Consider the following 57,671-nt stretch of genomic DNA (forward strand, 5'->3'; position numbering starts at 1 on the left):
CCCGAACCCCGAACCCCGAACCCCGAACCCCGAACCCCGAACCCCGAACCCCGAACCCCGAACCCCGAACCCCGAACTGATCTTTTAGATCTCGACTATTGAATATAGGATCTCGGCGCGTTTTCATGCTAGAATTTGCGCAATTTTTTTGTACTCGATAAGTAGCACTGTAATGATCTTAGATGATATCCGCATCGTTTTAGTTAACACATCACACTCTGGTAACATTGGTTCAGCGGCGCGCGCCATGAAAACCATGGGATTATCAAAGTTATACCTTGTTGATCCTGCTTGTGAAATAGATAGCCATGCCAGCGCACTGGCTGCAGGTGCGACTGATGTACTAGGTAATGCGGTTATTGTTGATAGTGTTGCAGATGCGATTGCTGATTGTGCATTAACGATTGGTACTAGCGCCCGCTCGCGTACGTTGTCGTGGCCTATGGTAGAGCCGAGAGAATGTGGTGAAAAGCTTGTTGGCGAAGCCGTAAACGGCCCTGTAGCGCTTGTGTTTGGCCGTGAAAACAGTGGCTTAACTAATGAAGAATTACAACTGTGTAATTATCATGTGTGTATTCCTGCTAACCCAGAATACAGCTCACTTAATTTAGCCATGGCTGTGCAAACCTTATGTTATGAAACGCGTATGGCATTTTTAAATCAACAGCCTAAAGCGGAACAACAAGAAGACGACACCCTATATCCATCGTCTAAACAAACAGAATTGTTTTACGAACATCTTGAAGATACCTTGTTTAAAACAGGCTTCATTATTAAGCAGCACCCAGGCATGGTAATGACAAAGCTACGTCGTTTGTTTAATCGTGCTCGCCCTGAAGATGCAGAAATGAACATATTACGAGGTATTCTTACCTCAATTAATAAGTCTATAAAATAGCAATTAGTTATAAATAGCGCCCTTTATTGCTCTACTAATACTTGACTAAATTACTCAGGTAATTACAATAGACTCAATACTTGACCAAAACAGTCGGGTATTGCAAGTTTTTTAGAACCTAGAATACTTGACTAATCTACTCTGGTAATTAAAATTTGCACTCTTTTGTGCGGGGGGCGTTATGAAGTTAACATCAAAAGGCAGATACGCCGTTACAGCTATGCTGGATGTTGCACTACATGCAAATATAGGCCCTGTAGCGCTTGCAGATATTTCGCAGCGCCAAGAAATTTCTTTGTCTTATCTTGAACAATTATTTGCCCGTTTACGTAAAAATGGGCTAGTGAGTTCTGTTCGAGGTCCTGGTGGGGGCTATTTACTAGGACGTGAGGCTGACGTAATTTCAGTTGGCGATGTTATCAATGCGGTAGATGAATCTGTTGACGCTACACGGTGTCAGCGAAGCAATACTGGTTGTCAAAGTGGTATGCGTTGTTTAACCCATACATTGTGGTCAGACTTAAGCGCACGAATTGAAGAATTTTTAAATAATATTACCTTAGCTGAACTGGTTGAAAAGTCGGACGTTAAAGCGGTCGCTCTTCGCCAAGAAAACAGCGTTAATGATGCAATTAAGCAGTTGGAAAATATTCAAGTAAGCTGTCAACTTTAAGGTTGACCTGCAGCGGAGAGAGAAATGAAGTTACCGATTTATTTAGATTACGCAGCAACTACGCCTGTTGACGAACGAGTTGCCAAAGAAATGATGCAATGCCTGACTATGGACGGTAATTTTGGCAATCCAGCATCGCGTTCACACCGTTTTGGTTGGCAAGCTGAAGAAGTCGTTGACCAAGCACGTACTGACATTGCTGATTTAATTAATGCAGACCCACGTGAAATTGTATTCACATCGGGTGCAACAGAATCAAATAACCTTGCGATTAAAGGTGCAGCTCAGTTTTACAAGAAAAAAGGTAAGCATGTTATTACCGCTAAAACTGAACACAAAGCGGTTATCGACACATGTCGTGAACTTGAACGCCAAGGGTTTGAAGTAACCTACATGGACGTTGAAGAAAACGGCTTACTTGATCTGCAAAAATTAGCAGATACCATGCGTGATGACACAGTGCTTGTAAGTATCATGCATGTAAATAACGAGCTAGGTGTGATCCAAGATATCAACACTATTGGTGAAATGTGTCGCGAACGTAAAATTATGTTCCACGTAGATGCAGCACAAAGCGCGGGTAAAGTTTTAATTGACGTGCAACAAACCAAAGTAGATTTTATGTCATTCTCGGCGCACAAAGTATACGGCCCTAAAGGCGTAGGTGCTTTGTATGTTCGTCGTAAACCACGTGCACGTTTAGAAGCACAAATGCACGGTGGCGGCCATGAACGTGGTATGCGTTCAGGAACATTAGCAACCCATCAATTAGTGGGTATGGGCGCAGCATTTAGAATTGCAAAACAAGATTTTGAAAAAGATCACGCACACATCAGTGCGTTGCGTAAACGCCTAATCGACGGCATTTTAACGGATATGGACGAAGTGTACTTTAACGGCACGCAAGACCAATCAGTACCTGGTATTGTCAACATTAGCTTTAACTTTGTTGAAGGTGAGTCGTTATTAATGGCTGTTAAAGATATTGCGGTATCGTCAGGTTCAGCCTGTACATCTGCAAGTTTAGAGCCTTCTTACGTATTACGTGCACTAGGTCGTAACGACGAATTAGCACATAGTTCAATTCGTTTTAGTATTGGCCGTTTTACCACCGAAGAAGAGATTGATTACACCGTTGAGCTAATAAAAAACTCGATTGGTCGTTTGCGTGAAATGTCTCCTCTTTGGGAAATGCACCAAGAAGGTGTTGATTTAGATTCAGTTGAATGGGCGCACCACTAATTAGTGGAGCCCATACCTAGCAGGTAGTGAGGATAGAATTATGGCTTACAGTGATAAAGTAATCGACCACGTAGAAAACCCACGTAACGTAGGTGCTCTAGACAAAAATGATCCGTCAGTGGCAACGGGTATGGTAGGCGCACCAGCATGTGGTGACGTAATGAAATTGCAAATTAAAGTATCGGCAGACGGCGTTATTGAAGATGCAAAATTCAAAACGTACGGCTGTGGTAGCGCAATTGCTTCATCTTCGCTGGTAACAGAGTGGGTTAAAGGCAAAACATTAGACGAAGCTGCGACTATCAAAAATACCGATATCAGCGCAGAGCTAGAATTACCACCAGTGAAAATTCACTGTTCAATTTTAGCCGAAGATGCAATTCAAGCAGCAATTGCAGATTATAAAAGCAAACATACAAACTAAGAGATATTCATGGCAGTGACATTGACAGATGCGGCAGCAAACCGCGTACAATCATTTTTAGCAAACCGTGGTAAAGGCATTGGCCTGCGAGTTGGCATTAAAACGACGGGCTGTTCAGGTCTTGCTTATGTTCTAGAGTTTGTTGATGAGCTAAACGATGACGATGAAACATTTGCGGCCAAAGGCGTTACCTTAATTGTTGACGCTAAAAGCTTAGTTTATATCGACGGCACCGAGCTCGACTACACTAAAGAAGGTTTAAATGAAGGGTTTAAATTTAATAACCCTAACCAAGCGGATGAGTGTGGCTGTGGCGAAAGCTTTACCGTTTAAGCTCAAACTTGTTTTAAGATATAAATAAGCCCTGCCAGTTAATGTAGGGCTTTGTCATTTGTGAGAAGTTATGCGTTATTTTGAGTTATTTGCAATACCGGTTGACTACAATATTGACTTAGCAATGATCAACAAGCACTACTTAGAACTTCAACGTGCTGTACACCCTGATCGTCATGCTAATGCCAGCAGTCGTGATAAATTAATGGCCGTACAAAGTACCGCTGAAATTAACGACGCATTACAAACACTTAAGCATCCGGTTAAACGTGCTGAATATATGTTGAGTGAGCTGGGCGTTGATATTCGCGCTGAGCAGCAAACACTGCAAGATCCCATGTTTTTGATGCAACAAATGGAACTGCGCGAAGAGCTTGAAGAACTTCCCTCTGCAAGTGATCCAGATATCGCTATTGCTAATTTTGAGTCGCAAATAAAGCAATTAAAAGCCCAGTATAGCAACGAATTGGCTGAGCAACTTGCAAGCAACGATGAGCAACAATATCAACACGCTGCTGACAACATTCGCAAATTAAAATTTGTATATAAGTTACAAGACGAACTTGAACGCATTGAAGACAGTTTATTTGACGATTAATTACTTGCTGCAAAGCGAGCAACACGAGTTTAAAGAGCATTATGGCATTATTGCAAATTGCTGAGCCGGGGCAGAGCGCGGCACCACATGAACACAAATTAGCCATTGGAATTGATTTAGGCACTACAAATTCATTAGTGGCAACCGTACAAAGCGGCGAAGCACGCACTATTACAGATGAGTCAGGCGAAGCGATGTTACCCTCGGTGGTTCGTTATCAAGCTGGCGGCATTACCGTGGGTAATGATGCAATGCAAGCAGCTACACTCGATCCGGTTAATACGCTTATTTCAGTGAAGCGCTTTTTAGGTAAAACGCAAACCGAAATAGAACAAAGCTATGGCCAACTGCCTTATCAGTTTTGCGATGATGATGGTGCATTGGCTATTGAAACGGCTGCGGGAAAAATCAGCCCAGTTAAAGCCTCAAGCCATATTTTAAATGCTTTAAAAGTACGCGCTGAGCAAAGCTTTGGTAATCAAGATATTTTAGGGGCAGTGATTACGGTACCAGCTTATTTTGATGATGCACAGCGTCAAAGTACCAAAGATGCGGCTGAGCTTGCCGGTATTAATGTACTGCGCTTACTAAACGAGCCTACTGCCGCTGCCGTTGCTTACGGTTTAGATTCAGGGCAGGAAGGTATTATCGCCGTTTATGATTTAGGGGGCGGTACTTTTGATATCTCTATTCTGCGTCTTAATAAAGGTGTGTTTGAAGTGCTGGCTACCGGTGGCGATTCAAGCCTAGGCGGCGACGACTTTGACTCATTATTAGTTGATTACCTAAAACAAGAAACCGGCGTGACGGGCTTATCTCCTTCGGTATTACGTTTATTTATAAATAAAGCCAAAGCCTGTAAAGAAGCACTCAGCCAATACGAAAAAGTAAATGTTGGCCTTGAGTTTGACGATGAAAAATACATGGTTGAAGTAACGCGAGAAAAATTTAATGAGCTGGCTATGCCACTGGTTAAAAAAACGCTTCGTTCATGTCGTCGTGCAGTAAAAGATGCCGGTATTGAAAACCAAGAAGTATTACAAGTCGTGATGGTTGGTGGTTCAACCCGCATGCCGTTGGTTCGTACTCAAGTTGGCGAATTTTTTGATAAACAGCCACTCACTTCAATTGACCCTGATCGTGTTGTTGCACTAGGTGCTGCATTACAAGCTGACGTATTAATTGGTAACAAACCAGATTCAGACATGTTATTACTTGATGTGTTACCGTTGTCGTTAGGGCTTGAAACAATGGGTGGCTTGGTTGAAAAAATCATTCCACGCAATACCACGATTCCGGTTGCGCGTGCGCAAGAATTTACTACGTTTAAAGATGGTCAAACGGCTATGTCGTTGCATGTTTTACAAGGTGAACGTGAACTGGTTGACGATTGTCGATCGCTGGCAAAGTTCAGCTTAAAAGGTATTCCTCCTATGGCGGCGGGGGCGGCGCATATTCGCGTTACTTTTAAAGTAGACGCTGATGGTTTACTAAGCGTGTCGGCCATGGAAAAATCAACGGGTGTTCAAGCAGAAATACAAGTAAAACCGTCGTTTGGTTTGTCTGACGACCAAGTTGCTAATATGCTTAAAGAGTCGATGAGTAACGCTAAAGGCGATATGCAAGCGCGTATGCTTAAAGAGCAACAAGTTGAAGCGCTTCGTGTAATAGAAGCGATGGAAGCCTCTTTAGCTGCTGATGGTGACTTACTTGAGCCTGAGCAACTAGCTGCGCTGAAAGTGGAAATAAACGAACTTGCAAAAGTACGCGAGAGTGCACAAGAGCCAAGTGAAATAAAAGCGGCCATTGAAAAAATGGATAATGCGAGCAGTGATTTTGCCGCGCGCAGAATGGACGCGTCAATTAAAAAAGCCTTAACGGGTCAGTCAGTAGACAATATATAAGAGAGATTAGAATGCCACAAATTGTTTTTCTTCCCCATCCGGAGTTGTGTCCTGACGGTGCAGCAATAGAAGCGCCCGCTGGCGAAACGGTACTTGATATCGCGCTTAAAAATGGCATTAGCATTCCTCATGCCTGTGAAAAATCATGTGCATGTACAACCTGTCACTTAGTGATCCGTGAAGGTTTTGACTCATTAGATGAAAGTGATGACCTAGAAGACGACATGCTAGATAAAGCATGGGGTTTAGAGCCTGAATCGCGCTTAGGTTGCCAGGCAATTATTAGAGATGAAGACTTAGTGGTTGAAATACCTAAGTACAATCTCAACATCGTTAATGAAGAACACTAGTTTTTAATTAATGACTATCATATTAAAAGCCGCTGTTTGATACAGCGGCTTTTTTGTTTGTATTTGGTAGCAGCGGGTTTACCCCGCGTCTTTTTAAAGGTTAAAGGTTAAAGGCAAAAGGTTAAAGGTAAAAGGTTAAAGGTAAAAGGTTAAAGGCAAAAGGTTAAAGGCAAAAGACAAAGGTTCTAGGTAGAGATTAAGCCAAGCACAGTGTTTTTATTGAACGAAGGCGGGGCTTTACGCCGCGCACATGTAGCAGCGATTTTATATCGCGTCTTTTTAAAGGTTACGAGCGGCGGGTAAATTAAAATAAAAACTCTTGTAGTGTTAACCATAAGGCTGTTTAATTTATCGAAGCTCGAAGCTCGAAGCTCGAAGCTCGAAGTTCGAAGTTCGAAGTTCGAAGCTCGAAGCCCAAAACCCATTTCGGAGGTATATTTTGAGTGATCTTATTTTTTCAGACTCGTTTATAAACGGTGAATTTTATCAAACCAGCACACGCTTTAGTGTTGATGACCCCGCCACCGAACAAAGTATTGTTGATGTTAGCGATATTGACGAGCAAGGCGTAAAAAATGCCATAACAGCAGCACAAGGCGCGTTTGTAAAATTAAAAGCCACCAATGCGACCGAGCGAAGCGAAACCCTGATGCGTTGGTATGATCTAGTAATAAAGCACAAACAAACACTCGCTAAGCTCATGACTAAAGAGCAGGGAAAACCGCTTAAAGAATCGCTAGGTGAAATAGATTATGGCGCTGGCTTTATTAAATGGTTTGCAGAGGAAGCTAAACGCAGCTACGGTGATGTGATCCCCGCCACCGATAACAGTCATCGTTTAACTAGCTTCAAGCAACCTATTGGCGTGGTAGCAGGTATTACGCCATGGAATTTTCCTGTTGCTATGGTGACACGAAAAGTCGCGCCGGCTTATGCCGCAGGTTGTAGTTTTATACTCAAACCTTCTGAGCACACACCATTATGTGCTATCGCTTTAGCTTATTTAGCTGATCAGGCTGGCTTTGTTAAAGGCGCATTTAATGTGCTTGTGTCACAAGATGCCAAAAAGGTTGGCAAAATGCTGACAGACTCAGAGGTGGTACGTAAGTTTACTTTTACTGGCTCTACTGGTGTAGGTAAACAGTTACTCTCTCAATGTGCATCTACAATAAAGCGTACTTCAATGGAATTGGGGGGAAATGCCCCGTTTATAATATTTGATAATGCTGATATTGACGATGCGATTGATGGATTAATGGCGGCCAAATTTAGAAACTCAGGACAAGCTTGTGTTGCAGCAAATCGTATTTTTATTCAGCGTAATATATTAAATGGCGTACTTGAAAAAATTACACCCAAAGTCGCTGCGCTCAATGTTGCGAACGGTTTTGATGAAAATGCCGATATAGGGCCGCTTATTTACCCCAAAGCAAAAGAGAAAGTGCAACAACTGATTAAAGACGCTGTTGATAAAGGCGCTACGCTAATTGGAGATAACAGCAATTTAGGTGGCAGTTTTCAAAACCCATTAATAGTCACCAATGTCACTACACAAATGGATATTTATCACGAAGAAGTGTTTGGTCCTGTATTAACGGTGATCCCATTTGATGAAGAAAGCGAAGTACTTGCGCTTGCTAATGACGTCCCTTATGGGTTAGCTGCGTACTTTTATAGCCAAAACATTAAACAAATCTATCGTATAAGCGAAGGGCTAGAGTTTGGCATGGTTGGTGTAAATGAGGGCGTTATATCAAACCCCGTTGCGCCGTTTGGTGGTGTAAAGCAATCAGGTCTTGGTCGTGAAGGCGGGCATCAGGGTTTAGATGAGTACTTAGAAGAAAAATACGTATGTATTAAGGTGTAATGGTTAAGACTGTTCCGATGAGTTAATGGTTGTAAGATAAAACCCGCTTAAATGTTGCTAGATAATGGGCTAAATGTTACCTTTTCAATATATATTTTCGTAAAAAATTTCTATAAGTAGAAATACCCCCGTGTGTAAATGCCACCATCTGGTGGCATTTTTTTATCCTTATTTTTGGCGTCCTTTATCTTTAAAGTCTAAACTATTCTTAGCTCAGTTGTATTTTGTTCAAATCCTATTTTAAAATCGAGTTTTTCGTAATTATAACTCTTTATTACATATATGTAATTTTGTAACTGTATGTTTTTAAATGTATATTTTATTAAGCTGAGGTGTAATATGAAGTTTCAGACTCTTTTGAACTGTTAGAATATAGCAATAATTTATAATTGTGTTTTATACATTTATAAATTAACATCCCGCAAGTTAGTATAGAAGCATCATGAAGACCCCACTATGAGTAGAAAAAATCAAGCAACGGTAGACCAGGAGGTTTCGTTTGGCATTGACGAAGAATTAGTTTCTACAACAGATTTACGAGGCGTTATCACTTATGCAAATGATAGCTTTTGTAAAGTTTCAGGGTATACCATCAATGAGTTAAAAGGGAAAAACCATAATATGGTTCGTCACCCAGACATGCCACCTGCGGCATTTGGAGATATGTGGTCTCATTTAAAAAGCGATACCGCTTGGCGAGGAGCTGTAAAAAATAGATGTAAAGATGGGCGTTATTACTGGGTTGATGCATTTGTTACCCCTATTTACGAAAATGGTAAAAAAGTAGGTTATCAATCAGTTCGTCAACAACTCCTTCCAGAATATAAACACCGCGCAGAAAAGCTATACCAGCGTTTAATTAACGGTCAATCAATTACGCCTTTAAGTGAAAAATTAGCTGCATTTAAATTGCCGCTATTTATTGGTTGTGCAGCTTTAATTGCTTGGTTAACAAGCTATATGTTCTGGTTATGTTTATTCTTTGTTCCTCTGCCTTTTATTATTTTTTACGAAGAATTAATTCGCTCGCCAAGCAAAATCAAAAAAACCAAGGCAGGCCCAGATAGCGTATCTCGGCATATTTATTCTGGTAGCGATAGCCTCAGCTACAGTGATTTTCAGATTAAATTACTTGAGGGTAAAGTAACGACCATTGTTGGGCGTATTATTGATGGTACTTTAAGCCTTAGCAAAGGAGCTGATTCGCTTAAAGTTTGTGCTGAAGCTGCGCAGGCTGGCGTTGAAAAAGAAGCATCAGAATTATATCAGGTATCCTCTGCGGTTGAGGAAATGGTGCATTCAATTGATGAGGTCGCTAAAAATACCTTAGTAACCAACCAACGTGTTCAACAAGCTCACCAAGACTGCGAAAATGCAACGCAAGCTATGTCAGGCACTATGCGAGAGGTGTCGTTACTTGCAACTGAAGTTGATAACTCAGCAAGTTCTGCGAGCGAGTTAGCAACAGAGGCTGAAAAAATTGGTGGTATAATGCAAGAGATACAAGGGATTGCCGATCAAACAAATTTACTTGCACTTAATGCCGCTATAGAAGCTGCGCGTGCCGGCGAGCACGGTAGAGGGTTCTCGGTTGTTGCTGATGAAGTGCGTGCGCTTTCAAGCAGAACGCATACAGCTACAGAGCAAATTCAAGTCTCTATATCTGAAATGCAATCTACGTTACTCAATTGGTCAAAAACAATGGCAGCTGGCAAAAATGCGGCAGAGACCTGCGTTAAAGAAACGCGAAATAGCCAAGATATCGTCTCAAAAGTCTATGCGGCAATTACTGATATTTCTGATTTAGCAACGCAAATATCAACGGCAGCAGAAGAGCAAAGCATGGTATCGCAAGAAATTAGCCGTAATATTTCAAATATTAGTAGTGCGTCTTCAGATAACTTAGCCCAAGCGCATAGTGTAGGCGCAGAGTCTAATACGATAGAAAAGTATTCTAAAGCATTAGCATCACTAGGTCTTTCTTTTAAAATAGGTTAATAACGTGAGCAAGAATAGCAAGCCGGTAGATATAGGCGCAGCCTATAAAGCACCGTATTCTCAATGCGCAAACTTAAGTGCGCAATTGAGTGCATTGCAACAAGAAATAAAAGCCGATTACTTATTTATTGCCTCTGTTGATGAGGATAAATCAGCTACTACGCAGTTAGTTCTATCCAATACAGAGGTGATTGAAAACTTTTCTTATAGCCTTGAAGGTTCGCCATGTGAGCTCCTTTTAACTCAAAGTATTTGCTTTATTACCCATAAATTACAGCAAGATTACCCTGAAAATAAGCTGTTACAGGTAATCAATGCCAATGCCTATATTGGGGCTGCGATTTTAAATGATGATGGCTTACTAACCGGTGTGTTAGTTGGCCTTTATTTTAATGCGCATCAAGATTTAGAATCTTATAAATCGATCTTGTTAAGCTTTGCTAATTATACCAGCGCGTACTTACAAAAATGTTTCTTAGAAAATAAACCAAGTTCGCAAAAGCTGCTTACTAATGCAGTTGAAAGTATGGCAAAAGTGGGGAGTTGGCAATATACAGTTTTAACCGACGAGTTATACTTCTCACCTGAAGTTTATAAAATTTATGCGCTTGCTGCTGATAGTAAAATAAATACCGCTCAAGCCATCGCTCATTACGCAGGTGAAGAACAAGTGCGTATTAGCCAGCTCTTTAGGCGATTACAAACATTAGGTCTTCCTTATTGTGAAGACTTTGAGTTTGTAGATGCTCATGGCAATAAAAAGTGGGTACGGACGAGTGGTCACCCTGTTTTTAATGATGATCATCAGGTTATTAAAGTGTATGGTGCTTTCGAAGATGTCACTTTAGAATATGAATTAAAGGCCAAGGTTGATGATAAAAATAATCGCCTTGAAGCTATTTTAAATAACTTAAATGATGCAGTGATCACTATTAATCAGCAAGGTGTTATTCTTCACTGTAACTCAACCGCATTAACTATGTTTGGCTATAAGCAAAATGAAATGCTTGGCTTGTCGATTAACAACTTAATGCCTGAGCCTTATGCATCTAAACATCACTCGTATATGCGAAATTATGAGCAAACAGGTGAGGCTAAAATTATTGGTGTTGGTAGGCAACTACCTGCAAGAAAAAAAGACGGCACTACTTTTCAAATAGAATTGTCACTTACCAAAGCAGTTAATGAGCAAAACGTTGAATATATTGGTGTAGTTAGAGATATTAGTGAAAAACTCAAAGCGCAAGATACCATTTATAACTTAGCCTATTCAGATCCCATAACAGGATTAAAAAATAAGCGATGGTTTGAACGCGAATGCAGAAGTTTACTTCAAAGTGCCAGCATTAATAATGGCTACATATATGCAGCATTATTAGATATGGACAAGTTAGCGCAATTTAACTTTAAGTACGGTATTGAGGCGGGCAACGAAGCACTCATTTTAACGGCTAAAAAACTATCAAATGCGGTACAGGGCGAGTACAAGCTATACAAAAGCGGAGTCGATTCTTTTTTAATTATAAGCGCCAATGTAAGTAATGATTTATCCTACCTAGAGCAACAACAACCAAGTATAGACTCTAAATTATTAGCGCTAGATAACTTCTCACATAAGATCAATGATCTTGATGTGGTACTAAGCGCCTCGTTGGGCAGTACAATTATTAATGCGAGTAGAGACTCCTATAGCTCTATGTTTGATAAGTTGGAATACGCACAAAAACAAGCAAAAAAACTAGCACCATTTGGTTATTACTTTGCAGATTTAGATGCATTAAAACGTTACGAACGTACCAATAAGATTCGCTATTTACTAATAAATGTTGATAAAAGTGATGAATTAACACTGGTACTACAGCCACAATTTAATAATGAAAATACCTTTAATTCAGCCGAAGCATTATTACGTTGGGATTCTGAGGAATTGGGCGTAATAAGCCCTAGAGAATTTATACCCCTAGCAGAAGAGAATGAAGCCATTATTAAAATTGGCGATTGGGTGGTTGATCAAGTATGTAAGTTGCTGCATGAAGTCAGCCGAGCAGGAAAAAACACCTGTATTGCCGTAAACATTAGCGCTAAACAAATTGTAGCCCCCGATTTTAAGGAAAAATTGCTCGCCAGTGTTCATAAGTGGCAAGTGTCACCACGTAACTTAGTGATAGAGCTGACCGAAACGACTTTAGTGTCAGACATCGAACTAGTAAAAGAGACTATGCTTGAACTTAATAAAAAGGGCTTTCGGTTTTCAATTGATGACTTTGGAACAGGTTATTCAAGCCTAAGTTATTTGAAAGAGTTGCCAATTTCTGAGCTTAAAATAGATAAATACTTTGTCGATGGCATTATGGATACTGATGATAATTCAAGTAAAACTATTGTGAATATGATCATCGACATGGCCAGTGCTTTAGGCGTAAACAGTGTTGCTGAAGGCGTTGAAGAACCCGCGCAATTTAATTATTTAAAGCAACGCGGTTGCAACTTATTTCAAGGCTATTTATTTTCAAAGCCATTGCCTATTGAGCAGTGGAAAGAGCGCCTTCAATAACCAGTTAAAACAAAGGTTCTAGGTTTTAGGCAGAGATTAAGCCAAGCACAGTGTTTGTGTTTAACGAAGGCGGGGGGTATCCCGCGCACATGTAGCAGCGATTTTATACCGCGTCTTTTTAAAGATTAAAGGCAAAAGGGTAAAGGCAAAAGGTTAAAGGTAGAGATTGAGCCAAGCACAGTGTTTTTATTGAACGAAGGCGGGGGCATCTCGCACACATGTAGCAGCGATTTCACATCGCGTCTTTTAATGCACCATGACGTGGGGTAAACCCACTGCTACAGGAGTTGTTTTTAATTTATGTAGCAGCGATTTTGTATCGCGTCTTTTAATGCACCATGACGCGGGGTAAACCCACTGCTACACGTCGGCTGTAATATTAAACATAAACGCAATCCCAGTAAGGGTAATCTGCAACATTGGCTATTAACTTTGCCCTCAAAGGATTGGCAATAATATAACGAGCGCTTGCTATAAGATCTTCTTCATTACGAATTAAATGATCGTAATATCCTTTTTGCCACAATCTATAAACTTCAAACTGATAAAAACTCGCGGCAGTTCTACCTTTAAAAAGACGAACTACATTTGAAAGCGTATTGTTTGAAAGTATTTGAAATTGCCAATGTAAGTGGTCTGGCATAATAACAAATGCGATTGATTTTATTCGTTGTTCTCGTTCTAGCTCTCGCATATGTTTTATTAAACAACGATTCATATTAAGTTTAGTAAAAAGCTTATTACGATTATGGGATACCATAGTGACAATATAGTAATGATTAGTTAATGAGACCCTCCCTTTCCTGAGTCTATAAGCCTTCTTCATAGCGAGTCCTTGCGCATAAAGAATAAAGTGTAGCAGCGATTTTATATCGCGTCTTTTTAAAGGTTACGAGCGGCGGGCTGCGAGGTGCGGGTAAATTAAAATAGCCTGTAGGCGGGGCATCTCGCGCACATGTAGCAGCGATTTTATATCGCGTCTTTTTAAAGGTAAAAGGTTAAAGGCAAAAGACAAAGGTTTTAGGTTAAAGGCAGAGATTAAGCCAAGCAAGGTGTTTGGTTTAAACGTAGGTGAGGTGTTATGTGCGCACTTATATGTTTTGAGATAATGGCTAAAGCGTAAATACGGGAAATAGGCTGTGTAACATGGAATGAACCAGCGGCTACTGATAAGTGTGTATTATTTTTATTTTAAATTTGGTTTTATGAAGGCCAGGGATTATTAAGAAGCTAACTTTAGATATTACTGAGGGAACTTAGAAAATAGTGGGGCGATTGACGGGGCTCGAACCCGCGACAACCGGAATCACAATCCGGGGCTCTACCAACTGAGCTACAACCGCCACTACATACACCTTGTTTGGTGTGGCGCGCATAATACATAATATCCCCATGCTTGTGAAGCAAAAAATCAAAAAAATTAAATTTATTATAAATATTCTATATTTAAGCTATTGGCAACGGGCAACGGGCAATGGGCAACGGGCAACGGGCAACGGGCAACGGGCAACGGGCAATGGGCAACGGGCAACGGGTGACGGGCAACGGGTGACGGGTAACGGGTGACGGGCTTAATACCTAAAACCTAATACCTAAAACCTAATAACGACGCGGGGTAAACCCGCTGCTACGGATATAAAAACCTTGCGATATTAACCTTAAGGTTTTTAAATACCTCGAACCTCGAACCTCGAACCTCGAACCTCGAACCTCGAACCTCGAACCTCGAACCTTGAACCTTGAACCTAGAACCTCGTAAAACGCTGTTGCAAACATGTATTAAAGATTTACAATACAATAAACAACACCGCTAAACTGTTTAATAACACTATCAGGAGTTAATATGGATTCAATACTCAATTGGCTGAATGAAAATTCAGGCTTAATCTTACACTACGGTATTCAAGCAGTCATAGCGCTTGTTATATTTTTACTGGGCGGACGAATTGCTAAATTTTGTGCAAAGTTAACCGAAAAAGCATTCGACAAGAAAAAAGTAGATAAAGCGGTTTCATCGTTTGTCTCTAGTATTGTATATGCCATTGTATTTGCAGCCACTATTTTAATGGCGCTGTCACAAATTGGCATCGAAACCACATCATTCATTGCTATTTTAGGTGCGGCAGGTTTAGCCGTTGGCTTAGCACTGCAAGGGTCGTTATCTAACTTTGCGTCAGGCGTATTAATTATTCTACTTCGCCCATTTAAATCAGGTGACTACGTTGAAGCTGGCGGTAAAGCCGGTACGATTAAAAAAATCGAAATATTTTCAACAGAAATGCGCACACCCGATAACAAAGTTATTGTAATGCCTAATTCAAAAATCATGTCAGATGCAATTATTAACTACTCGCGCGAATCAACACGCCGCGTTGACCTTGTGATTGGTGTTGGCTACGACGCCGACTTACGAAAAGCAAAAGAAGTACTTAAATCAGTACTTGATAACGAATCGCGTATTTTAAAAGATCCTGCATACAATGTATCAGTTTCTGAACTTGCCGATTCAAGCGTTAACTTTATCGTACGCCCTTGGGTTAACTCAGAAGATTACTGGCCAACATACTGGTCGTTAATGGAAAATATTAAAATAGCGTTAGACGACGCAGACATTACCATTCCATTCCCGCAAATGGATGTACATTTACACAAGCAAGACTAATTTTTTAAAATACTTATTTATTAAGGCAGCGCTCAAATTCGATTTATTAATATGCGCGTTGCCTTTTTAATAGGTATTAATACATTTTTTATAGGGTTATTTTTTTAATGAAACTTAAGCTTTTATCAATTTTAGTAGCAGCCTCAGCTACAACCAATGCATTTGCATCAGAAGATGAGCAAAAAACCTGGGAAGTTACCAGCGAAGTAGGCGCTATTATTACCAGCGGTAATACCGAAACAACCACGTTAAAAGGCGGTATTAAAGTATTGCATAACTTAGAAAGCTGGAACAATGAGTATAAGTTAGACGGCATCTACAAAGAAGATGAAGTAGAAAACGACGACGGCAGCAAAGAAAAACAGCGTACTAACGAAAAGTACTCTATTTCAGCGCAGGGTAATTACAAATTAAACGAAAAGCACGCTCATTTATTTATTTACGGGTCGCATGTTTCTGATTACTTTGGTGCATACCGAAGTGAGTCGGTTATTTCAGCGGGTTATGGTTTACGTTTACTAAACGAGTCAAACATGAAACTAAATGCTGAAATTGGTCCAGGTTATAAGTACTTTAAATACCCAGATGTAAGCGAAGAGGTTGATGAAAACGGCAACTCACTAGCGGGTGAATACGAAGGCGAAGTGATTGCGCTAGGTAAAGTAGACTTTAGCTGGAAAATTTCAGACAACGCGCGCTTTACTCAGTTAGTATCAGTGGAGTACGGTGATACTAATACCAAAACTCGCTCAGAAACTGCGTTACTTACTAAAATTAATGGCTCACTGCAAATGAAAGTGGCCTATAATATAACCAATAACTCAGACGTTGCAGATGACAAAGAAGCAACTGATACAGAAACCTCATTAACATTGGTGTATAGCTTTTAAGCAATAGTGTTTTTAATAACAAATATGTAATAAAAGAGGCTGCGGCCTCTTTTTTAATCATGCAAAAATGGTGTATACTACGCGCATTATCGACTGTAGAACTAGGGAAATACCTACTCGTGAACTTTTTTAAATACTTTATTGGTGCGCTGGTTTTAATCAGTAGCTTTAACGCATTGGCTTTTACTCCAAATGCATCGCAAATAGAGCAATTTAAAAAGTTGCCTAAGTCTCAACAACAGGCTCTTGCAAAACAGTACGGTGTAGACTTATCAGTAATAACTGGGTCAAGCCAATCAAGTAATCAACCTCAAGTTGAAGAACTAACAATCGGTCCTCGTTTAGTACAACAAGAGCAAGCAGCAAAAGCAGAACCAACAAAACAAAATCCTAATACAGTTAAGCCATTTGGTTATGAACTTTTTGCCGGTGAACCAACTACATTTATGCCTAGTGAAACGTCAGCAGTGCCTGACACGTATTTAGTTGGTCGAGGCGATCAGCTATTAATAAACTTTTATGGTAAAGAAAGCGCGAGCTTTGAAGTTATTGTTGATCGCGAAGGGCGCATTAGCATCCCTGATTTGAGCCCGGTACAAGTCGCTGGCTTAACTTTTTCTGAGGTAAAGCAGTTAATTAAGTTAAAAGTTGAGCAAGAAGTTATAGGTGTAAAAGCCTTTGTATCACTTGGTCAACTGCGCAGTATGCGTATTTTAGTGCTAGGCGAAGCGTATAAGCCGGGTAGCTATAGCGTTTCGTCGCTTACTACAGTGTCTCATGCTTTATTTGTAAGTGGTGGGGTGTCGGATATTGCATCATTACGTAATATTCAAGTTAAGCGGGCTGGTAAAGTAGTTGCTAATTTCGATTTATACGACCTACTTATTCACGGTGATAGCAGTAACGATATTATTTTAAAACCCGGCGACGTGGTATTTGTACCTTCGGTGGGCGCACAAGTTAAAGTAGAAGGATTAGTTAAACGCCCTGCTATTTTTGAGCTTAAAAAAGGCGAAACAGCAAAAGAGCTACTGGCAATGGCTGGCGGCTTAAAGCCCGGTGCCTATACTAAAAATGCACTAGTAGAGCGCTTTAATAACAACCGTAAAGAAGTACTAACCGTAGACTTTTCGGCAAATAAAATTAATTACATTCCGCAAGACGGCGACCGTATTCGTTTTAACACCATAAGTGCACAATATAAAAACTCAGTTAACTTGGTCGGTGCTGTAGTGCGCCCTGGTAGTTACCAATGGCACCAAGGTAAACGTATATCTGATGTACTTAAGTCGGTACGTGGTGACTTGTTGTCGCAGGCTGACTTAAGTTATGGCTTAGTGGTGCGCGAAATAAACATAAATGGTGACATAGAAGTACACCAGTTTGATGTAGCTCAAGCAATTGTTAAAAATGCCCAAAACGACTTAACGCTAAATGCTAACGACAAAATACTTATATTTAGTGAATTTGAAGAAAAACGTGATGAAAAGTTAACGTTAGCAGCAACGGGCTCAGGCACTAAAAAAGATACCACAATTGAGCAAGCTGCTAGCCAAGCAGGAGATAGTAACCAGCTAAGTGCTGCTAGCTATACACCTTATAGCCGTAATAATTTGTTAGCACCAATAATTAAAAAGTTAAAGCGACAAGCGTCTACTCAGCAAGCTATTCAGCTAGTTGAGGTGAATGGTAGTGTTACTTACCCAGGCGTTTACCCATTAACAGTAGATGCTGAAGCAGCAGATTTAATCACAGCAGCAGGTGGTTTATTGGAGTCGGCTTACACCAAACAAGCCGAAATTACCCGTATGGTAAATGGCGATGCTTCAAATGTTGAGCACATTAATATAGACCTTGCTCAAGTATTGAGTGGCAATGCACAAGGCCTTAAATTACAAAGTAAAGACAGCTTAAATATTTTTACCATTCCTAACTGGCAAGAAAACGTAAAAGTAACCCTTAAAGGTGAGTTGCTATTCCCAGGTACGTACACCATTCGCCGCGGCGAAACACTAACCGATTTATTAAACCGTGCCGGTGGCTTTACTAACTTTGCCGAGCAAAAAGCAGCGGTGTTTATTCGCCAATCGGTTAAGCAGCAAGAGCAACAACAACTAGCCCGTTTAGCTACTGAACTACGCCGCGATGTAGCATCAAAAAGCTTTCAAAATTCAGTAAGTAGTAGTGCGCTTTCGTACGACGAAATGAACAAACTACTTAACGACTTAGCCAGTGTGGAAGCAGTTGGGCGTTTAGTTATCGACCTACCACTAATTGCTAAAAACCAGCAAACACTAGTGCTACAAGATGGCGACACTTTATATGTTCCAAGCAAGCGCGACTCTATCAGCGTAGTGGGCGAAGTTAACTACGCCACCACACACCTATATAAAGCAGGCGTTAGCCTAGACGACTACCTAGAGCTAAGTGGTGGTTTAAAAGAGCGTGCTGATGACGACCGTATTTACATTATAAAAGCCAACGGCGCAGTAACTATACCTAACTCAGGTAATTGGTTTGCTCCTGGTAATGAGCAAATGTTAGAACCAGGCGATACCATAGTAGTGCCAATGGACGCAGGGCACATGGATAAGCTAACGCTGTGGAGCACCGCAACGCAAATACTTTACCAACTAGGCGTAGCAGTAGCCGCGATAGGCAGCCTGTAATATAGGGTTATAAGCAACGGGTATCGGGCTGTGGGCTATTAGCTAAGGGCTAAGGGCTAAGGGCTCGAAACTCGTAGCCCGTGGCTCGCAGCTAAAATGTTTTTTTAAAAGCGGGGTTTTACGCCTCGCAAACGTAGCAGCGACTTTATGTCGCGTCCGTTAGTGTTTTTATTCACCACAGAGGGTAAAGAGCAGTTATTAGCTGTCATTTTTCAGCAAGCTTTTTCTCAGTGTAGCGCGCAGCGCCTCGGTGTACTCTGTGGTTCAAAAATGATTTTGTATGCGGGGCTTTACGCCTCGCAAACGTAGCAGCGACTTTATGTCGCGTCTATAGTGATTTTATTCACCACAGAGGGTAAAGAGAACATAGAGGAAAATATCAGTTGTCAGTTGTCAGCAGACTTTTTTCTCAGTGTAGCGTGCAGCGCCTCAATGTACTCTGTGGTTCAAAATGATTTTTAAAGCGGGCTTTTAGTCCGCAGGTTTTTACTTAAAGGTTATGAGCATTAGCCTAGAACCTAAAACCTGTTTTTTTATCAGACCGTAGGAACTGCAACCTAGGGGCGGAAGCGTGCCCGAAGGGCTAGACAAGCAAATAGTTTTGCTTTCAAGCTGGAGCGAGAGGAGCTCTGCGACGAACTGGAACGTGAAGCGTGCCTGAAGCTCGAAACGTCTGTTAGTGTTTTATTCACCACAGAGGTAAAGAGAATGCAGAGGAAAAGAGCAGTTATAGCTGTCATTTTTCAGCAAGCTTTTTCTCGGTGTAGCGCGCAGCGCCTCAGTGTACTCTGTGGTCTAAAATGATTTTTAAAGCGGGACTTTACGCCTCGCAAAGGTAGCAGCGACTTTATGTCGCGTTAAAGTGATTTTATTTACCACAGAGGGTAAAGAGAACACAGAGAAAGAGAACAATGACATCTATTTAGGTTTTATTTGTCTTATCCTCTCTGTGTAGCGCGCAGCGCCTCGGTGTACTCTGTGGTTCAAAATGATTTTATATGCGGAGCTTTATGTCGCGTAAATGTAGCAGCAGGTTTGGTGTTACAAAGGACGAGCAAAAGTCCCTAAAACCTAAAACAATAACTTGACCTAATGTTTTTGTTATACAATTTTTTGATAGCTGATAGCTGATAGCTGATAGCTGATAGCTGATAGCTGATAGCTGATAGCTGATAGCTGATAGCTGATAGCTGGTAGCTGATAGCTCGCGGCCAGAAGCCACTCACTAGAACTTATGAGATTTAAATGGAAAACAACTCAAACAATCTAAACCAAGCAAATACACCAATGCAAAACCCCAACATCGCCGACGACGAAATCGATTTACGTGAGCTCTTTGCGGTAATTTGGCAAGGAAAATGGTTAATAATAGCAATTACAGCACTGTTCGCAGTTGCATCGGTTATTTATGCCATTAACCAACCTAACATTTATAAATCAGAAGCGTTGTTAGCGCCTGCAGAGCAAGAAGGTTCTGGTGGTTTGGCGGGCTTAGCAGGTCAGTTCGGTGGTTTAGCGAGTTTAGCAGGTGTAAATTTAGGTGGTGGTTCGAGTAATAAAGCACAATTAGCCATTGAGGTATTAAAATCACGCCAATTTACCAGTGACTTTATTCAAAAACACAATATATTAACTGACTTGATGGCTGCTGAGTCTTGGGATATGCAAACGAATATAGTTATTTATGATAGCGAGATATTCGATGCTGAAAACAATAAATGGGTGCGTGAGGTTAAAGCGCCTTTTAAACCAGAGCCATCTATGCAGGAAGCGTTTAAGGTTTTTAGCAAAATAATAAGTGCAAGTACTGATAAAGAAAGCGGTATGGTTACCGTGTCGGTAGAGCATGTATCTCCTAGTGTTGCCCAGCAATGGGTTAGCTGGTTAATACAAGATATTAACCAAACCATGAAAGAGCGAGATGTGCAAGAGGCTATAAAAAGCACTGACTTTTTAACCCAACAGCTAGAACAAACTAAAATAGCCGATATCCGTGCGGTACTTTATAAGCTAGTTGAAGAGCAAACTAAAACAATTATGTTTGCTAAAGTACGCGACGAATATGTATTTAAAACGATTGATGCAGCCCTCGTGCCAGAAGAAAAGTTTAAACCTAAGCGTGCATTAATCTGTGTACTGGGTGTTCTTTTAGGCGGAATGCTAAGTGTAATGATAGTATTGATCAGACACTATATAGCCAAGGATAAAGACTAGAGCTCAGAACTATGGGCTCGCGGCCCGAAGCCTATAAGCCTAGAACCTAATTCCTAGATATATAGAGGGCCTATTGGGCACTTTTTATAAAAAGTATAAAAACAAGCAATTACAATGAGATAGTCTAAATTGACTGTCTCAATTTAGAAAAAAGTGTCTCAGTGAGTTGTAATAAAGCTGAGATAAAAAATTGTAAAAACACAACTTCATAATGAGCAATCGGTTACTCAGAGTGTGAATGCTGGGATGTTTTACACCGTAAAATAGTAGGTTTTAACTCCCTAGCGCCTTTGAAGTTGACATATAAGCGTAACTAAATATGGTTATGCTAATAGCAAAATTTAATTTATTAAAGGATGAAAAAGTGAAAGTATTAACGGTATTCGGTACTCGCCCTGAAGCTATTAAAATGGCTCCACTGGTTCATGCTCTTGCCGCTGATGAGCGCTTTGAATCAAAATGCTGTGTAACAGCGCAGCACCGTGAAATGCTAGACCAAGTACTAGAGCTGTTTAAAATTACGCCAGATTACGATTTAAACCTAATGAAAGCGGGCCAAACATTGCCTGAAGTTACTAGTCGTATTTTATTAGAGTTAACACCAGTACTAAAAGAGTTCAAACCCGATGTAGTACTAGTACATGGTGATACAGCAACCACTTTCGCAGCAAGTTTAGCAGCATATTACGAGCAAATAGCTGTAGGGCATGTTGAGGCAGGATTACGAACAGGTAATATTTACTCACCGTGGCCAGAAGAAGGCAACCGTAAACTAACCGGCTCTCTTACCAAGTACCATTTAGCACCTACCGAAAACTCAAAAGCCAACTTACTTAAAGAAAATGTCGCAGCTGAAAACATATCGGTAACAGGTAATACGGTTATTGATGCGTTATTGCTAGTTAAACAACAAATAGAAAATGACATCGATTTAAGTAATACACTAGCTGCACAGTTCCCAATGCTTGACGAAAATAAAAAGCTTATTTTAGTTACCGGACATCGTCGTGAAAGCTTTGGTGGTGGGTTTGAGCGTATTTGTGAGGCGTTAGCGAAAACAGCTAAAGCGCACCCAAATACACAAATACTGTACCCAGTACACTTAAACCCAAATGTTCAAGAACCGGTAAAACGTATTTTAAACGATGTAAACAACGTACATTTAATTGAACCACAACAATACTTACCTTTTGTGTACTTGATGAATCGCGCACATATAATTTTAACTGACTCAGGCGGTATACAAGAAGAAGCCCCAAGCTTAGGCAAGCCTGTATTAGTTATGCGTGATACCACTGAGCGCCCAGAAGCCGTAGATGCAGGAACAGTTAGGTTGGTTGGCACTGATATAGCAAAAATAACCTCAGCATTAAACGAGCTCTTAACTAATGACGAGTCATATAAAACAATGAGTCGTGCCCATAACCCGTATGGCGATGGTAAAGCTTGCCAACGTATTTGCGATATTTTAGCAAAAAGTTAATTTTAGGTGTGGGTTTACCCTGCGCTTTGCTCTCACAAAAATAGTGTGGCAAGCTTAAAAATACATAAATATAGCTTGTTCTAAAAAATTTAAAATTAGAGTTTTGTAGAACCTAGAACCTAGAACCTAGAACCTAGAACCTAGAACCTACATAAATAAGGATCACCATGTCATTTAATACCATTTCAGTTATTGGTTTAGGCTATATTGGCTTGCCCACTGCAGCTATGTTCGCATCATGTAAAAAAAACGTAATAGGTGTTGATGTAAATCAACATGCAGTTGACACGATTAATCGTGGTGAAATACATATAGTAGAACCTGATCTAGATATGATTGTTCATGCTGCAGTTACTGAAGGGTATTTAAAAGCGACAACTGTACCAGAACCAGCAGACGCTTTTTTAATAGCCGTACCAACACCGTTCAAAAGCACTTTAAACAAAGAAAGCGATTCAGAAATACCTGAGCCAGATTTAAGTTATATCAAAAAAGCCAGTGAAGCTATTGCGCCAGTGCTTAAAAAAGGTGATTTAGTCATTTTAGAATCAACATCACCTGTTGGTGCTACAGAGAAAATGGCTGTGTGGTTGGCAGCTGCACGACCAGACTTAACATTTCCGGGTCCTGAAAGTAGTTATTCAGATACAAACATAGATGTAAATGTAGCGCATTGCCCTGAACGTGTATTGCCTGGCCATGTGGTTCGTGAGTTGGTAGAAAACGATCGTGTAATAGGTGGTATTACCGCTAAATGTTCTGCACGGTCAGTTGAGCTTTACAAAACGTTTGTACAAGGTGAATGTGTAATAACAAATGCGCGTACAGCAGAAATGGCAAAGTTAACAGAAAACTCATGCCGCGACGTACAAATAGCGTTTGCTAATGAGCTTTCAATTATTTGCGATAAATTAGATATTGACGTGTGGGAGCTTATATCGCTTGCTAACCGACATCCGCGTATTAATATTTTACAGCCTGGCCCGGGAGTTGGTGGGCATTGTATAGCAGTAGATCCATGGTTTATTATTAGTGGGCAGCCTAATGAGGCGAAGCTAATCCATCAAGCTAGATTGGTTAATGACAGTAAGCCGGCATGGGTTGTTAACAAAGTGAAACATGCAATAGCTGACTTTTTACTTTTAAACCCAAATAAATCTGTCTCAGATATTACTATTGCTTGTTATGGACTTGCATTTAAAGCTGATATAGATGATTTACGCGAAAGCCCAGCAATGCAGATTGTTGGAGAAATATCCAAGTTAAATGTTGGCAGTGTATTAGCTGTAGAGCCAAATCTTAAAGGTTTAGTTGAAGTGATCTCTGGCGTGACTATGACAAGCTTATCAAGTGCTCATAGCAATGCAAATATTCATGTTTTGCTAGTCGAACACTCTCAATTTATTGAAGCTGACAAACCAGCTGGGATTATTATAGATACCAAAGGTATTTATAAGTAATGCGAGGGACTATAAGTGTACTGTTGAGTGCTAACAAATCATTTTTAATTATGGCTTTATCGTCACTGCTCTACTTTTCGGCTACCTTTTTAGCCAAAAAAACAATGACAGAAGATGATTTTTATTACTGGAGTGTGTTGTTAACAATCAGTGGTATTTCATACTCCTTTTGTTTTTTTGGCTCAGAGCAGCTTTTTTTACGTTATGGACAGCTGCGTAGTGGGCAGTATTATGTACCCACCAATATAATTAAAATAATGATTGTTAGCTTTGTAGTATACTTAGTTATATTTTCTCTATTAACTAATATAGTGTTATTTAGAATTAACGACTTTTGGTTAACTATATTAGTCGGGTTATTGAGCGCTAGCTGCGTTTTTGTATATAACCTATTACGTATAACAAAGCTATTTACTGCTTCACAATTGATAAATAACTTTTGGAAGGCCGCCTTATTTTTTGCTGTTTTAATTGCCAACGGTTCAAATGTACGTGAGATCTTATTTGCTACTTTACTACTATGTTTTTTAGTTGCGGCAATTTTTTTAATTAAAACGCTACCTAAAATCAGCTTTACAAAAGACTTAACCGATAATTTAAGCTCTCTTTTTATCGGCTTTGCATTATCATTATTTGTGCTGGTGCTAATGAATAATTTCGACCGCTTCTTTATCGAAATGTTTTTTGCTAAAGAAAACTTTTCAAATTATGTTTATTTATTCTCATTATTAGTAATGCCCTTTAGCATCGTTTCTTCTTATATTGGCTTTAAAGAAGTTGCAATGCTAAAAACTTGCTATATAAGAACAAAGTTCCATAAAAAGGTAATCTTAATAGGTTGTGGGTTAGCTGTTATTTTTACGCTTTGGTTTGCAGTTGTTAAAATTTTTAGTGTTCATTTAGAGCTTAATATTAAAATGAGCTACTTCTTCCCTTGTATCGCTATAGTTGTGATTAAGTCTATTTACTCTTTGTACTCATCTTTATTTGGCTTAAAAGCAACTGGAAAGCAAATACAGGTTTCGAACATAATTTCGATCATTGCTGTTTTATTGTGCGTAGGCTGCGCATACCTTTTCATAAAAGAGCCCTTTTTAATACTTTATCTAGTTGCAGCTGTTTGGCTTATTAGGGTTTTGCTGTTTGGTTTTTTAATCCGGAATCTAGCTGATTACCAGATAAATTAAGGTTTAAACATGAAATATGAGTTGATTCTTTGGTATCAGTTTTTTTTAAAGGCTATTCCAGGCAAAGTTGGCTGTTTTTTAAGAACTCAGCTTCTTCCGTCTAAAATAGGTAAACACGCTAAAGTGTGGGATCAGGTACAAATAGATTACCCTAGTAAGCTGATTGTTGGAGAAAACACCTCAATCAATAGAGGATGTATTATTAATGCAGGGGGGGGAGTTGAAATTGGGAATAACGTTTTAATAGGCCCTAACGTTACGATATATAGTCAAAACCACACTTTTAATAAAAAATCAGAGCTAATTAGCGAACAAGGTTATGACTATGCAAAAGTGACTATTGATGATGATGTTTGGATAGCTAGTAATGTAACTATACTACCCGGTGTCACTATTTCTAAAGGCGCGGTTGTTGGTGCCGGAAGCGTTGTAACTAAGAATGTTGCATCATTTGATGTGGTAGCCGGTGTGCCAGCAATTAAGATATCCTCAAGAAAATGATTTTAATTACTTTTCTAACTGTACTTTTGCCAATATCTATCTTTTTCTTAGATACTTATATAGGTTTATACTTTGCTTTATTAATACTTGGTATAAGCCTTTCTTATAGGATTGATTATTTACTTAAGCCAATTATATTTTTTGTTGTCTTTTATCTTTTGATAGCTCTACTGAATATATCAACATGGAGAGGCTATACAGATATATTCACATTAAAATGTTATATTCTATCATTATACTTCTTGGCTTTACCTATGCTTTTAGGTAAAGATTCAATAGCTGATAAAGAGTTTAGATTTGGGGGAAATCTGAAGTTTGTTAAATTCGGTATAAGTTTACATTTGGCTATTGCATACCTATTTGTGGTTTATATATATATTACAAAAGGTATTGTTTTAATTAATCAAAATGCGAGGTTTGGAATTCCTACAGGGGTTGAGTATGCAGTTAAATCTGTTCTTCCTATCGCTGCGTTCATTCCTTTTCTATTCAAGAAAAATCACGTCCCAATGATTTTATTGGTTGTGCTTCCTTCTATACTACTCGGTTATCGTGGTACATCGGTCCTTGCTCTTGTGTCATATGTGATCTGCATTTGGTATATTGCTACGCTAAATAATATGAAAATTAAAGCTGCTAAACGAAGTAAAAAATACCTGTATATATTCTTTGGTATAATTTGTTTCATTATTGTTTTCAGTGGTTTTTATTTGAGAAGAACCAGTTCATCTGAATTAGCAGCTGTGGACGTCATCCTAGATTTATACTTTGACTATAATGATTGGTGGGTATATCTGATTATCCCTTTTTACTTGGGGTTTAAAGAAACTATAGGGCTTACAAATACAATTATAACCTCGGACACGGAGAACAATATTAATGAACATACACTATTTTTTGCTGACCTTTTTACTGTTTTACCTGGTGAACGTTTAGCTGCAGGCCAGAGTTTAGGTAAAATTTTTGGTACAGTAGAAGATGGAGGGTTAACCCCAGGTTTGTTGGGAGGTCTGTATATTGATTACGGTATATTATCTTTTATTTTCTTTTTTATTTCAGGAATATCGTTAAGATTTATTTCTAAAATAGCATACCGAAATATTCTCTTTGTGCCAGTTGCATCATTGATAATTACTCAGTTTATTCACTTATTTCACCGTGGATTTTTGAAGCCAGAATATATAACTTCTTTGATGATCGCTCTTTTTTATTATTTATTGATAAATAAATTTAAGATATTAAATTATGAAAAATATTAATGTGTTACATGTATTATATACTTATTTTCCCGATGTGACGGGCTCAACAATTAGAAGTGAAGGAATACTAACAGGACAGAAAAGTCACGGACATAATGTTATCGGTATAACATCACCTTTTCAGAAAGGGACAAGTAATAATGAAATGGAAATTATTAACGGAGTAGATATATATCGAACATTTCGTAAGTCTAGTAATTTTAAAATATCAGAAAAACAATCATCATTATCTACAAGAGTAAAAAAGGTATTTTCATTATTTTATTTCGCAAGAAAAGTTGAACAAATTGCTAGGGTAAACGAAGTAACTGTCATACACGCTCATAGTACTTTTTTCTGTGCTTTTGCATCTTATATAGCTTCGAGAAAACTTAACATCCCTTTTATTTATGAATTCAGATCTATATGGGAAGAGCGTTTTAAAAATGGTAGTTTATTTAGTCGGTTACAATCCAAGGTTATTACTCAGTTAGAAACATTAGCACTTAAAGTTGCAGATGAAGTCGTTGTGATAAATGAAGGGTTAAAAGAAGAAGTATTAAATAGAGGAATCAGTCCATCAAAAATAACCGTTGTGCCTAATGCAGTATCTAGTTCTGTTCTAGAAATATCAAAGTCTAGTGAAAATCCTATTTGCATAAATAGATTTGGATATGTTGGAAATTATAGTGAAATAGAAGGGTTGGATACTTTAATAGAGGCGTTTAATGAAGCTTTCCCAAAAAAATTGTATCCAAAAAAAGAGCTTAAGTTTTATGGGCGCGGCCCTTTTTGTGAAGAACTAAATAAACTGATAAAGTTGACTGATGATAATAGGATAAAAAATCACGGCTCTTTCGAAAGACATGAAGTTGCAAGCGTTTATGCTACTCTAGATTGCATCGTTAATCCTAGAAAAAACCTAAATATATGTAATGTTGTTACTCCGCTTAAACCTTTAGAAGCCATGGCATTTAGGAAGCTATTTATTGGCAGTGATTGTAAAGGTATTTTAGAAGTTTGTGGTTCAAGAAAGCATGCTATGATATTCACAGCAGATGATGTGAATTCGCTTGCAATAACCCTTAAAAAAGCCGGAAGTCAAAACTGTAATCTTATTATAAATAATGGGGCAATTTATGCGCGTAACTCTCGCTCTTGGGCTGGTGTTTCTAGCCTTTATGACTCTATTTATTTATCAGCGCAAAGGTTTCGTTGATAAATTAGGTAAATATGATTGCGAAAGTAAGATTGCATTACCATCAACTCAAGAAGATTTAACAAAATGCTTAAACGATGTAGAGCATATTAAAATCAATGAAAATGTCATAAATGTGCTCCTCATTCCAAGCGATAAAGGAAGTGAGAGGGTTATCAAAGTTTTTAAACTTTTGAATAAGTATGGAGAAGTTACTATCTCTTATATTGTCAAGTTTGGTAATGAATTTGACTTTGCAAAGGGAGGGAAACTACATGGGTTAGCTTCTTCAAAAGTTGTTTCCGGAGGGATGAAAAGAAAAAAAGATGGTGGTTGGAGTGTACGTGCTGCTTTTGGTAAATCAGGAAGTCTTGGAGTATATTATTATTTGCATAAAGACCAGCAGCAGTTTGGCAATTTCAAGTTTGTTGAAAACTTTAAATTTGATAATGATGTTGAATATAAGATAAAGTTAAATGTAAAAATCAATTCTATTGGCCAGGATGATGGCAGAATTTGTTTGAATGTCGACGAAAGTAAAGGTTTTTGTATAAAAAATCTGGAGTTTTGTGATTTAGATTGTAACAATTCTTATATAGAAAAGTTTCTATTCAGTGTATTTCATGGGGGGAGTAATGCTAGTTATAGTCCAAGAGATCTCGCAGGAAACCCTAATACTGTATCTATAGATTTTCGGGAGGTAAAAATATTTTGAATAAATGTTGTCACGTTTTGATTGTAGCAGGTGAGGGGGGGCATTTCGCACAAGCTAAGAGATTCATTAATTTGGATTGTAAAAATTCAGTTCCTGTTGAGTACACACTAATTACTGACTCTACAAGTACCATTGATAATATTAAAATGATCAAAGAGATTGGTCTTTCAAAGTTTACAAAAAATCGTAATATACTCAATTTAATTAGATTTTTTATATTATCAGTTTATGTGTTCTTTCATTCCTTGTTCCGAGTTGTCACCTGCGAAGCTAAAGTAATGGTTTCTTTCGGCCCTATAATATCTATACCCTATTTGTTTTGGGGCAAGTTGTGTGGTAAGAAGGTTGTTCACGTAGAAACCTGGTCTCGATTTTATAGCAAATCAATAACAGGAAAGTTTGCTTATTATATTGCTGATGAGTTTGTAATTCAGAACGAGGAGTTGAAAACACTATATCCTCTTGCTATTTATGGTGGGAGACTATGATAAATGTGTTGGTAATTGTTGGGACAACCACATTTGACTCTCTGATTAAAGTATTAGATCGAATTGAAGATAATATAAGCTATAAATTTCAGGTGTCTAATGGATCCTATAACGTAAAGTATCACTCTTATCAGCATTTTATCGAAAATATAGAAGAGGTTTATTCAGATTTTGATTTAATTATCACTCATGCAGGTGCAGGTACAGTTTACAAGTTATTGGAAGGTTTGACACCATTTCTTGTTGTGCCTAATACTGAAAGATCAGATAAGCACCAGCTGGAGCTTGCGCAATTCGTTAGAGATAATTCATTAGCAAAAACATGCACAGTAGAAGAGCTAAGTACAACCAATCTTGAATCGTTCTTATTAAGCGCAATTCAATTCAAACGAAAAACTTACCTCAAAGACAAATTCTCTCTTAAAGAGCATATTATTTTTAATTGGTGATAGAATGAAAGTTATTATAATTACTCAAGACGATCCATTTTATTTAGCAAAAAACCTTGACTATTTATTTTCGAATTTACCTGATGATGTTGAAGTTATTGGTTGTATAGTTAGTAATGTTTCACCTTTTGGGAAAAAAGAATCATTTATAGATAAAGCATTGAAGACATACAATATATTTGGATTTACTTTTTTTATAAATTACGCTTTTAAGTTTATTTTATCTAAGTTTAATTCTGATAACTCAGTAAAGTTAACTTTAGCGAAACATAATATAAAAGAATTATCGCTCAATGGGTCTATTAATTCTGAAGCATCATTGTCTGTAATTCGACAATTAAAACCTGATTTGCTTATTTCTATCGCAGGAAATGAAATTTTTAAAAAGCCATTGATAGAACTTGCTCCTCAGGGATGTCTAAACTTACATACAGCTCTACTTCCTAAGTATAGAGGCTTAATGCCTAGCTTCTGGGTTTTAAAAAACCTTGAAAAGTATACTGGTGTATCTGTTTTTTTTGTTGATGAAGGGATTGATAGTGGGCCTATACTTGTTCAGAAGAAAATTGAAATTGGCGAAATGAGTCAAGCTGAGCTTATTAAATGTAGTAAAAAATTAGGAATGGATGCAATTATTGAATCTATCATCAAGATTAGTACCGGAACCTACGAAGTTAAAAGTAATAATGACTCCGATATGAGTTACTTCAAATTTCCGACAAAAGAGGACGTTAAGGTGTTTAGAGCTAACGGTAAGAAGTTTTTTTAATGAAGATATTGACATTTGACATCGAAGACTGGTTCCATATTTTAGATAATGATTCAACAAAAAATGTAGACGTATGGAATAATTTCGAATCCAGAATAGATGAAGGCGTTGAGCGAATTCTCGAGATGCTTGACAGCAGAGGCTTGAAGGCAACTTTTTTTTGTTTGGGCTGGGTTGCCGAAAAGCATCCAGATATTATAAGTAAAATTTTTGACTGTGGGCATGAGATCGGAAGCCACTCTTTTTCTCACCAGTTAGCTTTTGATCAGACCCGTCAAGAATTCAGAGATGATTTAATAAAGTCAATTGACATTTTAGAGTCTATAACAGGGAATAAAATAACTACATATCGTGCTCCAGGTTTTTCGATAACCGAAAAAAATTTGTGGGCGTTTGAGACATTAATTAATTGTGGCATTGAAGTTGATAGTTCAGTTTTCCCAGCGAAAAGAGCACATGGAGGTTTAAACTCTTTTGGTTGTGCTAAGCCTTTTATAATTAGTAGTGCTGGTGCAGAAATAAAAGAGTTTCCTATTAATACTCGCTCTTTTTTAGGAAAGGACTTTATTTATTCTGGAGGTGGTTACTTTAGGTTGTTACCTAAAGTTTATTTAGAGCGGGCATTTGCAAATGACGACTATATAATGACATATTTTCATCCTCGTGACTTTGATGCTACTCAACCAATGATATCCGATTTGACTATGGCTAGAAAATTTAAAAGTTATGTTGGGATTACAGGCGCATATAAAAAATTAGGCGGAATTCTAGATACAAATGAATTTGTTTCTCTCGGTACTGCAGTGAAGCAAGTTAATTGGAGTGATGTCCAAAAGTTTGATGTGTGACAACTTTTTAATCGAGCTTTTTTCAATGTTTTAGCACTTTAAATGCTAAAACGGTTCTTTTTTAATTTTTATTAAGCTTTAGCTAAGCTTAATTAATTTTATTTTTTGTAAACATATGAGATTATGTTACATATCTTAGTTATTAAGATTTTAAGTTTTGCTACCAGCTATCTGAGGTGTAGCAATATAATTTATGATCTTGTCAAAAAATTAACACTATTGGGTTAAACAAAATGAAAATTGCAGTAGTCGGCACAGGATATGTTGGCCTCTCGAACGCTATGTTATTAGCTCAACACAATGAAGTTGTTGCGCTCGATATTGATGAGCAAAAAATAGCGCTTCTAAATAGTAAAAAATCACCTATTGTTGATACTGAAATTAGTGATTTTTTAATGCGTGAAGATTTAGATTTCAAAGCAACCACAGATAAAGAAGTAGCTTATAAAAATGCAGACTTTGTAATTATTGCGACTCCTACTGATTATGATGTAGAAAATAACTATTTTAATACCAGCTCGGTAGAAGCCGTTATTAAAGAGGCTACAGTGCATAATTCAAGTGGAGTTTTAGTTATTAAATCGACAGTACCTGTTGGCTTTACACAAAATATTAAAATAGAGCTAGGTGTAGATAATCTAATATTCTCACCGGAGTTTTTACGCGAAGGCAAAGCTTTACACGATAATTTACATCCTTCACGAATTGTCGTCGGCGAACAAAGCGAACGTGCCGTAGTATTCGCTAATTTACTTAAGCAAGGCGCTTTAAAGCAAGATATTGAAGTGTTGTTTACTGACTCCACTGAAGCTGAAGCAATTAAGTTATTTTCTAATACGTACTTAGCTATGCGGGTTGCTTACTTTAATGAGTTAGACAGTTACGCTGAAGTGCATGGCTTAAACAGCAAGCAAATTATACAAGGTGTTAGTTTAGATCCGCGTATAGGTGACCATTATAATAATCCATCGTTTGGCTATGGTGGATACTGCCTACCGAAAGATACCAAGCAACTTCGAGCAAATTATGCTGATGTACCAAACAATATTATTGGTGCAATTGTTGACGCTAATACTACTCGTAAAGATTTCATCGCAGCTTCTATTCTAAAGCGCAATCCTAACGTTGTGGGCATTTATCGCTTAGTAATGAAAACAGGCTCAGATAACTTTAGAGCCTCTTCTATTCAAGGAATTATGAAGCGCATTAAAGCTAAAGGTATTGAGGTTGTAGTTTATGAGCCTGTACTTGAAGAAAATGAATTTTATCATTCACGCGTAATTAAAGATTTAAATCAGTTTAAATCAATATGTGACGTTATCGTATCAAACCGCATGGTTGCAGATCTTAATGACGTTGCAGATAGAGTATATACTCGTGACTTATTTGGTTCTGATTAAGGTGTCTCGATCTTAACAAACACTATAGTGTTTTAAATAACTTATCAGGGATAAAAATGTTTATTGACTTACTTTTCACCTTTTTCATTGCCTTCGCAATTTTATTTGTAATGCGTAAAGTTGCACGTAAAGTAGGCTTGGTTGATAAACCTTCAGGGCGAAAACTACACTCTGGTAATATTCCATTAGTAGGTGGTATTGCTATATGTATTACTATTGTAAATTACATATACTCACACCCAGGTATGATTAATCATGCAAATTTATATATGCTTTGTATATGTGGCTTAACTGCTGTCGGCGCATTAGATGATCGCTTTGATTTAAGTGTAAAAATACGTATGTTAGTACAAGCACTGATATCAGTAGCTATGATTTTCTTTGCTAATGCCGAGATGCATAGCTTAGGTGATTTATTTGGCTTTGGTGTTATTGAACTAGGTATATTTGGTGGCTTAGTTACTGTATTTGCCGTTATTGGCTGTATTAATGCTTTTAATATGGTTGATGGCATTGATGGACTATTAGGTGGCTTATCAATAGTTACATTTGGCAGTGTGGGTATATTATTGTCACTTTCTGGCGAGCAAAGCCTTAGTTACTTATGTTTATTATTAGTTGTTTGTATGATTCCTTATATTATTATGAACCTAGGTTTAGTTGGTCATAAACGAAAAGTATTTATGGGTGATGCTGGCAGTATGATGATTGGCTTTACTGTTATCTGGTTACTTATTGGTGCAAGCCAAGCTGAAGGCAACCCAATGATTCGCCCGGTAACAGCTTTATGGCTTATCGCAGTGCCACTAATGGACATGGTTTCAATAATGATACGTAGGGTTAAACAAGGTAAATCACCTTTTAAACCTGACCGAGATCATTTACATCATATTTGCCAGCGTTTAGGCTTATCGTCATTACAAACATTAGGTTTAATATGTTTTATTGCATCAATGTTTGCAGGCATTGGTATATTAGGTGAAATACTTTTATTACCAGAGTACATTATGTTTTATGGGTTTATAGCTGTTTTTATAGGCTATTTAGTGGTACTAGTTAATCATCATAAAGTAATTAACTTTTTTAGATGTAAGCTAGGCTTACAAGAGAGAAATTATTCATAAAACCTAAAATATATGTTTGCTAATAAATTACATAAAGCACCGAGTTCAATTTGAGTTTGGTGCTTTTTAGTTTCATATGCACGGTTTATTTAAAGCGCTGCTCAATAGCTTAAAATAAGGTTAACTATATTCAGCTTAAATATATGACTGAACTGGTAATTTATAAAAATATTAAAACGATTAATTAAATTAAAGGACTAGCATGAAAGCTGTTATCCCTGTTGCTGGTTTAGGCACTCGTATGTTACCTATGACCAAAGCCATTCCTAAAGAAATGTTGCCTTTGGTTGATAAGCCACTTATACAGTACATAGTTAACGAATGTGTTGCTGCGGGCATAAAAGAAATAGTACTAGTAACGCACAGCTCTAAAAATGCGATTGAAAACCATTTTGACACCAGTTTTGAGTTAGAAGCAACGCTTGAAAAACGTGTTAAGCGTACATTACTTGATGAAGTTCGCTCTATTTGCCCACCTGATGTAACCATTATGCATGTACGCCAAGGTGAAGCTAAAGGCTTAGGACACGCTATTTTATGCGCTAAGCCAATTGTGGGTGATGACGACTTTATAGTGGTGCTACCTGATGTAATCCTCGATGCTTATACGGCAAATCAAAAAACTGAAAATTTAGCAGCGATGATCAAGCGTTTTAACCAAACGCAAGCAAGCCAAATTATGCTTGAACCTGTAGCACAGGAAGATGTGAGCAAATACGGTATTGCTGATATTAACGGTGTAGAACTAACCCCAGGTGAAAGTGCCGCTATAAATGCCATGGTTGAAAAGCCAGATGTTGATGTTGCCCCTTCAAACCTAGCTGTTGTTGGCCGATATGTATTAAGTAAAAATATTTGGCCGCTACTAGCTAAAACACACGTTGGCGCTGGTGGCGAAATACAGCTTACCGATGCGATTGATGCACTAATAGCACAAGAAACAGTAGAAGCGTTTCATATGAGCGGCCGCTCACACGACTGTGGTGATAAACTCGGTTATTTAAAAGCCATTGTTGAATACAGCCTACGCCACGAAACGTTAGGTGAAGAATTTACAGAGCATTTAAAAGCGCTAGTAAATTAGCCCTTACATAGTCATATCATTTTACCTTTAAGCAAAACAATCAGCGTATTCAGCGAGCCGTTTTACTGTAAATATCATACCAGTTAGCTATACAGTCGACTGTTATGATATTTAATTTATTACCATAATTTAATCTGCAAGCGAAAATACTCGTTTTACCAACTGTGGTTTTTACTACGTTGGAACAGCAAAACCCTCAGACTCTTCGTTATCTAAATAAATAAGAGTAATTGGTCACTCTCTATTTTTTACGTATCCCTTTAATATGTGGAGTAACAGATAATTGCTTAAACCTATCGTCAATTAACTGGATCGGTTTCGCGTCAATTATCTTGGCCGGTTGACACCGAATTTTATTTGCTCTTATTGATAGCTGTTTTGCGTCGGTAACTTTCACCTTCGCAATGAATAATTGTAGAATTATGAACCAAGCGAGTATTTGCCGCTTGGTACATGACTCATGACTGTACTAAAGTGGAAAATACCCAGCTAATAATATAAAACAGAGGGAGCTTAATAACAGGACATTTTTATTTTTTGCTAACCCTTTTAACTTTAAACTTACCCATTAATTTGTCGTTTACAAATGAATCGCATCGGGTATAATTCTGCGCTCATTTAGTATTATATTGCGTTGTCTGCAATCGATTCAAAGTGCGGATAGCTACGGAAAGCGAGTATTTATTATTAGTAAACCTCGAAATAAATCGCGAGTATCCCGTAATAAAAATACACTTCTCCAAAGCCAGTCACAAAAATCAATTCTCAGTGCTGTAACGCAAGGTAAAAGCGACGAGCCAAAACAAAAAATACAATAACCTTTATGCAATTTGTAATTGTAGTTTTAATCTCGCTTATAAATATCAAAATTAAAGCTGCATCAGTACGTAGGAACTGCAACCTAGGGGCGGAAGCGTGCCCGAAGGGCTATATAAAGCTTTTCCTCTAAGCTGGGCAAGCGTTATTTATATGGCAGAAGGTAGTAAGTTCAAGGCTATATAAGCTTGAGTCTAGAACCTATCTTTTTCTTTATATCCATGCTTTAATTACTGCGCAAAATAAGTACCCATCGAGTGTGATGGACAATTATAATATTTAAAAAAATACTGGGATTCTGCACAATGGCGTTACGCTGTAAATCACTCATTACCTCTTTCGCATTTTTAGCAATGACAGGCTGTACAATAATACCTGGCAGCCATTACGAAGGCATTGAATCAAACGAGAAAACACAAAATTTAGAGCAAGAACTCGAAAAAGTTAATATTCAACTAATTGATTCAGCGCTAATCGCTCAGCAAAAACAATTACAGCCAAAAATTAAAGCGCCATCAAGCCTAACCAGTATTGATACCAGTAATTACGAATATAAATTAGGTGTTGGTGATGTAATAACAATAGGGGTGTGGGATCACCCTGAGCTTACAATACCCGCTGGAACTCAACGTACTGCTGAGTTTGATGGTTTTAGGGTACAAGAAAATGGTACAATTACTTTTGCATATGCACCTAATGTGCAAGCCGCAGGTAAAACTATTCCACAAGTACGTAAAGAGTTAGTAACGCGTTTAAGCCGTGTAATCGAAGATCCGCAAGTTGACGTGAAAATTGTTGCGTTTAAAAGCCAGAAAGCTTATGTAACTGGTGAAGTAAAACAGCCTGGCGTATACCCAATTACAGAAACACCACTAACACTTATTGATGCGCTAAACCAAGCTGGTGGCTTAACCGAAGCCGCTGATTGGCGCACGGTTACTTTTACACGTGGCGATAAAACAGAAGTAATAAAGCTAGAAGATTTTTACGCTAATGGCGATATTTCTCAAAATCGGTTACTTCAACATGGCGATATAGTGCATGTTAACCGTAACGATAAACAAAAAGTATTTGTATTAGGTGATGTTAAGCGTGCTGGTACAGTGGGTGTTACTCGTTATGGTTTAAGTTTGGCGCAAGCTTTAAGTGAAACCGGTGGTATAAACGAAAACACGGCTGATGCAAACGGCGTGTTTGTCCTTCGTAAGCGCAATTTAGAAACTGATGGCGTAATTGCTGATGTATATCAACTACATGCTAAAAATATGACTGCTCTAGTTTTTGCTGAGCAATTTAAATTACAGCCTAGTGATATAGTTTACGTTACGAGTGCACCGCTTGCTCGTTGGAATAAAGTGTTGAGCTTATTATTGCCGTCACTCTCTACAGTTGATGCAATTGACGATCTTTCTGGAAACTAATTTAAGGATTAAAGAAGTATGTTTGATTCTGTATTAGTAGTGTGTGCAGGTAATATTTGCCGCAGCCCCACCGCAGAGTATGTTTTAAAACAAAAGCTTGAAGGAAAAAATATAAGCGTATCATCAGCAGGGCTGACCGCACTAGAAGGCAAGCCTGCCGATGCCACAGCTAGGCAAGTTGCATTAGTAAATGGCGTAAATATGGATGCCCACCAAGGGCGGCAGCTAACATCAACTTTAGTAGCACAAAACAGCGTTATTTTAGTTATGGAAAACCGTCATCTTACCGACCTATTTAGCCGTTACCCTGAAGCCCGCGGTAAAACATTTCTATTAGGAAAGTGGATTGGCGATAAAGAAATTCCTGATCCTTACCGTAAAAGTATTGAAGCGTTCGAACACATTTACACATTAATCGACAGCGCCTGTAGCGCTTGGCAAAAGTATTTATAAGGAATGGCTACTCAGATGAACTCTCAGCCAATGTCACCACAACAACAAAATAACCAAATACAAAATGTTCAAGATATAGACCTAATGGCGTTTTTTGGAGCGGTGCTTGATCGTAAATACTTTGTGCTTGTTGTTACTCTAACATTTTTTATTGCAGGTGCTATTTACGCTCGATATGCACAACCTGTATATAAAATAAACTCAATATTACAAGTTGAAAGTACAGCAGCAACAGTACCAGGGTTTAGTGATGTAAGTGGTATGTTTGATCAAGGCTCAAATTCAACTGCAGAAATAGAGCTACTTAAATCACGTAGTGTAATTGGCGAAGCGGTTGACGAACTGCAGCTAGACATAATTGCAAAGCCTAAGTTGTTTCCATACATTGGTGAGCGAGCATATCGTTCATTTATCCCAACAAATAACAAGCCATTTGCAGATCCTAGCTTTGGTGCTAACTCTTATGCGTGGGGCGGCGAGTATATAAACGTATTCAGATTTAATGTGCCGCAAAGTGCTATAGGACATACATTTACGTTAGTTACTGGTGATGAGCAAAAAATAACGCTAAAAAATAGCAACGGCGATGAGGTAGTTACAGGCAATGTGGGTGAAGAGCTTACTAGTGGTCAATTTAGTTTAATTGTACGTAGCTTAAAAGCACGCCCTGGAACAGAGTTTTTATTAACTCATGCCAACCGCCTTAACACAATACTAGGTTTGCAAAGTGCTATTTTTGCAAGCGAAAAAGGTAAAAATACCGGGATAATTACGCTCGAAATGCAAAGCAGTAACCCGCAGCAGGCGCAACGTATAATTAATAAAATGGCAGAAATTTACGTGCGCCATAATGTAGAGCGTAATAGTGCCGAAGCACAAAACTCCCTCGACTTTTTAAAGGTACAGCTACCGCAAGTTAAAAAACAATTAGAAGTGGCTGAGGCAAAATATAACAACTATAAAATTAAACAGCAATCTGTTGATATAAGCCTAGAAACACAATCGGTTCTTGAACGAGTAATAACATTAGATACAAAATTGCAAGATCTCGACTTACAACGCTTAGAACTAAGCCGGAAATTTAAGAACGATCATCCTCTCTATCAAGGTCTACTTGAAAAAATAACCGAGATTAAAAAACAAAAAGAACTATTAGTAAAAGAGGTGGGGGACTTACCTGCAACACAGCAACAGCTACTTAGTTTAAAGCGCGATGTAGAAGTAAGTAATCAAATATACATGCTACTTCTTAGCAAAGCACAAGAGCTAGATATAGTGCGCGCCGGCACGGTAGGTAATGTACGCATAATTGATCGCGCTGAAGTTAATGGTGGGCCAATAAAGCCTAATAAACCGCTAATTGTTACAACAGCAACACTATTAGGAGCGCTATTAGCACTAACGATTGTTATTCTACAAAAAGCGCTGAATAAGGGGATTGAAGACCCAGCGGATATCGAAGCCATTGGTCTACCTGTATATGCTAGTGTACCTTACTCAGAATACCAAGATAAGCTAACTGGCTTTGCAAAAGCACGCAAAGGTAAAATACCTAAAGCCAAAACTATACTAGCGCTCGATAACCCAGCTGACTTATCAATAGAGGCACTACGTAGTTTACGCACTAGTTTGCACTTTGCGATGATGGAAGCAAAAAATAACATTATTGCTATATCGGGCCCAAGTCCAGGCGTAGGTAAATCATTTATATCGGTTAACTTAGCTACAGTACTTGCGCAAAGCGGTAAAAAAGTACTGATAATTGATGCCGATATGCGCAAAGGCTACTTGCAAACACAGTTTGGCTTAAAATGGGATGACGGCTTAAGTGATTACCTATCAGGGCGTTTAAACCTAGCGCAAGTGACTAAACCAACTAAGGTAGAAGGCTTAAATGTTATTACTCGTGGGCAAATACCACCAAACCCCTCTGAATTATTAATGCACAGCAACCTGAGCAAATTGGTTGAAGAAGTAAGCGCAGCATACGATATAGTAATTATTGATACGCCACCAATACTAGCGGTAACTGACCCTGCTATAGTAAGTGCTCATTCAGGTACAACCTTGCTCGTTACACGCTTTGGGCAAAACCACCTGCGCGAAATAGAGCTAACCCGTAACCGCTTTGAGCAAAACGGCATAGATGTAAAAGGTGTCGTATTCAATGGTGTAGTTAAAAAAGCCAGCAATGCCTATGGCTATTATGGTTACTATAATTATGAGTATAAAAGTGACGCATAAATCGAAGTTTTATGAGGATGGACATTAGAGCTCAGATATCAGCCAATAGAAGTCAGGCGCCAGAAAGAGCGACTTAGCTCGGTGTTCAGTTTATATTACTCAAGCTGGTAACCAGCTTACTGTCTCAATAATTAAACCGCCCCATTAGTCCAAGCTCTGCAAGATACGTCTGAACTCAGTAACAAGTACAGCCTGCTTGATGAGCTTGGCGATATAAACTCTGCACGATGTGATAAGCGTAAGACCAATGGACCAACTCTTTATGCTCATTCACACTCATGCTGGATGCACATGAAGGAAAAGCCATAGGGATTGCTTATCAACTACTGGTATTGAGAAAATAAGCAAATAGGCAAGCAGTATACATTATAGTGTAGAGATAAAGAGTTAAAAGGAAGCTATGAACTATAAATTATAAACTATAAACCGCAAAATAATGTCGAGGAAATTGAGCAACGCTTAGGTAATTTAAATAATGTTTACGATTGAGAAGCTGATATGTATGAATACCTTGATTATCAAATAAATAAAGAGCATCGCTTTATTTAAAGAGCAAAAGATAATCGTCGTATAGTTGATGATATCCTTAAATTAAACGATGTCTTATCGACGTTAATACCCGCTGACTAATATCAAATCGATATCCAACAAAAAGAAAGGCGAAAAGCCAGAGTGGCGACTACAAATATTGGCTACATACACCTAACTTTAAAAAAGCCGCGATGTGCAATAGGTGAAAATAATTACCAATTAACGCAGTGGCTTGCACTGTTCGAGATGATAGCAGTAAAAGTCAGCTGTCGTAGTTGCAATATACAACGGAGTCAATCACTAAAGCAGCAGAAGCAAGGACTATTTCACGGTTATACGAGCTTAGATGGCTGATAGAAGCATTCTATAAAATCTGAAAAAGTAAAGGAACAGAAGTTGAAAGCTATGAATGCCGTATATCGAAAATTTAAATAAAGCAGCAGAGAAGGTAAGTTGTGAAGCATATTTAGACGAATTAAGTTGGAAGTTATTATTAAAAGTTACATATAAAAAACACTTCTAAGCGAAGTTCCTCCATTAAAAAATGCGGGGATTACCACAGCTAAATACAGAAAGTGGCATGAAAGTAAGCGAATGACTCAAGTTGATGCAGCTAGTCGAGTCCTATGAACTTATGAAAGAGTCGATTTGTGTTCAATAGACAGGAATAGAGCTCCAAACTAATGTTTGAATTCATCTCTTACAGGTAATTATATGTTGCAACCCTTTAGTTAAGTGTGTTTTATTTTTGTGAAATTTATCTGTCACACTTTTTAGCTGAGAATGCAGTTAAATTAAAGTGAGCAATCCTATTTGCTTTCTAGAGGATCTTAAAAGAGTGCAGCATAGTAGAAATAAGGTTAAATCAGCTTTTATTTGGAATGCGTTGGATAGTTTTGGAAGTCAAGCTATAGGATTGATAGTAGGCTTGACATTAGCAAATTTGCTAGGACCAAATGCTTACGGGTTAATTGCTATGTTAGCAGTATTCATAAGTATATCATCTGTGTTTGTTAGCGGTGGTTTAGGTTCTGCTATTACCCGTAAAAAAAATCGGAATGAATCCGATTTTGCTACAACTTTTTTTTTCAGCTTAGGGATATCGATTATATCCTATGTTTTATTGTTTATATTAGCGCCGTATGTAGCTGATTTTTATAGTGAGCCCAGGTTGACTTTATTAATGCGAGTGATTGCATTAACCATTATCATTAATGTATTTACAGTTATTCCAAGAGTATTACTTTCAGTTAGCTTAAATTTTAAAGCGCAGAGTAAATGTAATATTACTGCGTTAATATTTAGCAGTGTAGTTGCATTTATATTTGCATATTATAGTTATGGAGTTTGGGCTCTTGTTGCGCAGCAAATTACATCAGCATTTATAAGCGCTATCATGTTTAATATAATGTCTCCTTGGTTGCCTAAAGCTCCTTTTTGCAAAAAAGCTTTTAATGATCTTTTCGGTTTTGGTTCTAAATTACTCTTAGCTTCACTATTGGATTCTATCTATAACAATCTGTATGGCGTTATTATTGGTAAACAATATAGCTCAGCTCAGCTAGGGGTATTTAACCATGCAAAAATATTATCGAGTACGCCTGCTGCAGTAATAACAGGTGTTATACTTAATGTAACATATCCCATGTTAAGTAATATCCGGTGTATTAATACTCTAGACAAAACATATATACTGATTTTGAAAGTATCTGCTTTTATAATATTTCCAATTATGTTCGGAATATGCATTATAGCTAAACCACTAATTGCTATTATATTAGGGCCTGAATGGCAAAATGCAGCAGTCTTAATAAGCATAATGAGTATGGGCTTTATTACCCAACCAATAAGTTCAATCAACCGTAATATGTTAAATGTAAAAGGGCGTTCAGATATTTATCTAAGACTCGAAGTGATACATAAAGTTTGTGTTACGCTAATGTTGGTGCTTGTCTCTCACCTTGGTGTAATTGCTATGTGCGTTGGTATGGTTGTGACTTCATACTTATCACTAGCTCTTAATATCTTTTACACAGGTAAACTATCCAGTATAAAACCAGCGGTACAATTTAAGGTGATACTTTCAATTGGATTTATTTCAGCTTTTTCAGCGCTCATTGGTTATACATTCAGCCAAAATATAGAAAGAGAATTACTTAAAATTATAACAATGCTAATGGTCGCTCTAGCTACTTATCTAATGATAATGATAATATTTAACCGGAGCTTGCTCATCGAAATTAAGAAGGTATTAATGTCTCCTAAGCAGCAAGGATAATCATGAATGTCATAAATAAAATACTCTGGAGAATTAGGTACTTAAAGGCTCACTTATCCCATAAATTAAAACTATATACATATAAACCGGAAAGGTACAGAGGTAGCTTTACTAATGATCCAATACGACTTGAGAAAAGTCTAGTTAAAAGAGATTTTAAAAAAAGGGTATATTGCTTTTGGACGGGTGATAATAAAATGAGTGAGAATAGGTTGAGTTGTCTACAATCTATGCATCAAAACATAGGAGTTGAAGTAATACTTATTACACCAACTAATCTATCTGAGTTTATTTTACCTGAATACCCTTTACATGAAGCTTATGAATATTTATCGCTAGTACATAAATCGGATTATCTTAGATGTTACTTTATGCATCATTATGGTGGAGGGTATGCAGATATTAAAATGTATAATAAAAGCTGGATTGAAGCGTTTCGAAAAGTCACTAGTGATAATGAAGCTTTTGTACTTGGTTATCAGGAGGTTGGAGAGTATGGTGTCCCAAAAATACCAGGTTTAATAGGTAGAGATATTAAAAAATACTTTCCATATTTACTGGGAAATGGTGCTTTTATTTACAAATCAAATACACCACTAACAATGCAATGGTATTCAGAGTTACACAAAAGATTAGATAATAACCTTTTAAGGTTGAAAGAAAGACCAGGCAATATTTTAGATGCAAATTCAGGATACCCTCTCAAGTGGAGTTACCTGCTTGGGGAGATATTACATCCGTTATTGTTAAAATATCACAAACATATATTACAATGTGATGATGTAAAACCAAGCTTTAAAAATTATAGGTGAATTGTGGGCCACGCGTGACATTATGGGAAATATAAAAATTAGTGTAGTTGTGCCTGTATATAACGCTGGTATGCTTATAGAACGGTGCTGTGATTCTATATTGGAGCAAACAGTAGCTGATGTTGAGTTGATTTTAATCAATGATGGTTCAACAGATGATAGCTTATCAATTTGTAAAAAAATTCAACATAATGACCCGCGAGTGAAGTTAATTACTATCGAAAACTCAGGGCCTGCTAAAGCTCGAAATATAGGCATAAAAGCTGCGAAAGGTGAATATATAGCGTTTGTAGATGCTGATGACTATATTGAAGAAAATTGTTATGAGGTAATGAGCAATTATATTGATGAAAAGCAAACAGTTGATGTGGTTATTTCAAGTATCAACATGATAAAAGGGGCAAGTACTAGTCGTATTACCAACCCTTTAATCCCTGTAAATACAGTTTTAAATCAAGCGGGTATTATTAACTATATTTTGAGTCGTTATTATAATGGTGGGCTGGAGTGCATACCAAGCTTGTGTAATAAATTATACAAAAGATCGTTTCTTATGACCCATAACTTGCTCATTGATGAAAAAAGAGTTCGAGCTGAAGATTATTGGTTTAATTTTTCGGTGTTTAAATTAGCTAAAAAAGTTATTTATACAAAAACGATTACGTATAACTACGTAAATGAATCATCGGATTCAATCATGCATAGTTATAGAGCGAACGATGTAGATAACTTTATTTTAACCAGAACAACTTTATTGCGAGAAATGAGTAATATCGATGTTGCATTTGAAAATGATGTACTTTGGTCTTCATTATTCTACGAACTTAATGAGCATGTTTTTAAGATGCTGAGCGCTAAGTGCACATACAACGATTTTAATGTAGTTATCACAAAGCCAAAGTTAAAAGAATATCTTAATAAATGCAAAAAATTACCTTTTCATCAAAAATTGTTATTGATTTTTATAAATATAAATATGAATAAAGTGGTATTTTACATATATAAGGCTTGGTATATGCTTGCTAAAAAAGGGTATATTAAAAGATGAAGGTCACAATAATTATAGGCGCCTTTAATGTATCTAACTTTTTACAAGAAAAGCAACTCAGCTGCATTTTAAATCAAACTTATAAAAATTTAGAAATAATTTTAGTAAATGATGGTTCAACCGATAACACAGCAACTCTTTGTGATGAATTGAAAAAGCAGGACTCAAGGGTTCATGTGATCCATAAAGAAAATGGTGGCTTAGGCAGTGCTAGAAATGCTGGTTTAGACCATGCGACGGGAGATTATATCTGGTTTTATGATGTTGATGATGAGGCTTCATTAGAGTTAGTCGAAAAAAATGTAAAAATCGTATCTCAACACAATGTTGATCTATGTGTTTTTGGCTTTAACGTGATCACAGAAGAAACGAATGAGCGCGAAAAAATATCATTTAATGAGCAGTTACTAACCTCCAACCAAGCGTTAAAGTCGGCTTATATGGATGTGTTTGTTCATAGTAAACATGGTAACGGTTTTAATTGGAATAAATTTTATAATAGAGCGTTTTTAAGTAAACATAAAATTCGCTTTGGTGATCAGCGAATACAACAGGATGAAGTTTTTAATATTCAGCTCTATCCTTATTTAGAGCGTGCCTATATTCTGCCTGAGGCTCTCTATGACTATAATATTGTCGTATCGGGTAATACCCGAAGTCGTTATATTGCTGAAAGGTTGGATATTTTTATAGATATTCACCAAAAACTTAGCACTTTTGCTAATAATTGGTTAAATAGCAACGAAGACTACCTTAATATTATCGACGTCCGCTTCTATAGCGGCGTGGTTAATGTGCTTGAATTTAATCTAAATCACCCTGATTGTCCTCTCAACTTTAGCCAAAAATTAGATTACATGAGAAGCACCCTTAAAAATAATACGGTGAGTACAGTAATCAATAGTGTATCTGTCACTAGAACTAAAAGTGGCGTTTATGCATCCTTGGTGTATTACCTGCTGAAAAAAAAGCATATAAATTTACTTCTGACGGTTTTTAAAGCAAAAAAAATAATTAATCATTTTAGGCGATGAACCTAAAATAATATCCGGAACTACAAAAATTAGGTTTAACGCTCTGTTTTATGACGAAATTAGAAACTGATGAAATAAAAGGGATAGCAATTACTTTTATGTTATTGCTACATCTTTTTAATACTTATAATTACCACGATATTTATACGCCTTATCTATTAATAAATGGTACGCCGCTCACATTTTATATCTCATTATTTGCAGATAATTGTGTTGTCCTATTTTTGTTTTGTAGTGGCTATGGACTTTATGCATCGTATAAAAAAGCTGGATCAACAGAGTGGTATATAAAAAGCTTTACTAGACGTTTAAAGAGCCTCTATACAAAATACTGGATAATATTAGTATTGTTTTGTTTTATATTGGGCCCTTTGTTAGGAGAATCAGGTTATCCTGGTAGCTGGCAAACAATATTATTAAATTTAACAGCCATTGATACAAGTTATAATGGTGCATGGTGGTTCTTTACCACCTATGTCTTATGTTTATTGCTTTCACCCATTTTATTTAAGCTAATAGATAGATATAACGTAACGCTAGTGATTTTGATGTTTTTTGTCATTTATACTGTTGGTTATATTCAACGAATTAAAACTGTATTAGTCATCAGTAACCCTTTATTAGAGTGGCTAGTTACAGAGGCTGCTTTATTGGCCAATAGCTTGCTGCCCTTTGTAATAGGTGCTTATTTTATTAAGTTTAATTTATTAAGTGTTATTAAATACAGGCTTGAATACAGTTTCAGTCGGTTTGTCATTAATGTTGTAATGTTAATGAACTTAGTTTTTATGTTTATTGCAAAAACATATGTGCCGACATTATATACAGCCATTTTTACAGGTATAGGTTTGGTCGTTTGTTATCTTCTTATTGATAAGCCTAAAATTATAAGCTCAACTCTCGCTTATTTAGGTGACCATTCTTCTAATATATGGCTAACTCACATGTTCTTTTATCTGATTTTTGCCGCGTTCAGCCAATATGTGTATTTAACTAGTGACCCAATAATGATTTTTAGTACGCTGTTATTTATGTGTATTAGCGTTTCATATTTCATTAATTTTTTTGAAAGAAAGTTTCAATTTCAACGCATAGGATCGAATCAACGTGACTCAAATACCTAAAATTGTCCATTATTGTTGGTTTGGTAATAACCCAAAACCAACTTCTGTTTTAAAATATATTGAAAACTGGAAAAGCAAGCTCCCTGAGTACGAAATTATAGAGTGGAATGAGTCTAATTTTGACATTGAATGCTGCCAATATGTACAGGAAGCCTACAAAGAAAAAAAATTCGCTTTTGTAAGTGATTATGCGCGTTTGTATGCATTATATCATCATGGTGGCATTTACCTCGATACCGATGTAGAGGTTGTTAAAGACTTAACACCGCTTTTAGGAAAAGCTGATTGTATTTTTGGATTTGAAGAAAAAAATGCAATAGCTACAAGTACAATTCTTGGCAGAGCTGGAAACAGCTTTATTAAAAAGTTTATGGAAAGTTATCATAGCCGAACTTTTTTAAAGGTAAGTGGGGAACTCGATACAACAACAAACGTTAAGCATTTAACTAATCTATTAAAACATGAAGGTTTACAGCAAAATGGCATTGAACAGCATTTTAATTTTGAGAATAGTAGAATATTAATTCTCCCTCAACAAAACCTATCCCCGTATGATTATATTAATTTAATTGATAACTCAACGGATGAAACCTATACGATACATCACTATGGCAACAGTTGGGGGGAAGGGGAGTCAAACTTTAATAAAAAATTAAAGTTACTACTTATCAAAGTGTTTGGGCCTAATACAATTAAACGTATCAGAGGTATTTTGGGGTGAGGAAAAGTGTATTAATCACCAGCTTTGATATGGAAATTGGGGGCGTTGAGCGTAGCCTGTCAGCAATGTTAAATAATTTTGACTACCTTAAAAATGAAGTAGATTTACACTTACATTCTCATACAGGGCCACTATTGAGCTTATTGCCCCAACAGGTAAATTTATTGCCGGAACTTTCTACCTGTAAAACTTATCGGCAATCAATAAAGCAAATCCTTTTTAACGGGCATATTAAACTCGCACTGAAACGATTTTATGCCAGGATGCTAGCCGAAAAATATGCCAAAAAAAATCAACTAAATGATGCTGGTTATTATCAATTTCAAGAAATTTGGCGTTTGTGCACCAAGGATACACAAAATATTAAAAAGAATTATGATGTAGCGATAAGTTATTTGTGGCCGCATCACTTTACAGCTTTTAATATTACAGCTAAAACAAAAATAGCTTGGATACATACCGACTATTCAACGATAGATATTGATGTAAAAACTGATTTAGGGATATGGCAGCAATTCGATTATATTATCAGTATATCGGATGCGTGTACTGAAGCCTTTCTTAAAGTACATCCCAGCCTTAAAGACAAAGTGGTATTGGTTGAAAATATTACTAGCCCTGACTATGTACGGACAATGGCAGATAAGCCTATTGAGCATGAATTTAGTAAAGGAACGTTTAACTTGGTCAGTGTTGGCCGCTTATGTGAAGCGAAGGCTTTTGATCGAGCAGTAGAAGCTCTTAATACAGTTCACAAAAAAGGGTTTACTAATATAAAGTGGTACATTGTAGGAGATGGAGGGGATAAGGCGAAGATTCAGGCGTTAATCGAACGTTTTAATCTGCATGATAGCTTTATTTTATTAGGCAGTACCACTAATCCTTACCCTTATATGAAGGCTGCAGATTTATATGTACAACCTTCTCGGTATGAAGGTAAAGCCGTTACTATAGCTGAAGCTCAGATATTAGCTAAACCAATATTGATTACTAACTACGCCACTTCGGCTAGCCAAATTGATGACGGAGTAGATGGTTTAATTTGCGAGCAATCAGTGGGCGATATAGCTGATTCAATTATTAAGCTCTATAGCAGTCAAACTTTACGAGATAGTCTTTCATCCTTTTGTAGTAAACAGGATTACACTAATGCGAATGAATTATCCAAGCTGTATAAGTTGCTAAATTAATGTTTCCATATTTTATAGTCTTAATTATTTCAGTATCGTCATTAGCGGTTGGGCTATGGCTAAAGGGCAACAAACAGCCAGGTTCGAATTTGTTTTTCTTTTTCGCCTTATCACCATTAATTGCATTGGCGGCCTTACGTGCTGAATGGGTAGGTACTGACACTTATACCTATCTATGGTTTTGGAATACTTTTACAACAGCATACTACGATAAAAGTGGCTTGCTATTCTCAGAGCCACTTTTTGCTGTTTTACAGCATATGACTCGCTTTTTGGCTGATAATACCTTTCTTGAACAGGAGGTGTTTTTAGGAGCTATCTCCTTGATTGTATGCGCTTTGACCTTTAGCGCAATATTAACGCACTCCGCATATAAAGTAATGTCTTGGACTTTTTTTATTTTATTAGGTTTTTATACGTTTCATTTTAATGGCGCAAGGCAAGCCATTGCAATAGCTTTATTTTTATACTCTACTAAATATATATTAAATGGAAATCTGTTAAAGTATCTGGTGCTTGTGCTGATCGGATTTTTAGTACATAAAACCATGTTAATTTGTTTTCCTTTGTATTTTATCTTCAGAAAAGAGTTAAATGCAAAGCAGGTGCTCCTGGTTGTTATGGGGGCTGTTATGGTTGCGCTGTCGGTGACGACTTTGGTCGATTTTGCAAGCCAATATGATCAGCGCTATCAATCATATGCAAAAAGCGACTTTGAAGGCGCTGGCCTAGTCGTTGTGTTATTTAATACCAGCTTACTTATGTGGTTGTGGGTGAGTAAAAGGCTCAATGCAATTAATGACAAGCTGTATGATATTTCCTTGCTTGCTATGTTAATTGCGGTATGTATTGGCTGGGTGTCTGTTATTTTATCTTTAAATCCATCGGGCATATTACGGTTAAGTGTATACTTTACGCAACTTTCAATATTCTCACTGCCGATGTCAGTGCTCTATTTTAAAAATGCTGGCACGCGCAGCTTTGTATTACTCAGTGTGCTTACCGTGGCAGGGCTTTACTTTTACTTAACAACAACTAGCTTCTCTGGTTTGGCACCGTACAAATTGGGTGTTGATTTACATATTTAATATAAAATGCAGGATTATGAATAAAAAAATATCTATCATAGTGCCAATATACAATGTGGAGGCCTATCTAAATAAATGTTTGGATAGTATTGTTAATCAGACTTATCCTAACTTACAAATAATATGTGTAATCGATGGGAGCCCAGATAATAGTCTAGCCATTGCGCAGGCATACGCTGATAAAGACCCTAGAGTTACTGTTATCAACCAGAAAAACCAAGGCTTATCGGGCGCAAGAAATGTAGGGCTAGCTTATGCTGATGGCGACTACATTATGTTTGTTGACTCCGATGACTGGCTAGAGCTAGACTGCTGCTCTACAGCCCTGAATACTGCTGTAAAAAAGGATTATGACGTGGTGTTTTGGCCTTATAATAAAATATTTTCTAACAGAGTAGAAAAGCAGTTCGTTTATAGTAAGAACACAGCGTTTGATAATCAAGAGGCTGTAAAAGAAGGTGTATTTAGTGACTTGTTAGGCCCTTCAAATTATGACTTGAAGTACCCATATATATTAGATGCTAAAGTGACAGCACATTGTAAACTCTATAAATCATCCATTTTAAAAAGTAGTAATGCACAATTTGTTGATACAAAAGAAATTGGGACTGAAGATCTTCTTTTCAATGTGCAGGTGTTTAATAGTGTCAGTTCGGCTTGCTTTATTAATATGCCTTTATACAACTATTTAAAAACAAATGAAACTTCTATAACATCTGTTTATAAACCTGAATTACTCAAGCTGTGGGGTAACCTGTATAATTGTATGCAAAGTGCTGTCAGCATGGATAGGTTAGGAAGCGAATATAAAACAAGGTTTTCTAATCGTATTGCTTGCTCCATTATAGGGCTGGGCCTAAATGAGATGAATAAAAAACCATCATTTTTAAGTGCCCGGGCGAGTGTTTTAAAAATAATAAAAAACCCTAAATATGCAAGTGCTTTGTCACTTATTCCTATAGGTCATATGCCAGTACATAGGAAGCTATGCTTCACTTGTAAAATATAAACTTGCTACTCCGCTTACTCTTTTGTATCTAATTATACATCGCATTATTTTAAGGTAGAAAATGTTGATTACAGTTGCAATTCCAATTTATAACGCCGAGAAATATTTAGCACTTGCTATTCAGTCAGTGCTTAATCAGACATTTGAAGATTTTGAACTTATTTTACTTGATGATGGTTCAATAGATAACTCTTTAAATATCGCCAAGAGTTTTGACGACCCTAGAATACGCGTTATATCTGATGGTAAAAACTTGGGATTACCTGCAAGGTTAAATCAGGTAACACAGCTGGCGAATTATGATTTGATAGCGCGGATGGACGCCGATGATATAATTCCAGATTATCGCTTGAAAATGCAGTTTGACTATATGCGACTTAATCCTGATATAGATCTGGTGACTACAAATTTTGGCTATATTGATGGTGATAAGTATATGGGCGGTTTTACTTTCTCTCCCGTAAATGAACTCACTTTACCCCATATGCTGGCAGGGGGGCATAATATTTGTCATGCATCATTGTTGGTACGTAAATCATGGTATGTAAGAAATAGCTACGACGCTGCAATGGCGCGAGTGGAAGATTACGAGCTATGGCTTAGGGCTTTTGTGAACAATGATCTTAAAGTTGGTTATCTGGATGTGGTTGGTTATTACTATCGTTCTGATAATACCTTGACAAAAAATAAGTTTATTAATACCTATAAAGGTAGTTTTTTAGTCGCACAAAAAATTCCTTTACCAATGTTTATTAATTTAAAGTTTAAAATTAAATTACTTGTTAAGATGGTTCTGGTGCACTTGATTTTTGTACTAGATCTACAACAGAAATATCTATCTAAACATGATGTGCATGATGATTCAAGTGTTGAGGCTGTTAATTTTTCTAAGCAACTACATAATATTAAAGCTCACTTAGTCAAAGGTGCGTAATGGAAAAGCTTGTAATTGTTACCACTGTACCTACCACTTTAACGAGCATTTTAGCGCAGCAACCTAGCTATTTAGCCAAGCATTTTGATGTAGCCCTTATCAGCAGCCCTCATGCTGAGCTAAAAAAAGTTCAAAGTACTGAAGGCGTCGCCACTTATGGTGTGCCTATGGAACGTGGCATTAGTCCTGTTAAGGATTTAGTATCACTGTTCAAAATGGTCAAACAGCTGCGAGTATTAAAGCCAACTATTGTGCACTCTTATACCCCTAAAGCAGGGTTAATTACCATGCTCGCTGGTTTTATTTGCCGTATACCCGTGCGAGTGCATACTTTTACTGGTTTAATTTTCCCAACATCAACGGGTATTAAGCAAAAAATATTAATATGGATGGACCGACTAATTTGCGCCTGCGCAACTACCATAGTGCCGGAGGGAAATGGGGTTAAAAAAGACTTAATTGATTCCGCTATTACTCGTAAGCCGCTAAAAGTGATTGGTAGCGGTAATATTGCCGGAGTTGATACCACTTTTTTTGATAAGCAAACTGTAATAGATAAGCAATTGCATTTATCACTATTAGAGCAGTTAAACTTATCAAAACACGCTTTTGTGTTCTGCTTTGTGGGGCGCTTTACTCAAGACAAGGGCTTTACTGAGTTGCTCAGCGCTTTTTATGAGTTGCCTGAAAGTGCACATTTGCTGCTGGTAGGTGAAATGGATGAACGTTTACCCTTACCCACTGAGCTAACAAAAAATTTAAGTAGCCATTCGCGCATTCATAATATTGGTTGGCAAAATGATGTACGCCCAGCATTGGCGATAAGTAATGTATTATTGTTACCTAGTTATCGAGAAGGTTTTCCGAATACACCCTTGCAAGCGGGGGCAATGGCATTACCCTGTATTGTTACCGATATTAATGGATGTAATGAAATAATAGAGCCAGGCCTAAATGGTTGGGTTGTTCCTGTTAAAAACAGTAAAGCATTGGCAGGTGCAATGTTCAAAAGTATGCAGGCTGATAATTTAACACAGTTGGGTCTACAAGCTCGCAGCATTATTGTAGAAAAATTTGAGCGTCAAGCTCATTGGCAAAATATGCTCCGCTTTTACAATAAGCAATTAGTAAATTTAGCCAAAACCTAATATTTTCAAATTAAAGGATTAGTAAGTTTTATATGAAACGAATTTTCGATTTTACAGTGGCTTTTTTTGCACTGTTATTTTTATTCCCTATTATATCAATTACAGCGTTACTTATTCATTTTAAGTTGGGCTCACCTATTTTATTTACCCAAGACCGCCCTGGCTTAAATGGTAAAATATTTAAAATGATGAAGTTTAGAACCATGCTGGATGCTAAGGATAAGCACGGTAATTTATTACCAGATAATGAGCGCATGACACAGTTTGGTGCTTTTTTACGCTCTACCAGTTTAGACGAGTTACCTGGTTTATTTAATGTACTAAAGGGCGATATGAGTTTAGTAGGCCCGCGCCCGTTATTAGTTCAATATTTACCGCTTTATAGTGCTGAGCAAGCGCGTAGGCATAATGTGCGCCCCGGTATTACAGGTTGGGCACAAGTGAATGGTCGCAATGCAATTAGCTGGGAGCAAAAGTTTAAGCTCGATGTGTGGTACGTAGATAACCATAGCTTTTGGCTCGATATAAAAATATTATTTTTGACAGTAAAAAAAGTATTTGTACGTGAAGGTATAAGTGCTGATGGAGAAGCCACTATGTCTCTTTTTAAAGGAAGTGATAAAAAATGAAAGATTTAATAATAATTGGCGGTGGTGGTTTTGCTAAGGAAGTTATTTGGCTCGCTAATGATTGTAACCGTAAGGTTAAAGGCGTTTTAGATGATTCAGTTCAAACGCATAATACACAAGTGCAAGGTGCTACAGTTTTAGGTGATGTATCTAGTTGGGTAAATTATAAAGATTGCGAGTTTATTATTGCAATTGGTTCGCCACGAACAAGACAAAAAGTATTAGATAAAATGCTAACTTTTGGAGAACCTGATTTTGCCACTTTAATTCATCCTAGTGTGAGATTTTCTAATACGGTTAGCATCGGTGAGGGATCTATAATTTGTGCTGGCTCTATACTCACAGCAGATATATCGCTAGGTAAACATAATATTTTAAATTTGAATGTAACAGTCGGCCATGAATGTGAATTTGCTGATTACGTTACTATTGCACCGATGGTAGCAGTATCAGGTAATGTGCAACTACACCATCTAGTTGAGGTTGGTACTGGGGCTGTTATTCGCCAAGGCCTTAATCTTGCTGAAGGCTCAATGTTAGGTATGGGTGGTATTCTGACTAAGAATATTCCGGAACGAATGATTTATGCAGGTAATCCAGCAAAAAAATTAAAGGAAATTGTTGAGTAATGGAAATATCAATAATTGGTTCAGGCACAATGGCGACAGGCATAACCCAAGTGCTGTGCGTGAGTAATGAAGTTTCAAAAGTTAATTTAATAGCAAGAACTGAAGAAAAAGCCCTAGCATCAAAGAGTACTTGTGCAAAAAATATATCTCGTCTTGCTCGTAAAGGTAAAGTTTCAGATGAGCAAGCAAGTTGTGCTGTAGAAAAGCTATACTGCAGTGCTGAATTAGCTACTGTAGTTCATTCTGATTTAATTATAGAAGCCATAGTAGAAGATTTTACATCTAAAATGGAACTTTTCTCTAAACTTGCTGAGCTTATAAATGAATCTGTAATTATAGCTTCTAATACATCCTCTTTATCTATTACTGCTTTTGCTAGTGTATTACCTAATCCTCAAAATGTAGTCGGATTACACTTTTTTAACCCAGCACCGATAATGGAGTTAGTTGAGATAGTTGTGGGTCATGAAACGAATCCTACAATAGTCGATAAATTGGAAGCTTTAACTAAGGCTTTAGGAAAAGTTCCTGTAGTTGTTCAAGAAGCTCCTGGTTTTGTTGTAAATCGAATGCTTATACCAATGATAAATGAAGCTGTTAGTATTTTAGCTGAAGGCGTTGCTACTGCTGACGATATTGATAAAGCGATGAAGTTTGGTGCGCACCACCCTATGGGCCCTTTAGCGTTAGCTGATTTAATAGGTAATGATGTTAATTTATCTATAATGGAAACTCTCTACAGTGAAACTGGAGATCCTAAATACAGAGCGCATCCACTTCTAAGAAAAATGGTTAGAGCTAACCATTTAGGTCGTAAAACAAAAAAAGGCTTTTTTGAGTATTAATATATGTTAAATACCCCATTTTCTCCTTGGCCTAGCTTCACTCAACAAGAAGCCGATGCTGTAAGTCGTGTCGTACTTTCAAACAAAGTTAATTACTGGACCGGTAATGAAGGCCGTGAGTTTGAAAAAGAATTTGCTACCTGGGCTGATAGTGAATATGCAATAGCGCTTGGTAATGGTACGCTTGCGTTGGATGTGGCGCTTAAAGCGTTAAATGTAGGGGCTGGTGATGAAGTTATAACCACACCCCGTACATTTTTAGCGTCGGCATCAAGCATTGTTACTGCAGGCGCTTCGCCTGTATTTGCTGATGTTGATTTAAATAGCCAAGCAATTACAGCAGCTAGCATTAAAGCGGTACTTACACCAAAAACTAAAGCGGTTATTGTAGTGCATTTAGCCGGTATGCCTGCTGAAATGGACGACATAATGGCACTCAGTAAAGAGCATGGCTTTTATGTAATTGAAGACTGCGCCCAAGCACATGGTGCTAAGTATAAAGGCCGTTCTGTAGGTAGTATTGGCCATGTAGGTGCATGGAGCTTTTGCCAAGATAAAATTATGACTACAGGTGGTGAGGGTGGCATGGTAACTACTAACTCTAAAGAGTTATGGTCTACTATGTGGAGTTATAAAGATCATGGCAAAAGTTTTGATGCTATTTATAACCGTGAGCACCCACCAGGGTTTAGATGGTTACATGAAAGCTTTGGCACCAACTGGCGCATGACCGAAATGCAAGCTGCCATTGGACGTATTCAATTAACGCGTATGACTGATTGGACTGCAAAACGTCAAGCAAATGGTGCTGAACTGGATAAAGCTGCCAGTGAGTTTGACTGTATTCGTTTAGTAACGGTACCTAGTTATATTGAACACGCAGAATATAAACATTATATGTTTGTTAAGCCGGAGCAACTAGCTGAAGGCTGGGATCGCGACCGTATAGTGAATGAAATAGTAGAGCGCGGTGTACCCTGTTTTCAGGGGAGCTGTTCAGAGGTGTATCTTGAAAAAGCATTTGATAACACCCCATGGCGCCCAGAAAAGCGCTTACCTAATGCAGTAGAATTAGGCGAAACATCGTTGATGTTTTTAGTACACCCGACATTGACTGAAGCTGAGATAGCTAAAACAACACAAGTGATGCAAGAGGTATTTGCGTTGGCATCTAAATTTAAACCTTAAAGACAAAAGGTGAAAGCTTCAAGATAAAAGCTTCAAAGTCAAAATTATAAAATTAAGGGACGAAAACTAGGTCTCAGGGGTTTTATGCATGAATACTTGTTTATGAAGTGTGGGTTGGGGCAAAGTGAGTTGTAGAATTCATTACTTAGTAAAGAGTTTTATAAACCGTAACCTCCCAATTGTAATATCTATTGGGCCTAGATGTTGGGTGCTTTTAACGCATTAATTTATTGGGTGCTTTTAACGCATTAATTTAAATACATTATTTTTTGAAGAGTGTCTCACGTGAGACACTCTTGAGACAGTTTTTAGGCATTATTTATTGCACCAATAGTCACATTATTGACATATTTTAACTGTCTCAATTAAGCGTTTAAGCAGCCATTTCTCGCTAAGCGCTTAGCTAATTAAATATCATTTAAACTACTAACAATAGTCTATTATTTGGTATGGTTAACAACTTGTTAAATAAAAATGCCATATTGGGTTATGCCCCGAACTGGAATTGAAAAGGAACTTGCCGTGGATAGTTTTATCCGTTCTATTTTAAGTGCTTCTAGGCCTAAAAAACGTCTAATTACGCTTTGTATTGACTCGCTTTTTATAGCAACCGCTTTTTGGTTAGCCCTTATTGTTAGGCTTGATAGCTTTGAGCCATTAAAAAGTGCTGATAATTGGCTGCTGTTATTGATGTTAATTCCTATTGCTTTATATGCGTTTATTGGTTTGGGTTTATACCGTGCTGTACTGAGGTATATGAACTCGCAAGCGTTATGGGCTATTGTACTAGGTACGCTTATTACCACTGCGAGCCTAGTACTGCTAGCCTTTTTTGCTGGGGTAAATATACCGCGCACTATGCCGTTTATTTTTGCTTGGTTATGTTTGTTAACAGTAGGGGGCTCACGTATCTTAGTGCGTGCACTTATTGGTAAAATGACCACCAGTAACAAAGAGCCGGTGATTATTTATGGGGCGGGCTCGTCTGGGCGTCAATTAGCAACGGCTTTAAATGCAGGCCCTGAATACTTTGTAAGTGCTTTTATTGACGACGATGTGACAAAACATGGCTCCATAGTACAAGGTATTCCTGTTTACCCCTTTGCAGACATAAATACAATTATAAAAAAATGTAAAGCAACCAAAGTGCTGCTTGCTATGCCTAGTGAAACACGTGCTAGGCGTAAGGAGGTGCTCGCACAACTAGAGCCATTAGCGATTAAAGTGTTGTCTATCCCCGGTATGGCCGATATGGTTGAAGGCAAAGCAAAACTCTCTGAATTTAAAGATGTAGGTATTGAAGATTTAC

At 37.6% G+C, this 57,671-nt stretch carries 50 protein-coding genes and 1 tRNA gene (1 of these 51 running past the window's edge); 49 read left to right on the top strand and 2 right to left on the bottom strand.

Annotated elements, in window-relative coordinates; genetic code table 11:
* The first annotated feature begins 172 nt into the window (after positions 1-172).
* The 11 genes from trmJ to MTN97_RS14620 all read left to right on the top strand — a co-directional run bounded on the left by trmJ (position 173) and on the right by MTN97_RS14620 (position 12,841).
* Positions 173-898: a tRNA (cytosine(32)/uridine(32)-2'-O)-methyltransferase TrmJ gene (gene trmJ / locus MTN97_RS14570; RefSeq protein ID WP_138627298.1), complete on the top strand. Its 726-nt coding sequence runs from the start codon at positions 173-175 to the stop codon at positions 896-898.
* A 181-nt stretch (positions 899-1,079) separates the two neighbouring features.
* On the top strand, positions 1,080-1,571 hold the full coding sequence (iscR, locus tag MTN97_RS14575) for a Fe-S cluster assembly transcriptional regulator IscR (RefSeq protein WP_008113921.1): 492 nt from the start codon (positions 1,080-1,082) through the stop codon (positions 1,569-1,571).
* Positions 1,572-1,595: 24 nt separating this feature from the next.
* Positions 1,596-2,813 (top strand): IscS subfamily cysteine desulfurase, encoded by a 1,218-nt coding sequence (locus MTN97_RS14580; RefSeq protein WP_036981250.1) that lies wholly within the window; start codon positions 1,596-1,598, stop codon positions 2,811-2,813.
* Between the two features lie 40 nt (positions 2,814-2,853).
* Positions 2,854-3,237 (top strand): Fe-S cluster assembly scaffold IscU, encoded by a 384-nt coding sequence (gene iscU / locus MTN97_RS14585; RefSeq protein WP_008467675.1) that lies wholly within the window; start codon positions 2,854-2,856, stop codon positions 3,235-3,237.
* Between the two features lie 9 nt (positions 3,238-3,246).
* Positions 3,247-3,570, top strand: coding sequence for an iron-sulfur cluster assembly protein IscA (iscA, locus tag MTN97_RS14590; RefSeq protein ID WP_008113924.1), 324 nt, complete (start codon positions 3,247-3,249; stop codon positions 3,568-3,570).
* Between the two features lie 70 nt (positions 3,571-3,640).
* Positions 3,641-4,168 carry a co-chaperone HscB gene (gene hscB, locus MTN97_RS14595; RefSeq protein WP_008113925.1) on the top strand — a complete coding sequence of 176 codons (528 nt, stop codon included), beginning with the start codon at positions 3,641-3,643 and terminating at the stop codon, positions 4,166-4,168.
* Positions 4,169-4,209: 41 nt separating this feature from the next.
* The gene (gene hscA, locus MTN97_RS14600; protein WP_010390592.1) at positions 4,210-6,072 is read left to right on the top strand and encodes a Fe-S protein assembly chaperone HscA; all 1,863 of its coding nucleotides are present in this window, start codon (positions 4,210-4,212) and stop codon (positions 6,070-6,072) included.
* Between the two features lie 11 nt (positions 6,073-6,083).
* On the top strand, positions 6,084-6,422 hold the full coding sequence (fdx, locus tag MTN97_RS14605; RefSeq protein WP_008113929.1) for an ISC system 2Fe-2S type ferredoxin: 339 nt from the start codon (positions 6,084-6,086) through the stop codon (positions 6,420-6,422).
* A 439-nt stretch (positions 6,423-6,861) separates the two neighbouring features.
* Entirely contained in the window at positions 6,862-8,289 is a 1,428-nt protein-coding gene (locus MTN97_RS14610; protein WP_248474705.1) for an NAD-dependent succinate-semialdehyde dehydrogenase, read from the top strand.
* A 456-nt stretch (positions 8,290-8,745) separates the two neighbouring features.
* On the top strand, positions 8,746-10,287 hold the full coding sequence (locus tag MTN97_RS14615) for a PAS domain-containing methyl-accepting chemotaxis protein (RefSeq protein ID WP_248474706.1): 1,542 nt from the start codon (positions 8,746-8,748) through the stop codon (positions 10,285-10,287).
* Between the two features lie 4 nt (positions 10,288-10,291).
* Complete coding sequence (locus tag MTN97_RS14620) at positions 10,292-12,841, top strand: EAL domain-containing protein (RefSeq protein ID WP_248474707.1); 2,550 nt, start codon at positions 10,292-10,294, stop codon at positions 12,839-12,841.
* 379 nt (positions 12,842-13,220) lie between these two features.
* Here the strand turns inward: MTN97_RS14620 and MTN97_RS14625 are convergent, their stop codons facing one another.
* The gene (locus MTN97_RS14625) at positions 13,221-13,667 is read right to left on the bottom strand and encodes an REP-associated tyrosine transposase (RefSeq protein WP_069439933.1); all 447 of its coding nucleotides are present in this window, start codon (positions 13,665-13,667) and stop codon (positions 13,221-13,223) included.
* 441 nt (positions 13,668-14,108) lie between these two features.
* Positions 14,109-14,184 (bottom strand) — tRNA-His (locus MTN97_RS14630).
* 500 nt (positions 14,185-14,684) lie between these two features.
* Between MTN97_RS14630 and MTN97_RS14635 the strand changes: the two genes are divergently transcribed.
* The 38 genes from MTN97_RS14635 to MTN97_RS14815 form a co-directional block, all read left to right on the top strand.
* Positions 14,685-15,503 carry a mechanosensitive ion channel family protein gene (locus MTN97_RS14635; protein WP_013464003.1) on the top strand — a complete coding sequence of 273 codons (819 nt, stop codon included), beginning with the start codon at positions 14,685-14,687 and terminating at the stop codon, positions 15,501-15,503.
* 107 nt (positions 15,504-15,610) lie between these two features.
* Entirely contained in the window at positions 15,611-16,393 is a 783-nt protein-coding gene (locus MTN97_RS14640) for a YdiY family protein (RefSeq protein ID WP_248474708.1), read from the top strand.
* A 119-nt stretch (positions 16,394-16,512) separates the two neighbouring features.
* Positions 16,513-19,062, top strand: a complete 2,550-nt coding sequence (locus MTN97_RS14645) for an SLBB domain-containing protein (RefSeq protein ID WP_248474709.1) — start codon at positions 16,513-16,515, stop codon at positions 19,060-19,062.
* Positions 19,063-19,209: 147 nt separating this feature from the next.
* The gene (locus MTN97_RS14650; protein WP_248474710.1) at positions 19,210-19,371 is read left to right on the top strand and encodes a hypothetical protein; all 162 of its coding nucleotides are present in this window, start codon (positions 19,210-19,212) and stop codon (positions 19,369-19,371) included.
* Between the two features lie 936 nt (positions 19,372-20,307).
* Entirely contained in the window at positions 20,308-21,276 is a 969-nt protein-coding gene (locus tag MTN97_RS14655; RefSeq protein WP_248474711.1) for a Wzz/FepE/Etk N-terminal domain-containing protein, read from the top strand.
* A gap of 364 nt (positions 21,277-21,640) precedes the next feature.
* Positions 21,641-22,759, top strand: a complete 1,119-nt coding sequence (wecB, locus tag MTN97_RS14660; RefSeq protein WP_312842964.1) for a non-hydrolyzing UDP-N-acetylglucosamine 2-epimerase — start codon at positions 21,641-21,643, stop codon at positions 22,757-22,759.
* Between the two features lie 167 nt (positions 22,760-22,926).
* Positions 22,927-24,219, top strand: coding sequence for a UDP-N-acetyl-D-mannosamine dehydrogenase (gene wecC / locus MTN97_RS14665; protein WP_248474712.1), 1,293 nt, complete (start codon positions 22,927-22,929; stop codon positions 24,217-24,219).
* Between the two features lie 23 nt (positions 24,220-24,242).
* The gene (locus MTN97_RS14670) at positions 24,243-25,406 is read left to right on the top strand and encodes a hypothetical protein (RefSeq protein ID WP_248474713.1); all 1,164 of its coding nucleotides are present in this window, start codon (positions 24,243-24,245) and stop codon (positions 25,404-25,406) included.
* Positions 25,407-25,415: 9 nt separating this feature from the next.
* Positions 25,416-25,907, top strand: coding sequence for an acyltransferase (locus MTN97_RS14675; protein WP_248474714.1), 492 nt, complete (start codon positions 25,416-25,418; stop codon positions 25,905-25,907).
* A gap of 254 nt (positions 25,908-26,161) precedes the next feature.
* Positions 26,162-27,166, top strand: a complete 1,005-nt coding sequence (locus MTN97_RS14680) for a hypothetical protein (RefSeq protein WP_248474715.1) — start codon at positions 26,162-26,164, stop codon at positions 27,164-27,166.
* Complete coding sequence (locus MTN97_RS14685) at positions 27,153-28,364, top strand: glycosyltransferase (RefSeq protein ID WP_248474716.1); 1,212 nt, start codon at positions 27,153-27,155, stop codon at positions 28,362-28,364. The genes MTN97_RS14680 and MTN97_RS14685 overlap by 14 nt, the downstream gene beginning before the upstream one ends.
* Complete coding sequence (locus MTN97_RS14690; RefSeq protein ID WP_248474717.1) at positions 28,285-29,058, top strand: polysaccharide lyase; 774 nt, start codon at positions 28,285-28,287, stop codon at positions 29,056-29,058. The genes MTN97_RS14685 and MTN97_RS14690 overlap by 80 nt, the downstream gene beginning before the upstream one ends.
* 71 nt (positions 29,059-29,129) lie before the next feature.
* Entirely contained in the window at positions 29,130-29,546 is a 417-nt protein-coding gene (pssD, locus tag MTN97_RS18150; protein WP_409418115.1) for a PssD/Cps14F family polysaccharide biosynthesis glycosyltransferase, read from the top strand.
* The gene (gene pssE / locus MTN97_RS14695) at positions 29,543-29,995 is read left to right on the top strand and encodes a PssE/Cps14G family polysaccharide biosynthesis glycosyltransferase (protein WP_248474718.1); all 453 of its coding nucleotides are present in this window, start codon (positions 29,543-29,545) and stop codon (positions 29,993-29,995) included. The genes pssD and pssE overlap by 4 nt, the downstream gene beginning before the upstream one ends.
* A 4-nt stretch (positions 29,996-29,999) precedes the next feature.
* On the top strand, positions 30,000-30,764 hold the full coding sequence (locus MTN97_RS14700; RefSeq protein ID WP_248474719.1) for a methionyl-tRNA formyltransferase: 765 nt from the start codon (positions 30,000-30,002) through the stop codon (positions 30,762-30,764).
* Positions 30,764-31,612, top strand: a complete 849-nt coding sequence (locus MTN97_RS14705; protein ID WP_248474720.1) for a polysaccharide deacetylase family protein — start codon at positions 30,764-30,766, stop codon at positions 31,610-31,612. Before MTN97_RS14700 ends, MTN97_RS14705 begins: the two co-directional genes overlap by 1 nt.
* A gap of 233 nt (positions 31,613-31,845) precedes the next feature.
* Entirely contained in the window at positions 31,846-33,012 is a 1,167-nt protein-coding gene (locus MTN97_RS14710; protein WP_248474721.1) for a nucleotide sugar dehydrogenase, read from the top strand.
* A gap of 56 nt (positions 33,013-33,068) precedes the next feature.
* Positions 33,069-34,136 carry a UDP-N-acetylglucosamine--undecaprenyl-phosphate N-acetylglucosaminephosphotransferase gene (gene wecA, locus MTN97_RS14715; protein ID WP_248474722.1) on the top strand — a complete coding sequence of 356 codons (1,068 nt, stop codon included), beginning with the start codon at positions 33,069-33,071 and terminating at the stop codon, positions 34,134-34,136.
* Positions 34,137-34,338: 202 nt separating this feature from the next.
* A complete protein-coding gene (galU, locus tag MTN97_RS14720; protein ID WP_248474723.1) occupies positions 34,339-35,220 on the top strand; it encodes a UTP--glucose-1-phosphate uridylyltransferase GalU in 882 nt (293 codons plus the stop codon).
* A gap of 1,121 nt (positions 35,221-36,341) precedes the next feature.
* Positions 36,342-37,457, top strand: coding sequence for a polysaccharide export protein (locus tag MTN97_RS14725; RefSeq protein ID WP_248474724.1), 1,116 nt, complete (start codon positions 36,342-36,344; stop codon positions 37,455-37,457).
* 18 nt (positions 37,458-37,475) lie between these two features.
* Complete coding sequence (locus MTN97_RS14730; RefSeq protein WP_248474725.1) at positions 37,476-37,910, top strand: low molecular weight protein-tyrosine-phosphatase; 435 nt, start codon at positions 37,476-37,478, stop codon at positions 37,908-37,910.
* Between the two features lie 15 nt (positions 37,911-37,925).
* Positions 37,926-40,154 (top strand): polysaccharide biosynthesis tyrosine autokinase, encoded by a 2,229-nt coding sequence (locus MTN97_RS14735; protein WP_248474726.1) that lies wholly within the window; start codon positions 37,926-37,928, stop codon positions 40,152-40,154.
* A 1,369-nt stretch (positions 40,155-41,523) separates the two neighbouring features.
* Positions 41,524-42,963 (top strand): lipopolysaccharide biosynthesis protein, encoded by a 1,440-nt coding sequence (locus tag MTN97_RS14740; RefSeq protein ID WP_248474727.1) that lies wholly within the window; start codon positions 41,524-41,526, stop codon positions 42,961-42,963.
* Positions 42,964-42,965: 2 nt separating this feature from the next.
* Entirely contained in the window at positions 42,966-43,775 is an 810-nt protein-coding gene (locus tag MTN97_RS14745) for a capsular polysaccharide synthesis protein (RefSeq protein WP_248474728.1), read from the top strand.
* A 22-nt stretch (positions 43,776-43,797) separates the two neighbouring features.
* Positions 43,798-44,823, top strand: a complete 1,026-nt coding sequence (locus tag MTN97_RS14750; RefSeq protein WP_248474729.1) for a glycosyltransferase family 2 protein — start codon at positions 43,798-43,800, stop codon at positions 44,821-44,823.
* On the top strand, positions 44,820-45,857 hold the full coding sequence (locus tag MTN97_RS14755; protein WP_248474730.1) for a glycosyltransferase family 2 protein: 1,038 nt from the start codon (positions 44,820-44,822) through the stop codon (positions 45,855-45,857). Before MTN97_RS14750 ends, MTN97_RS14755 begins: the two co-directional genes overlap by 4 nt.
* A 50-nt stretch (positions 45,858-45,907) precedes the next feature.
* Positions 45,908-46,981, top strand: a complete 1,074-nt coding sequence (locus tag MTN97_RS14760) for an acyltransferase family protein (protein WP_248474731.1) — start codon at positions 45,908-45,910, stop codon at positions 46,979-46,981.
* The gene (locus MTN97_RS14765) at positions 46,965-47,702 is read left to right on the top strand and encodes a glycosyltransferase family 32 protein (RefSeq protein ID WP_248474732.1); all 738 of its coding nucleotides are present in this window, start codon (positions 46,965-46,967) and stop codon (positions 47,700-47,702) included. Before MTN97_RS14760 ends, MTN97_RS14765 begins: the two co-directional genes overlap by 17 nt.
* Complete coding sequence (locus tag MTN97_RS18040; protein WP_248474733.1) at positions 47,699-48,892, top strand: glycosyltransferase; 1,194 nt, start codon at positions 47,699-47,701, stop codon at positions 48,890-48,892. The genes MTN97_RS14765 and MTN97_RS18040 overlap by 4 nt, the downstream gene beginning before the upstream one ends.
* The gene (locus MTN97_RS14775) at positions 48,892-49,980 is read left to right on the top strand and encodes an EpsG family protein (RefSeq protein WP_248474734.1); all 1,089 of its coding nucleotides are present in this window, start codon (positions 48,892-48,894) and stop codon (positions 49,978-49,980) included. The genes MTN97_RS18040 and MTN97_RS14775 overlap by 1 nt, the downstream gene beginning before the upstream one ends.
* Before the next feature lie 16 nt (positions 49,981-49,996).
* A complete protein-coding gene (locus MTN97_RS14780; RefSeq protein ID WP_248474735.1) occupies positions 49,997-50,989 on the top strand; it encodes a glycosyltransferase family 2 protein in 993 nt (330 codons plus the stop codon).
* A gap of 61 nt (positions 50,990-51,050) precedes the next feature.
* Entirely contained in the window at positions 51,051-51,923 is an 873-nt protein-coding gene (locus tag MTN97_RS14785) for a glycosyltransferase family 2 protein (protein WP_248474736.1), read from the top strand.
* Positions 51,923-53,071: a glycosyltransferase family 4 protein gene (locus MTN97_RS14790; RefSeq protein ID WP_248474737.1), complete on the top strand. Its 1,149-nt coding sequence runs from the start codon at positions 51,923-51,925 to the stop codon at positions 53,069-53,071. Before MTN97_RS14785 ends, MTN97_RS14790 begins: the two co-directional genes overlap by 1 nt.
* 32 nt (positions 53,072-53,103) lie before the next feature.
* A complete protein-coding gene (locus MTN97_RS14795) occupies positions 53,104-53,700 on the top strand; it encodes a sugar transferase (protein WP_248474738.1) in 597 nt (198 codons plus the stop codon).
* Entirely contained in the window at positions 53,697-54,329 is a 633-nt protein-coding gene (locus tag MTN97_RS14800; RefSeq protein ID WP_248474739.1) for an acetyltransferase, read from the top strand. The genes MTN97_RS14795 and MTN97_RS14800 overlap by 4 nt, the downstream gene beginning before the upstream one ends.
* Positions 54,329-55,174 carry a 3-hydroxyacyl-CoA dehydrogenase family protein gene (locus MTN97_RS14805; RefSeq protein WP_248474740.1) on the top strand — a complete coding sequence of 282 codons (846 nt, stop codon included), beginning with the start codon at positions 54,329-54,331 and terminating at the stop codon, positions 55,172-55,174. The genes MTN97_RS14800 and MTN97_RS14805 overlap by 1 nt, the downstream gene beginning before the upstream one ends.
* A gap of 3 nt (positions 55,175-55,177) precedes the next feature.
* Positions 55,178-56,362, top strand: a complete 1,185-nt coding sequence (locus tag MTN97_RS14810; protein ID WP_248474741.1) for a DegT/DnrJ/EryC1/StrS aminotransferase family protein — start codon at positions 55,178-55,180, stop codon at positions 56,360-56,362.
* A gap of 522 nt (positions 56,363-56,884) precedes the next feature.
* Positions 56,885-57,671 carry the beginning of a polysaccharide biosynthesis protein gene (locus tag MTN97_RS14815; protein WP_248474742.1) on the top strand. Its footprint extends 1,178 nt past the window's final position, so 787 of the gene's 1,965 nt are visible here — the first part of the coding sequence; it begins with the start codon at positions 56,885-56,887; the stop codon falls past the right edge of the window.

Source organism: Pseudoalteromonas sp. 2CM36K, assembly GCF_023161865.1.
Lineage (GTDB): Bacteria > Pseudomonadota > Gammaproteobacteria > Enterobacterales > Alteromonadaceae > Pseudoalteromonas > Pseudoalteromonas tetraodonis.

What these genes read in the sequence shown, in the direction of transcription:
- trmJ (WP_138627298.1), top strand. Translation starts at nt 173, where the DNA reads ATGATCTTAGATGATATCCGCATCGTTTTAGTTAACACATCACACTCT.
- iscR (WP_008113921.1), top strand. Translation starts at nt 1,080, where the DNA reads ATGAAGTTAACATCAAAAGGCAGATACGCCGTTACAGCTATGCTGGAT.
- MTN97_RS14580 (WP_036981250.1), top strand. Translation starts at nt 1,596, where the DNA reads ATGAAGTTACCGATTTATTTAGATTACGCAGCAACTACGCCTGTTGAC.
- iscU (WP_008467675.1), top strand. Translation starts at nt 2,854, where the DNA reads ATGGCTTACAGTGATAAAGTAATCGACCACGTAGAAAACCCACGTAAC.
- iscA (WP_008113924.1), top strand. Translation starts at nt 3,247, where the DNA reads ATGGCAGTGACATTGACAGATGCGGCAGCAAACCGCGTACAATCATTT.
- hscB (WP_008113925.1), top strand. Translation starts at nt 3,641, where the DNA reads ATGCGTTATTTTGAGTTATTTGCAATACCGGTTGACTACAATATTGAC.
- hscA (WP_010390592.1), top strand. Translation starts at nt 4,210, where the DNA reads ATGGCATTATTGCAAATTGCTGAGCCGGGGCAGAGCGCGGCACCACAT.
- fdx (WP_008113929.1), top strand. Translation starts at nt 6,084, where the DNA reads ATGCCACAAATTGTTTTTCTTCCCCATCCGGAGTTGTGTCCTGACGGT.
- MTN97_RS14615 (WP_248474706.1), top strand. Translation starts at nt 8,746, where the DNA reads ATGAGTAGAAAAAATCAAGCAACGGTAGACCAGGAGGTTTCGTTTGGC.
- MTN97_RS14625 (WP_069439933.1), bottom strand. Translation starts at nt 13,667, where the DNA reads ATGAAGAAGGCTTATAGACTCAGGAAAGGGAGGGTCTCATTAACTAAT.
- MTN97_RS14635 (WP_013464003.1), top strand. Translation starts at nt 14,685, where the DNA reads ATGGATTCAATACTCAATTGGCTGAATGAAAATTCAGGCTTAATCTTA.
- MTN97_RS14640 (WP_248474708.1), top strand. Translation starts at nt 15,611, where the DNA reads ATGAAACTTAAGCTTTTATCAATTTTAGTAGCAGCCTCAGCTACAACC.
- MTN97_RS14650 (WP_248474710.1), top strand. Translation starts at nt 19,210, where the DNA reads ATGTCGCGTCCGTTAGTGTTTTTATTCACCACAGAGGGTAAAGAGCAG.
- MTN97_RS14655 (WP_248474711.1), top strand. Translation starts at nt 20,308, where the DNA reads ATGGAAAACAACTCAAACAATCTAAACCAAGCAAATACACCAATGCAA.
- wecC (WP_248474712.1), top strand. Translation starts at nt 22,927, where the DNA reads ATGTCATTTAATACCATTTCAGTTATTGGTTTAGGCTATATTGGCTTG.
- MTN97_RS14675 (WP_248474714.1), top strand. Translation starts at nt 25,416, where the DNA reads ATGAAATATGAGTTGATTCTTTGGTATCAGTTTTTTTTAAAGGCTATT.
- MTN97_RS14680 (WP_248474715.1), top strand. Translation starts at nt 26,162, where the DNA reads ATGCTTTTAGGTAAAGATTCAATAGCTGATAAAGAGTTTAGATTTGGG.
- MTN97_RS14685 (WP_248474716.1), top strand. Translation starts at nt 27,153, where the DNA reads ATGAAAAATATTAATGTGTTACATGTATTATATACTTATTTTCCCGAT.
- MTN97_RS14690 (WP_248474717.1), top strand. Translation starts at nt 28,285, where the DNA reads ATGCGCGTAACTCTCGCTCTTGGGCTGGTGTTTCTAGCCTTTATGACT.
- pssE (WP_248474718.1), top strand. Translation starts at nt 29,543, where the DNA reads ATGATAAATGTGTTGGTAATTGTTGGGACAACCACATTTGACTCTCTG.
- MTN97_RS14700 (WP_248474719.1), top strand. Translation starts at nt 30,000, where the DNA reads ATGAAAGTTATTATAATTACTCAAGACGATCCATTTTATTTAGCAAAA.
- MTN97_RS14705 (WP_248474720.1), top strand. Translation starts at nt 30,764, where the DNA reads ATGAAGATATTGACATTTGACATCGAAGACTGGTTCCATATTTTAGAT.
- MTN97_RS14710 (WP_248474721.1), top strand. Translation starts at nt 31,846, where the DNA reads ATGAAAATTGCAGTAGTCGGCACAGGATATGTTGGCCTCTCGAACGCT.
- wecA (WP_248474722.1), top strand. Translation starts at nt 33,069, where the DNA reads ATGTTTATTGACTTACTTTTCACCTTTTTCATTGCCTTCGCAATTTTA.
- galU (WP_248474723.1), top strand. Translation starts at nt 34,339, where the DNA reads ATGAAAGCTGTTATCCCTGTTGCTGGTTTAGGCACTCGTATGTTACCT.
- MTN97_RS14725 (WP_248474724.1), top strand. Translation starts at nt 36,342, where the DNA reads ATGGCGTTACGCTGTAAATCACTCATTACCTCTTTCGCATTTTTAGCA.
- MTN97_RS14730 (WP_248474725.1), top strand. Translation starts at nt 37,476, where the DNA reads ATGTTTGATTCTGTATTAGTAGTGTGTGCAGGTAATATTTGCCGCAGC.
- MTN97_RS14735 (WP_248474726.1), top strand. Translation starts at nt 37,926, where the DNA reads ATGAACTCTCAGCCAATGTCACCACAACAACAAAATAACCAAATACAA.
- MTN97_RS14745 (WP_248474728.1), top strand. Translation starts at nt 42,966, where the DNA reads ATGAATGTCATAAATAAAATACTCTGGAGAATTAGGTACTTAAAGGCT.
- MTN97_RS14750 (WP_248474729.1), top strand. Translation starts at nt 43,798, where the DNA reads ATGGGAAATATAAAAATTAGTGTAGTTGTGCCTGTATATAACGCTGGT.
- MTN97_RS14755 (WP_248474730.1), top strand. Translation starts at nt 44,820, where the DNA reads ATGAAGGTCACAATAATTATAGGCGCCTTTAATGTATCTAACTTTTTA.
- MTN97_RS14760 (WP_248474731.1), top strand. Translation starts at nt 45,908, where the DNA reads ATGACGAAATTAGAAACTGATGAAATAAAAGGGATAGCAATTACTTTT.
- MTN97_RS14775 (WP_248474734.1), top strand. Translation starts at nt 48,892, where the DNA reads ATGTTTCCATATTTTATAGTCTTAATTATTTCAGTATCGTCATTAGCG.
- MTN97_RS14780 (WP_248474735.1), top strand. Translation starts at nt 49,997, where the DNA reads ATGAATAAAAAAATATCTATCATAGTGCCAATATACAATGTGGAGGCC.
- MTN97_RS14785 (WP_248474736.1), top strand. Translation starts at nt 51,051, where the DNA reads ATGTTGATTACAGTTGCAATTCCAATTTATAACGCCGAGAAATATTTA.
- MTN97_RS14790 (WP_248474737.1), top strand. Translation starts at nt 51,923, where the DNA reads ATGGAAAAGCTTGTAATTGTTACCACTGTACCTACCACTTTAACGAGC.
- MTN97_RS14795 (WP_248474738.1), top strand. Translation starts at nt 53,104, where the DNA reads ATGAAACGAATTTTCGATTTTACAGTGGCTTTTTTTGCACTGTTATTT.
- MTN97_RS14800 (WP_248474739.1), top strand. Translation starts at nt 53,697, where the DNA reads ATGAAAGATTTAATAATAATTGGCGGTGGTGGTTTTGCTAAGGAAGTT.
- MTN97_RS14805 (WP_248474740.1), top strand. Translation starts at nt 54,329, where the DNA reads ATGGAAATATCAATAATTGGTTCAGGCACAATGGCGACAGGCATAACC.
- MTN97_RS14810 (WP_248474741.1), top strand. Translation starts at nt 55,178, where the DNA reads ATGTTAAATACCCCATTTTCTCCTTGGCCTAGCTTCACTCAACAAGAA.